Annotated in this window: 50 protein-coding genes (1 of these 50 cut by a window edge); 38 read left to right on the top strand and 12 right to left on the bottom strand. The window is 67.4% G+C overall.

The window, feature by feature from the left end:
* The 3 genes in view from AC07X5_RS12765 to AC07X5_RS12755 are tightly spaced (at most 10 nt apart) and all read right to left on the bottom strand, a layout consistent with a single transcriptional unit that may run on beyond the window.
* Positions 1–798 carry the 5' portion of a substrate-binding domain-containing protein gene (locus AC07X5_RS12765; protein WP_494770683.1) on the bottom strand. It extends 771 nt beyond the left edge of the window, so 798 of the gene's 1569 nt are visible here — the first part of the coding sequence; the start codon lies at positions 796–798; its stop codon lies off the left edge, out of view.
* 2 nt (positions 799–800) lie between these two features.
* A complete protein-coding gene (locus AC07X5_RS12760; RefSeq protein ID WP_494770467.1) occupies positions 801–2033 on the bottom strand; it encodes a toxic anion resistance protein in 1233 nt (410 codons plus the stop codon).
* 10 nt (positions 2034–2043) lie between these two features.
* Entirely contained in the window at positions 2044–3168 is a 1125-nt protein-coding gene (locus tag AC07X5_RS12755) for a hypothetical protein (RefSeq protein ID WP_494770466.1), read from the bottom strand.
* A 218-nt stretch (positions 3169–3386) separates the two neighbouring features.
* Here AC07X5_RS12755 and AC07X5_RS12750 point away from each other — a divergent pair, with 218 nt between their 5' ends.
* The 6 genes from AC07X5_RS12750 (at position 3387) to AC07X5_RS12725 (ending at position 9094) form a co-directional block, all read left to right on the top strand.
* On the top strand, positions 3387–5720 hold the full coding sequence (locus tag AC07X5_RS12750; protein WP_494770465.1) for an EAL domain-containing protein: 2334 nt from the start codon (positions 3387–3389) through the stop codon (positions 5718–5720).
* A gap of 94 nt (positions 5721–5814) precedes the next feature.
* A complete protein-coding gene (locus AC07X5_RS12745; protein ID WP_494770464.1) occupies positions 5815–7047 on the top strand; it encodes a SpoIIE family protein phosphatase in 1233 nt (410 codons plus the stop codon).
* A gap of 33 nt (positions 7048–7080) precedes the next feature.
* Positions 7081–7470: a DUF1987 domain-containing protein gene (locus AC07X5_RS12740; RefSeq protein WP_409957639.1), complete on the top strand. Its 390-nt coding sequence runs from the start codon at positions 7081–7083 to the stop codon at positions 7468–7470.
* A gap of 9 nt (positions 7471–7479) precedes the next feature.
* Positions 7480–8205 carry a GGDEF domain-containing protein gene (locus tag AC07X5_RS12735; protein ID WP_409957640.1) on the top strand — a complete coding sequence of 242 codons (726 nt, stop codon included), beginning with the start codon at positions 7480–7482 and terminating at the stop codon, positions 8203–8205.
* Between the two features lie 275 nt (positions 8206–8480).
* Positions 8481–8786 (top strand): hypothetical protein, encoded by a 306-nt coding sequence (locus AC07X5_RS12730; RefSeq protein ID WP_409957641.1) that lies wholly within the window; start codon positions 8481–8483, stop codon positions 8784–8786.
* Positions 8787–8797: 11 nt separating this feature from the next.
* Positions 8798–9094 carry a hypothetical protein gene (locus tag AC07X5_RS12725; protein ID WP_494770463.1) on the top strand — a complete coding sequence of 99 codons (297 nt, stop codon included), beginning with the start codon at positions 8798–8800 and terminating at the stop codon, positions 9092–9094.
* 298 nt (positions 9095–9392) lie between these two features.
* Here AC07X5_RS12725 and AC07X5_RS12720 read toward each other — a convergent pair whose 3' ends face one another.
* Positions 9393–10436: an AraC family transcriptional regulator gene (locus AC07X5_RS12720; protein ID WP_494770462.1), complete on the bottom strand. Its 1044-nt coding sequence runs from the start codon at positions 10434–10436 to the stop codon at positions 9393–9395.
* A gap of 190 nt (positions 10437–10626) precedes the next feature.
* Between AC07X5_RS12720 and AC07X5_RS12715 the strand changes: the two genes are divergently transcribed.
* Entirely contained in the window at positions 10627–12333 is a 1707-nt protein-coding gene (locus AC07X5_RS12715) for a carboxylesterase/lipase family protein (RefSeq protein ID WP_494770461.1), read from the top strand.
* Positions 12334–12367: 34 nt separating this feature from the next.
* Here the strand turns inward: AC07X5_RS12715 and AC07X5_RS12710 are convergent, their stop codons facing one another.
* Entirely contained in the window at positions 12368–13054 is a 687-nt protein-coding gene (locus AC07X5_RS12710) for a Crp/Fnr family transcriptional regulator (protein ID WP_409957645.1), read from the bottom strand.
* Between the two features lie 216 nt (positions 13055–13270).
* Here AC07X5_RS12710 and AC07X5_RS12705 point away from each other — a divergent pair, with 216 nt between their 5' ends.
* From AC07X5_RS12705 to AC07X5_RS12615, 19 genes are all read left to right on the top strand, one after another.
* Entirely contained in the window at positions 13271–14914 is a 1644-nt protein-coding gene (locus AC07X5_RS12705; RefSeq protein WP_494770460.1) for a 3-(methylthio)propionyl-CoA ligase, read from the top strand.
* 131 nt (positions 14915–15045) lie between these two features.
* The gene (locus tag AC07X5_RS12700; RefSeq protein WP_494770459.1) at positions 15046–16278 is read left to right on the top strand and encodes a branched-chain amino acid ABC transporter substrate-binding protein; all 1233 of its coding nucleotides are present in this window, start codon (positions 15046–15048) and stop codon (positions 16276–16278) included.
* A gap of 185 nt (positions 16279–16463) precedes the next feature.
* Positions 16464–17417 (top strand): branched-chain amino acid ABC transporter permease, encoded by a 954-nt coding sequence (locus AC07X5_RS12695; RefSeq protein ID WP_409957648.1) that lies wholly within the window; start codon positions 16464–16466, stop codon positions 17415–17417.
* A gap of 4 nt (positions 17418–17421) precedes the next feature.
* Positions 17422–18777, top strand: a complete 1356-nt coding sequence (locus AC07X5_RS12690) for a branched-chain amino acid ABC transporter permease (protein WP_494770458.1) — start codon at positions 17422–17424, stop codon at positions 18775–18777.
* 8 nt (positions 18778–18785) lie between these two features.
* Entirely contained in the window at positions 18786–19583 is a 798-nt protein-coding gene (locus AC07X5_RS12685; protein ID WP_494770682.1) for an ABC transporter ATP-binding protein, read from the top strand.
* Positions 19584–19589: 6 nt separating this feature from the next.
* Positions 19590–20285 carry an ABC transporter ATP-binding protein gene (locus AC07X5_RS12680; protein ID WP_494770457.1) on the top strand — a complete coding sequence of 232 codons (696 nt, stop codon included), beginning with the start codon at positions 19590–19592 and terminating at the stop codon, positions 20283–20285.
* A 190-nt stretch (positions 20286–20475) separates the two neighbouring features.
* Positions 20476–22575, top strand: a complete 2100-nt coding sequence (locus tag AC07X5_RS12675; RefSeq protein ID WP_494770456.1) for a 3-hydroxyacyl-CoA dehydrogenase NAD-binding domain-containing protein — start codon at positions 20476–20478, stop codon at positions 22573–22575.
* A 93-nt stretch (positions 22576–22668) separates the two neighbouring features.
* A complete protein-coding gene (locus AC07X5_RS12670) occupies positions 22669–23844 on the top strand; it encodes an acetyl-CoA C-acyltransferase (RefSeq protein ID WP_409957653.1) in 1176 nt (391 codons plus the stop codon).
* Positions 23845–24019: 175 nt separating this feature from the next.
* Positions 24020–24490, top strand: coding sequence for a hypothetical protein (locus AC07X5_RS12665; RefSeq protein WP_494770455.1), 471 nt, complete (start codon positions 24020–24022; stop codon positions 24488–24490).
* Positions 24491–24586: 96 nt separating this feature from the next.
* A complete protein-coding gene (locus tag AC07X5_RS12660; RefSeq protein ID WP_494770454.1) occupies positions 24587–26449 on the top strand; it encodes an acyl-CoA dehydrogenase family protein in 1863 nt (620 codons plus the stop codon).
* Positions 26449–26652 carry a hypothetical protein gene (locus AC07X5_RS12655; protein WP_409955534.1) on the top strand — a complete coding sequence of 68 codons (204 nt, stop codon included), beginning with the start codon at positions 26449–26451 and terminating at the stop codon, positions 26650–26652. The genes AC07X5_RS12660 and AC07X5_RS12655 overlap by 1 nt, the downstream gene beginning before the upstream one ends.
* A gap of 110 nt (positions 26653–26762) precedes the next feature.
* Positions 26763–27557, top strand: coding sequence for an SDR family oxidoreductase (locus tag AC07X5_RS12650; RefSeq protein WP_494770453.1), 795 nt, complete (start codon positions 26763–26765; stop codon positions 27555–27557).
* 98 nt (positions 27558–27655) lie between these two features.
* Positions 27656–28084, top strand: a complete 429-nt coding sequence (locus AC07X5_RS12645; protein ID WP_494770452.1) for a PaaI family thioesterase — start codon at positions 27656–27658, stop codon at positions 28082–28084.
* Positions 28085–28147: 63 nt separating this feature from the next.
* Positions 28148–29164, top strand: coding sequence for an NADP-dependent oxidoreductase (locus AC07X5_RS12640; RefSeq protein WP_494770451.1), 1017 nt, complete (start codon positions 28148–28150; stop codon positions 29162–29164).
* 25 nt (positions 29165–29189) lie between these two features.
* Complete coding sequence (locus tag AC07X5_RS12635; protein ID WP_409960584.1) at positions 29190–29645, top strand: GNAT family N-acetyltransferase; 456 nt, start codon at positions 29190–29192, stop codon at positions 29643–29645.
* A complete protein-coding gene (locus AC07X5_RS12630) occupies positions 29642–31327 on the top strand; it encodes an isovaleryl-CoA dehydrogenase (RefSeq protein ID WP_494770450.1) in 1686 nt (561 codons plus the stop codon). The genes AC07X5_RS12635 and AC07X5_RS12630 overlap by 4 nt, the downstream gene beginning before the upstream one ends.
* 33 nt (positions 31328–31360) lie before the next feature.
* Positions 31361–32308: a glutathione S-transferase family protein gene (locus tag AC07X5_RS12625; RefSeq protein WP_409960567.1), complete on the top strand. Its 948-nt coding sequence runs from the start codon at positions 31361–31363 to the stop codon at positions 32306–32308.
* Positions 32305–33210 (top strand): SDR family oxidoreductase, encoded by a 906-nt coding sequence (locus AC07X5_RS12620; protein ID WP_494770449.1) that lies wholly within the window; start codon positions 32305–32307, stop codon positions 33208–33210. Before AC07X5_RS12625 ends, AC07X5_RS12620 begins: the two co-directional genes overlap by 4 nt.
* Complete coding sequence (locus AC07X5_RS12615; RefSeq protein WP_409960569.1) at positions 33200–33778, top strand: methylated-DNA--[protein]-cysteine S-methyltransferase; 579 nt, start codon at positions 33200–33202, stop codon at positions 33776–33778. Before AC07X5_RS12620 ends, AC07X5_RS12615 begins: the two co-directional genes overlap by 11 nt.
* Here the strand turns inward: AC07X5_RS12615 and AC07X5_RS12610 are convergent.
* Positions 33775–34557: an IclR family transcriptional regulator gene (locus AC07X5_RS12610; protein ID WP_494770448.1), complete on the bottom strand. Its 783-nt coding sequence runs from the start codon at positions 34555–34557 to the stop codon at positions 33775–33777. The two genes, AC07X5_RS12615 and AC07X5_RS12610, sit on opposite strands and share 4 nt — an antisense overlap.
* 205 nt (positions 34558–34762) lie before the next feature.
* On the opposite strand from AC07X5_RS12610, the gene AC07X5_RS12605 reads away from it, so the two are divergent.
* From AC07X5_RS12605 to AC07X5_RS12590, 4 genes are read left to right on the top strand one after another with little or no spacing between them, the layout of a single operon-like run.
* Positions 34763–35719: a TRAP transporter substrate-binding protein gene (locus tag AC07X5_RS12605; protein WP_409960585.1), complete on the top strand. Its 957-nt coding sequence runs from the start codon at positions 34763–34765 to the stop codon at positions 35717–35719.
* A 21-nt stretch (positions 35720–35740) separates the two neighbouring features.
* Positions 35741–36187: a type II 3-dehydroquinate dehydratase gene (locus AC07X5_RS12600; RefSeq protein WP_494770447.1), complete on the top strand. Its 447-nt coding sequence runs from the start codon at positions 35741–35743 to the stop codon at positions 36185–36187.
* A gap of 53 nt (positions 36188–36240) precedes the next feature.
* Positions 36241–36816: a TRAP transporter small permease gene (locus tag AC07X5_RS12595; protein WP_494770446.1), complete on the top strand. Its 576-nt coding sequence runs from the start codon at positions 36241–36243 to the stop codon at positions 36814–36816.
* The gene (locus AC07X5_RS12590; RefSeq protein ID WP_494770445.1) at positions 36813–38093 is read left to right on the top strand and encodes a TRAP transporter large permease; all 1281 of its coding nucleotides are present in this window, start codon (positions 36813–36815) and stop codon (positions 38091–38093) included. The genes AC07X5_RS12595 and AC07X5_RS12590 overlap by 4 nt, the downstream gene beginning before the upstream one ends.
* A gap of 140 nt (positions 38094–38233) precedes the next feature.
* Here the strand turns inward: AC07X5_RS12590 and AC07X5_RS12585 are convergent, their stop codons facing one another.
* Positions 38234–38839, bottom strand: coding sequence for an Lcl C-terminal domain-containing protein (locus AC07X5_RS12585; protein ID WP_494770444.1), 606 nt, complete (start codon positions 38837–38839; stop codon positions 38234–38236).
* Between the two features lie 135 nt (positions 38840–38974).
* On the opposite strand from AC07X5_RS12585, the gene AC07X5_RS12580 reads away from it, so the two are divergent.
* Entirely contained in the window at positions 38975–40006 is a 1032-nt protein-coding gene (locus AC07X5_RS12580) for a GGDEF domain-containing protein (RefSeq protein WP_494770443.1), read from the top strand.
* A 76-nt stretch (positions 40007–40082) separates the two neighbouring features.
* Complete coding sequence (locus tag AC07X5_RS12575) at positions 40083–41294, top strand: multidrug effflux MFS transporter (RefSeq protein WP_494770442.1); 1212 nt, start codon at positions 40083–40085, stop codon at positions 41292–41294.
* Here the strand turns inward: AC07X5_RS12575 and AC07X5_RS12570 are convergent, their stop codons facing one another.
* From AC07X5_RS12570 to AC07X5_RS12560, 3 genes are all read right to left on the bottom strand, one after another.
* Entirely contained in the window at positions 41295–42395 is a 1101-nt protein-coding gene (locus tag AC07X5_RS12570; protein WP_494770441.1) for a DUF72 domain-containing protein, read from the bottom strand.
* A complete protein-coding gene (locus AC07X5_RS12565; RefSeq protein WP_494770440.1) occupies positions 42392–44239 on the bottom strand; it encodes a monovalent cation:proton antiporter-2 (CPA2) family protein in 1848 nt (615 codons plus the stop codon). Before AC07X5_RS12565 ends, AC07X5_RS12570 begins: the two co-directional genes overlap by 4 nt.
* A 75-nt stretch (positions 44240–44314) precedes the next feature.
* Complete coding sequence (locus AC07X5_RS12560) at positions 44315–44719, bottom strand: hypothetical protein (RefSeq protein ID WP_494770439.1); 405 nt, start codon at positions 44717–44719, stop codon at positions 44315–44317.
* Between the two features lie 154 nt (positions 44720–44873).
* Here AC07X5_RS12560 and AC07X5_RS12555 point away from each other — a divergent pair, with 154 nt between their 5' ends.
* The 3 genes from AC07X5_RS12555 (at position 44874) to AC07X5_RS12545 (ending at position 49371) form a co-directional block, all read left to right on the top strand.
* A complete protein-coding gene (locus AC07X5_RS12555; protein ID WP_494770438.1) occupies positions 44874–47243 on the top strand; it encodes a Tex family protein in 2370 nt (789 codons plus the stop codon).
* Positions 47244–47380: 137 nt separating this feature from the next.
* On the top strand, positions 47381–48211 hold the full coding sequence (locus tag AC07X5_RS12550; protein WP_409960581.1) for an HDOD domain-containing protein: 831 nt from the start codon (positions 47381–47383) through the stop codon (positions 48209–48211).
* 32 nt (positions 48212–48243) lie between these two features.
* Positions 48244–49371 (top strand): patatin-like phospholipase family protein, encoded by a 1128-nt coding sequence (locus tag AC07X5_RS12545; RefSeq protein WP_494770437.1) that lies wholly within the window; start codon positions 48244–48246, stop codon positions 49369–49371.
* Here the strand turns inward: AC07X5_RS12545 and AC07X5_RS12540 are convergent, their stop codons facing one another.
* Both AC07X5_RS12540 and gbd read right to left on the bottom strand, forming a co-directional pair.
* Entirely contained in the window at positions 49372–52224 is a 2853-nt protein-coding gene (locus tag AC07X5_RS12540; protein WP_494770436.1) for an EAL domain-containing protein, read from the bottom strand.
* Between the two features lie 356 nt (positions 52225–52580).
* Positions 52581–53717, bottom strand: a complete 1137-nt coding sequence (gene gbd, locus AC07X5_RS12535) for a 4-hydroxybutyrate dehydrogenase (protein ID WP_494770435.1) — start codon at positions 53715–53717, stop codon at positions 52581–52583.
* 65 nt (positions 53718–53782) lie between these two features.
* Here gbd and AC07X5_RS12530 point away from each other — a divergent pair, with 65 nt between their 5' ends.
* The 3 genes from AC07X5_RS12530 (at position 53783) to AC07X5_RS12520 (ending at position 56520) form a co-directional block, all read left to right on the top strand.
* Positions 53783–54652 carry a 2-keto-4-pentenoate hydratase gene (locus AC07X5_RS12530; RefSeq protein ID WP_494770434.1) on the top strand — a complete coding sequence of 290 codons (870 nt, stop codon included), beginning with the start codon at positions 53783–53785 and terminating at the stop codon, positions 54650–54652.
* Between the two features lie 77 nt (positions 54653–54729).
* Positions 54730–55650, top strand: a complete 921-nt coding sequence (locus AC07X5_RS12525) for an alpha/beta hydrolase (RefSeq protein WP_494770681.1) — start codon at positions 54730–54732, stop codon at positions 55648–55650.
* A gap of 12 nt (positions 55651–55662) precedes the next feature.
* Positions 55663–56520, top strand: a complete 858-nt coding sequence (locus tag AC07X5_RS12520) for a YbgC/FadM family acyl-CoA thioesterase (RefSeq protein ID WP_494770433.1) — start codon at positions 55663–55665, stop codon at positions 56518–56520.
* Positions 56521–56641: the final 121 nt, after the last annotated feature.

The raw sequence follows: 56641 nt of genomic DNA, 5'->3' as shown, positions 1-56641 counted from the left end.
ATAGGCCTCGCGCTGCGCGGGGCGCAGCAGCATCAGCGGGTAGTCGGCGGAGATTACGCCATCCTTGGGATAGACCAGCGAAAGCCGGTCTGCCGCAGCCAGCTTTTCGTTGGCGCGCAGGATCACGGCTTCGTAGTTGACCATGCCGTCCAGGTCCGCCGGGTCCTTCACGAAGGCTTCGGCGAGCCAGCCGGAGCTGCCGGCGGTGAGCTTCTGCCCCGACAGAAACGCGGTCAGCACCTTGGCATTCACCTCGGCGATGGTGAGGTCCTCGGTCTTGCCGGCCACGGCCGATGCCACTGCGAACAGGGCGCTCATGCCCGTGTTGGAGCTGGTGGGGTTGGTCATGGCATAGCGCAGGCGGCCTGCGCCTGCCGCCTTGGCGATGTCGGCCCAGGTCGGGGCCTGCATGTCCCAGCCCAGGGCGCGGGCCCGGGCGGCCTTCACGCCCAGGGCGACGCGCGAATAGAAGAGCTTTTCGCGTGCCAGCGGCTTGGCCGTGAGTGCGAGGGCCGGGTAGGCGCCATTGGGCGGCAGGATGGCATCGAACTGCTCGCCGGCATTGATGCGCTCCACGATGTCCAGCGTGCCGGCGTAGGACAGCTGGAGCTTCACGTTGGCATCGGCCGCCGCCTTGAGCAGCATGGGTTCGATGTCCTTGATCTCCGAGCCCGCAAGCACGTTGAAGGTGGCTTGCGCTGCCCCTGCCGGGGCGGGCGGTGCGGCCTCCTCGCGCTGGCCGCAGGCAGCCAGCACCAGGCCCAGGGCGCAGGCGGCCAGCCAGGCGCTGCGGCGCATGCTCACAGCCGGACCTCGGTGCTGGCGCTGGCGGCCTCGGCCGTGCCCCGTGCCCGCTCCAGGTAGGCGCGCGACTTGTCGACCTCGCTGGTCAGGGTGTTGACCGTGGTCTGCATGGAATCGAGGGCCTTGAGCTTGAAGTCGGCAATCGTGTCCATGGCCTGGTAGACGTTCTGGAAAGCCTGCTGCAGCTTGGCGATGTCGATGGTGCCCGAGGCCGCCTGCTGGTGGATGGCGGCGCTCTGGTCGCGCAGCATCTCGCTGGTGGAGGCGATCAGGTTGCCGGTGGTGGTGTTGAGCGCGCTGATCTGGTCGAGCACCAGCTTCTGGTTGGCCAGGGCCTGGGCCACGATCACGGCAGTGCGCAGGGCCGAGATGGTGGTCGTGGTGGCGCGGTCCACACCCTTCATCAGCTCCAGGTTGTTCTTGCGGATCATGTCCAGCGCCAGGTAGCCCTGGATGTTCACGCTCATCTGCGTGAGCAGGTCGGTGACCTTCTGGCGCGTGTAGAACAGCATCTCCTCGCGCACCACGCGGGCCTTCTCGGGGTCGGCCGCGTCCAGTGCGAAGGCCTTGGCATCGAGTTCGCTGTCGAGCTTCTTGCCGATGTGGATGTATTTTTCGAGCCGCTCCATCAGCGACCACAGGTTCTGCTTTTCCTGGTCGATGGCGGCGTTGTCGCGCATCAGCTCGTCCTTGCCGCGCTTGAGCGTCTCGATGATGGCGTTCAGGTGCGCCTGTGACGACTGGTAGCGGTCAAAGTAGGCCACCAGCTTGTTGCCCATGGGAATGATGCCCAGCAGCTTGCGCACCGAGAACAGGTCGCCCTGGCGCGAGGGGTCGAGTTCCTCGATCTGGTGGCGCAGGTCGATCAGGCCCTGGCCGATGTCCGTGCCCTTGCCGAACAGGCCGTCCTGCACCGACTTCACGGGGCGGTCCAGCATGCGGTTGGAGACGCTGGCCGATGCCTCGATGTCCTTGTTGCCCATGGAGTGGATACGCTCCACGGCTTCCTTGAACTTAGGGTGCTGGCTGTCGTTGACGGTGATGTCCTCGATGAACTGGCGCACCTGCGCATCCAGCGCCACCACGTCCTCGGGCTTGATGCGCACGCGGCCGCTGGCCGACTCGATGGGAATGGCCGCCACCGGCGCAGGCGGCTCCAGCACGAAATCCTGCCGTACGGCAGCCACCGTGGGAGGCTGCAGGGCATCGGGCTGCGAGGTGTTGGTCATGGATCAGTCCTTATTTGAAGCGGGCTTCTATGGCTTCGATCATTCGCTCCAGCCACTCGTGGCTGGGCGGGTCAATCACGTCGACGAGCACCTCGGGCACGGTGATGCCGCGCTGGGCCCAGGTCTCGGGCCCGCGCGTGGCGCCGCCGGTGCGAAAGCCGTACTCGTTGGCCAGGGTGCGCAGTGCCGGGTCGTTCTCCAGCGCTTCGCCCACGCGCACGCCTGCGGGCGTGTAGGGCACCAGCACATGCTTGGAGAACACCGTGGGCTTGGGGTACAGCAGCACCATGTCGCTCTGGACCTTGGCCGGGTGCTTGAGCCAGAACTCCACCATCTGCGACTCGTAGGCCATGAGCAGCGGAGCCTTGCCCATGCCCAGGGCCAGGTAGTCCTCGAACGGGCCGGAGGAGGACTGCTCCTGGAAACCCTGGCGCAGGAACAGCGGCGCCACGGTGGGCAGCACGCGGTCCACGTCGGCCTGGCTCTGCACGATCTGCTGGCCGTTGGCCAGGTAGCTGGCCAGGGCCAGGTACATGGCGGCGCTGTTGGAGGTGCGCACATCGGTGGAGCTGATGAGCAGCGACTTGTTGGTCGAGAACGCCTGGCTGCCCTTGAGGTCGCGCCAGCGCTTGCCCTTTTCCACCAGGTCCATCAGGGCGGGCAGGTCCACCACGTAATAGATGTCGCCCTGGCGCTGGGCGATGCCGTTGGCCACCAGGATGTCGGCGATCGGCCGCCAGCTGGCCAGCACCATGGGGGTGTAGAACGGGTTGAACACCGTGCCTGCCTTGGCTGCTGCCCGAAGCTGCGCCGCTGCGGGGGCGCCCGAGGGAAAGCCGAAGTCGTAGGCCTTGGCGTCGTAGCGGCCGGCAATGGCGCGCGAGCCGGCCTTTTCGATCACCACGCTGATGCCGCGCGCGGCCAGGGCCTGCTGCACGCGTGGATCGGCGAAGAAGGCTTCCTTTTCCGAGCCGATGAGGCCGCGTGCCTGCACCTGGCGGGCCTGCTCGATGCGTGCCGCCTCCTGGGCGCTGCGTTCGCCGGTCACACTGGAATGGGAGAACCAGATGCCCCCCGCAACACCGGCCAGCAGCAGGGCCGCGAGCAGCGGGGCGACGAACTTGCGGATTTCCACCGGAGGATGCCTCTCTAGGTCAGGTATTTGTGACAACCATGCTACGGAGCCTTTGTGGCAATTTCATTGCAGTCGCATGGCAGGTTCCGGGCGGACCCTGCACGACGGGCGGGAAAATCCAGGTTCTGCCGCATGGCTGTCATATTGGTGTGCGAAGGTGTGGGATAGGTCCGCCGTGCGGCCGGGCAACTTGTGGGTTGCTTCCTCCTGCAACCCGTATGCCTTCGAAACACCTTCCCGCAACCACCACCTCCCTGGCGTTCGACTACAAGCGCGGTCTGGCGGGCGCATTGCTGTGGATGGTGGTGGCCCAGGCCTCGCAGGCCTATTCCCTTGGCGGCCTGGACATGAGCCTCATCTGGCCCGCCGATGGCATTGCCATCGGGCTGGTGCTGGCCTACGGGCCGCGCATGCTCTGGGCCCTGGGGCCGGCCGTGGCGCTGTGGCATGCGCTGCACGGCATCGGCCTGCTGCAGTCGCTCATCGGCGTGGGTGCCCTGGTGCTGGCAGCGCAACTGGTCTGGCACCTGATGCGGTTCGACCGGCGCCGCGAGGCGGGCCGCAACCCGGTGGTCACGGCCATCCGCTTCCATGCGCTGACGGTGCTGCCGGGCGCCGCGGTGCTGACGGCGTTGGGCAGCTGGCAGTTTCTGCTGGCCGAGGATGCGCCGCCGGGCGGGCTCCTGCGGGTGGCCGGCGTCATGGGCATGTCCGAGGTGTTCGGCATTCTGCTGTTCTCGCGGCTGACCGAGCTGGCCGCCCATGCCTTCGATGGCGGCTGGAGGGCCGGGCCGCTGCGCTGGGCGCGGTGGCAGGGCTTCTGGGTGGCCGGGCTGGCGGCGGTGATGGCGATTGCGCACTGGGGGTCGTCGCTGGCTGGCCCGGGCGTCGGCCCGTCGGCGCGCTACATCGTCTTCCTGCTGGTGGCCTGGGCCGCCTACCGGGGCAACCCCCTGTTCGTGCACCTGACCACGGCGCTGTCGGCACTGACCCTGCTGGCCTTCACGCCGCCGCTGATGGCCGGCCACAGCCCCTCCCTGGTGGTGCTGGACCAGGCATTGCTCATGGTCTGCCTGGCCGCGCTGAGTTTCTTCGCGTCGGCGACCATGGAGCACCGCCGGGAAATGGAGCGCAGCCTGCACGAGGCCGCCAGCCATGACGGCTTGACGGGGTTCCTCAACGAGCGCGGCCTGCTCAAGGCGCTCAAGGAGGCGGCCCCGGGCCCGACCCGGCTGATCGGCGTGAGCCTGCACAACCTGGAGCATGTGGTCGACCTCATCGGCCTGTTCCATACGCGCGAGATAGAGCAGGACGTGTCGATCTTCCTGCGCAACCAGCTGGGCCGGGCCTGCGTCTACGCGCGGCCGCGCGATGGTTTTTTCGTGGTGGCCGTGCCGTTTTCCGCGGACGATGCCGATGCCCGGCTGCTGCAGCTGCGCACCGCGCTGGACGGGCGCCGCTATGTCTTCGCAGAGCACAGCGTGCGCATCCAGACCGCGTTCGGGCTGCTGCCGCTGGACGGGGGGCGGGCCCTGGGCGATGACGTATTGGCAGCGCTGATGCTGCTGTGCGAGGCGGACGGCGACCCCGCGCTGGGCGACCGCCATGCGCAGGGGGCGGACCTGGCGCCGGACCATCTGATGCGCATCCGCCGGGGCCAGCTGTCCCAGGTCGAGGCGCTCAAGGACGCCCTGCGCCTGCCTGCCGGCAGCCCCGAGACCAGCGGGCTGTGGCTGGCCTGCCAGCCCATCCGCTCGGCGCATGGCGACCACGATGGCGACCTCGGTGTGGAGGTGCTGCTGCGCTGGGCGTCGAGCAGCGGCTCGCCGCACCTGCCGGGGGAGTTTCTGCCCCTGGCCGAGCGCTACGGGCTCATGCCGCAGGTGGACCGCTGGGTCATCACGCAGGTGTTTTCGGCCCTCGTGGCGCATGGCGTCACGCGCAGGGACCTCGGCAAGGTGGCGATCAACCTGTCCGGCGCCTCGGTGTCGGACCCGCGGCTGCTCGCCCATATCGACCAGTGCCTGGGCGCCAGCGGGCTCGACCCGGCGATGTTCTGCTTCGAGGTCACGGAAACCGCGGGCATCGTGCAGCGCAGCCGGGCGGTGGACCTGCTGGCCAGCCTGCGGGCCATGGGCGCCCGCACCTCGCTCGATGATTTCGGCACCGGCCTGGCGACCTTCGACTACCTCAAGTCGCTGCCGCTCGACTATGTGAAGATCGATGGCAGCTTCGTGCAGGGCATCCTGTCGTCGCGGGTGGACCAGCGCATCGTGCTTGCCATCTGTGACGTGGTGCGGGCCATGGGGCTCACGACCATCGCCGAGTTCGTCGAAACGCCAGCCCAGCGCGCCCTGCTGGCGGCCTACGGCGTGGATTACGTGCAGGGCTATGGCATTGCCAAGCCGCTGCCGCTGGCGCAGTACCTGCAGCAGTTGGCGCGCCGCGAGCCCCGCCCGGCCGCGCAGCAGGCCGCCCCGGCCCCCGCGGCGGCCGACCTGTGGCCGGCCGGGCACGGCCGCCTCGTTCCCGGCATGGCGCAAGGTGAATGACATGCCTGCGCATGCACGTGCTATTTGTCACGCAATCGCAATATGCGACTTGTAAGCTTCGGTGTCATTCTCTGCCGCACGGGCCATCCTCTTCATGTCCGAACTCCCCGCCTATCTGCACGACTATCGCCCGCGTTTTCGCCAGCCCAGTGCCGCGGACATGTGCGTTCAGGTTCCCTCGATGGCCGTGGAAGAGACCAACGAGAAGGTGATGGAGATCTTTTCCGCGCACAAGGACCTGATCAGCCTGCCGGTCGTCGAGGGCGACCGTCCGATCGGCCTGATCAACCGCGACATCTTCATGTCCGAGATGAGCAAGCCCTACCGCTGGGAAATCTACGGACGCAAGAACTGCATCGCCTTCATGGACAAGGCGCCGCTCATCGTCGATGCCGCCATGGGCATCGAGGAGCTGACCTTCAAGACCGTGGAGTACGGTGAGAAGGCACTGTCGGACGGTTTCATCGTGGCGCGCGAGGGCACTTTCGTCGGCGTGGGCCACGGCCTGCAGTTGATGCGCGTGGTGGCCGAGCTGCAGGCTGCGCGCAACCGCCAGGTGATGCACAGCATCGAATACGCGAGCGTGATCCAGCGCTCCATGCTGCGCGCCTCGCGCGATGCGCTGGTGCAGGCCCAGGCCGATGCCGACCTGGTGTGGGAACCGCGCGACGTGGTCGGCGGCGACTTCTACCAGTTCACCACCATGCCAGATGGCTGGTTTGCCACCGTGGCCGACTGCACCGGCCACGGCGTGCCCGGCGCCTTCATGACGCTGATTGCATCGAGCACACTGGGCAAGGCCATCGAGCAGTACGGCCCGCGCGATCCGGCGCAGCTGCTGTCCAGTGTCAACCGCAGCATCAAGCAGATGCTCGGCCAGATGGACGGCCAGGACGATACCCCGGGCTCCGATGACGGGATGGACGCCGCCTGCTTCTGGTATGCACCCGCCACGCGCGAGCTGCGTTTTGCCGGTGCCAACCTGTCGCTCTTCGTGCTGGCTCCCGGTGCGGACAGCGTGCAGGTGGTGGCCGGCGACCGCAAGGGCGTGGGCTATGTGGACAGCGATTTCGACCACACCTGGACCACGAGCACCGTGGCCCTTGCAGCCGGCAGCCTGGTGTTCGTGACCACCGATGGCCTCATCGACCAGGTGGGGGGCCCCAAGGCCATCACCTTCGGCAAGCGCCGCGTCCAGGAGGTGATCGTCGCCCAGCGCGACCAGACCCCCGCGCAGCTCAATGCCGCCATGCAGCAGGCGCTGCAGGACTGGCAAGGCAGCCACCAGCGCCGCGATGACCTGACCTTTTTCTGTTTCCGGGCTTGAGGCCATGGGCCAACCCGCACTGTGAAATCACGGATGGACAATCTCTACATACCCCCCACACCCAGCTCGCCGGAGGTGGACTTCAAATTCGACGAGAACACGCTCAGCCTGCGTGGCGAGTCGTACCCCGAGAACGCTGCCGCGTTCTTCGGTGACATCCTGCGCCAGCTCGAGGCCTACCTGGGCGCCTGCGACGGCCGCAAGATCACCGTCAGCATTGCGTTGGCGTACTTCAACAGCTCCAGCACGAAGATGCTGTTCAACCTGGTCGGCCTGCTCAGCGATGCGGCCGAAGCAGGCAACGAGGTGGTGCTCAACTGGTTCCACGACGAAGAGGACGATACGATCTTCGAATTCGGCCAGGAGCTCAAGGACGACTTCACGGCCATTCAGTTCGTCAACCACGCAGTGAAATCGGCGTGACGGGTTTCGATGTCCGACGCACCTGACCTGTTCGACGCCGAAAGCCGCGCCCTGCTGGCAGCGCGCCTTGCCTTCGATGATGCGGCCAGCCCCCCGGGCGCGCACCGCCAGGCCCTGGGCGAGCTGCTGACCTCCTATGAGCGCCTGCTGCGCGAGACGCGCCGCATGGTGCGGCGCAGCGACCGCGCCGAGCTCGAGATGAACCAGCTCAACCAGCGCCTGCAGGACCTCACCGGCCAGCTGGAATACCGCGCCACGCACGACCCGCTCACGGGCGTGCTCAACCGCGCGGCCATCATCGAGCGCTCCAACCGCTACCTGGCCAGCGACAGCCTGGCGCTGATCGTCCTTGACATCGACCATTTCAAGCGCGTCAACGATTCGTTCGGCCACCCGGTCGGCGACACCGTGATCTGCGGCGTGGTGGATTGCCTCAAGGGGGTGGCGCCCTCCATTGCGCAGATCGGGCGTGTGGGCGGTGAGGAATTCACCGCGCTGCTGCCCGGCCTGTCGCTCGAATCCGCGGCCCATGCGGCCGAGAGCATGCGCCGGGCCATCGCGGCCCATGATTTCCAGCTGCCCGACCGCAGCCGCGTGACCGCCAGCTTCGGGGTCAGCTGGCAGGTGCAGGGCAGCAGCTTCGACGCCGCCTACGGCAGCGCGGACGAGGCCCTCTACCAGGCCAAGCGCCGCGGCCGCAACCAGGTGGCCCGCGCGGCACTGGCTGAGGCTTGAGGACAAGCACCCCCTGAGGCGCTTCGCGCCTTCACCCCTTCCCGCATTGCTGCGCAATGCGGGAGGGACGCCCCGGTGCACGCAAACGAAGCGCCGCATACGCGGCTTGGCGGCCCTTGCACGGTGGGGCCGTGCCGGTTTTGTGCGCAGAGCCATGGGCTGCTGAAATGGCCTGGGCCACGGCTGCGTGGTGCGCGCTTGCCACAGGGTTGAATGGGCCCTGTTTTTTTCCTGAAAATACTGTATATTTTTCCAGTATCTACAAGGAGCCTTCCATGGAAGCCGTTGAAACCGTCTACACCGTTGCCCTGCGTGATTATCCCGAGCTGCCCTTGCGCGAGCGTAGCGCGGCCGAGAACCGGTACGCCCGGGTGCTGGAGCGCAAGCTCGGCGGCCCCGAGGTGGTGGCCGATGCGCTGCGTGCCGTGATGCTGCTCGAAGAGTCCGATGGCAGCGATGCCAGCGCCGAGGACCTGGCCCTGGCCCGGCAGTGGACCCGCGCGGCCCAGGCGGCCCGCGAGGCCGGCTACCAGGGCCTGGGCGAGGTGGATGGCGCGTACTTCGAAGTGCGCCTGTCCTGATGGGGTTCGGTGTGGACAGCCCCGCCCTGTGGTCGCTCGACCAGATCGCCATCGCCGTGTTCGGTGCCCTTGCGGTGTGGCTGTCCCAATCCACGCATGAAACGGCGCGCCGCTGTGCCTGCCTGGCCGGCCAGGCGGCGCAGCCCCTGGCGTTCTACACCGCCTGGCAGGCGCAGCACTGGGGCGGGCTGCTGCTGGCCCTGGTCTTCACGCTGGCCTGGGTGCGCGGGCTGTGGGTGCACTGGCTGGCGCCGCGCCGCCAGGCCGGGGTGGGCACCATCCAGATGGTGCCGGGGCACAAGGGCTGAGAACCTGCTCAAGATCTTTTTGCAGCCGCGTTGGAATGCAATCGGGATGAGTGGATGCTTCGGATGCGCGCATGGGCTGATGCCCATGCAAGCAGCCGGGGCGCCAACATTCCGAATTCATCGGACCGATTTCACTCCAACCCGCAGGGCAAGGCTCTTTTCGGGCGGTCTGCGGCGTTGCGGTGCTTGCCGATAGCCGAGCTGTTGGCTGCACCCCGAGCCTTGCATCCCATCCCGAAAAGGGACTTGCGCGGCTTCAAAAAGATCTTGAACAGGTTCTGAGGGCGGAGTGTTGGCTTCAGGCGCTGGAAGAGGGCGCCGCGCTGCCGGGTTGCTGCAATTGCGCGCGGTACTGCCCGGGCGGCATGCCGAACCAGCGCTTGCAGGCGCGGAACATGTTGCTCTGGTCGGCAAAGCCCAGCAGGTCGGCCACTTCGGTCAGGTTGCGGCGCGGGTCGGCCAGGTACTGGCGCGCCAGTTCGCAGCGCGTATCGTCCAGCAGCTGCTGGTAGGTGGCCGACTCGGCCTGCAGCCGGCGCTGCAGGGTGCGGTCGGTCATGTTCAGGCGCGTGGCGATGTCCTCGCGGCGCGGCTCGCCCTTGTGCAGGATGCGCGCCACCTCGTCGCGCACGCGCGTGCTCGCCAGCGAATGGCCCAGGTGGTCGAGCTCCGTTTCCACCAGGCGTTCGTGCATGGCCCACAGGCTGGGGTTGTGGGTGGGGATGTCGGCCAGCATGTCGGCTTCGGTCAGCAGGATGCGGCTGGCGGGCTGGCCAAAGCGCGGCATGGTCCTGAAGGCGGTTTCGTAGCGTGCCTGCATCCCGGGTGGCGGTGGCGGCGTGCTCAGCTCCACCGCCAGGGGCTGGATGTCGCAGCGCGTGAGCCAGCCGCACAGCGTGAACAGGGTGAGCAGCGCGTATTCCACGCGCTGGCGCGGCACCGGGCGCGTACCGCCGATGTGCTCTATGGAGAACCAGTAGCCGCGCGCGTCGCGCTCCAAGGCGAAGGCCGTGCAGTCGGAGATCACCGCCATGTGGCGCGTGAGGTGCTGAAAGCCCACCAGCAGGTTCGGGCCCGAGGCGAGCGCATAGCCCACCACGTCCACGTTGCCGTAGCGCGCGGTGAGCTGCGGGCACAGGCCCAGGTCCACCTTGCCGGAGCGCGCCACGGCCAGGTCCCACAGCTGGCTGATGCGGTCCACGTCCACGCGTGCGTGGGGTTGCTGCAGTGCGGCCAGGTCGATGCCGGCCTCGCTGCACAGCTCGGCCACGGGCAGGCCTTCGGCGGCCATCATGTCGGTGGTGCCGCGCACCCAGGCAGCGGAACTGGTACGGGGGGTCATCGGGTGGAAGTCACGGGCTGAAGGGGCTCAGGGTTTACGCCAGGTGGTGTCTGAAGTCAGTGTTTTGGCAAGGTTGCGATAGTAGCGAAAGGCCGGTCCCTTTCCACAATCGGCGGCGAGGTGGTTCCCTGTGGAACGTAACTGTACACAGAGGCACCACCCGTTCAAAAAACCCCCAAGGAGACAAGACATGGTCGATGCACGGTGGCGTGTTCAATGGTTGGGAGCTGTGGTGTCCGCACTGGCGCTGGCCGGTTGCGGCGGTGATTCGGGCAATCCGCCCGAGGTGCGCGAAACCGCGTATGGCATGGTGCGCGGCACGGACGCCAGCGCCAGCACGGGCACCTATTCGTGGAAGGGCATCCCCTTTGCCAGGCCACCCGTGGGCGAACTGCGCTGGCAGCCGCCAGTGGCGCCTGCAAGCTGGGCGGGCGAGCGCGATGCCACGCGCTTTGGCAATGCCTGCCTGCAGATGGGCCGGATGTACAGCCCCGGCGCCAACAACCGCTTCGACGACACCATCGGCCAGACCCTCGGCACGCCCGTGGGCAGCGAGGACTGCCTGACCCTGAACATCTGGCGCCCCGCAAGCAACCAGGACAATCTGCCCGTATTGCTGTTCCTGCACGGCGGCAGCGCCATCTCGGGCTACACGGCCGACCCGGTCTACGACGGCGCGGCGCTGGCCCGTGCCGCCAACGCCGTGGTGGTCACGGCCAACTACCGGCTCGATGTGCTGGGCTTCTTCCAGATGCCGCAGCTGCACACGGGTACGCAGCCCTATACATGCAACTATGCGCTGCTCGACAACGTGCAGGCGCTGTCCTTCATCCAGCGCAACATCGCCAGCTTTGGCGGCAATGCGGGCAATGTCACGCTGATGGGCCAGTCGGCCGGCGCCGGCAATGTGCTGGCATTGCTGACCTCGCCGCGGGCGGCGGGGCTGTTCCACAAGGCCCTGCCCATCAGCGGCGGCACTTCGCTGTCCAGCCAGTTGCCGGCAGGCTCCATTCCCACGCTGAACCCTGCGTCCAAATACGCAAGCCAGTCGGCCGCATTGCTCGCCGCCCTGGTGCAGGCCGATGGCCTGGCGGCCGACACCATGGGCGCCGCAGCCATCATTGCCGGCTGGACGCCGGCCCAGACCGCCAGCTACCTGCGCGGCAAGGACGGCCGCGTGGTCCTGCAGACGGTGCTGCGCGCCGGCCTCACGGGCTCCGGCCCCATCCCGGACAACGTGGTGCTGCCCGCCGATCCGATTGCCGAGATGGCGGCCGGCCGCTACCACAAGGTGCCGGTGCTGTCGGGCTACACGGCCGATGAGGCCAAGCTGTTCGCCCCCTTCCTGGCACTGCTGGGCGGCAAGCCGGGCATGAAGATCAGCGATGCCGAGCGCTTTGCGATGACGCAGGCCTTCAACCCCGATGCGCCGACCACGCTCACGGTGGCGGACATCATCGATCCGTCCTACCTGCCGGTCACGGCGCCCGGCACGGGCTACAACGCCCGCATGAAGCTCCTGGGCGGCGTGTTCATCGACCCGAGCCGCGACAACCTGCTCAATACGCTGCGCACCCAGCAGTCCAATGTCTGGAGCTACCAGTTCAACTGGGCCCAGCAGCCCGCGCCCTGGAACGATGTGTACGGCGCGGCCCACGGCTTCGACCTGCCTTTCGTGTTCGGCAACTTCGGCCCCTCGCTGCTGGCCAAGGCGGCCAACAGCACGGCCAACCAGCCCGGGCGCCTGGCGCTGTCGGCCGTGATGATGGACAGCGTGCGTGCCTTCGTGCACACCGGCAACCCCAACCATGCGGGCCTGGGCCAGGAATGGCAGCCCTGGCCGCGCAAGTTCATCTTCGATGCGGACCTGAAGGCCACGCGCCTGAGCCAGCAGTAAGGGCCTGAAGTCTGATGCTGCTTCCCATGTCTGTTCAAGTAGCGACCGTGGCCGTGAGGTATGCGCCCAGCGCATCGTCGTCCACGATGGCCACCTTGCCGAAATCGAGCGACACGATGCCCATGCCTTCGAGCGTGCGCAGCACGCGGTTGACCGTCTGGCGTGACAGGCCCACGAGCTGGCCCAGCTCGTCCTGCGTCAGGTTGAGCCGGCGCGTGCTGGGCCAGAACAGGCGGCTCAGGTACAGCGCCACGCGGTGCTCGGTGGACTGTGTGCGCCCGGCCTCGATGATGGTCATGGCCTGGCCGAGCCGCATGTTCAGGTGCAGCACCAGGAACTGGTTGAAGGCCAGGCTGGTGCCACGCAGTTCTTCGAAGACCGGCAGCGGCAGGCACATGAGCCGGGTAGGGCGCAGCGCGACCACATGGTATTTGCGCGGCTCGGGCTTCATGGCCGAGCCTTCGCCGAACCACTCGCCATCGGGCACGCCGATGAAGGCCGACGAGCGGCCGCGGCTGGCCGGGCTTTGCAGCATCACCAGGCCCGAGAGCACGGCATGCCAGCCCTGCACGGCGCTGCCGGCTGGCTTCATGACCTCGCCCTTGTCGCCGCTTTCCTCGAACACGTGGGCGCGCACGCGCTCCTGCGTGGCGGCCGGCAGCCCGGCAAACCAGGGCTGGGCGGTGATGAAGCGCTGGGCGTGCGGGGCGGTGCAGAGCATGCCGCGGATTGTCGCTGCAGCCCGCGCCGTTCAGGGTAATCCCTTGGCCTTTGTCGGGTGGGCGACAGGTGTTGGCGCGGCAGGCCCCGCGCTGCACACTGCGCAGCCAGCAAAGCCGCGTGGCACGCAGCCGAAAGGGGCGCTTCGGAGACCCCGCAGCAGGCCTGCGCGCGTTACGATGATTGCCACTTTCACCACAAAATCCAAGGAGCACACATGCTGGGCCTGATGCAGAGCCAACCCCTGTTGATCTCGTCGCTGATCGAGTTCGCCGAACGCCACCATGGCGACGCCGAGATCGTGTCGCGCCGGGTGGAGGGCGACATCCACCGCTACACCTACAAGGACCTGGCGCAGCGTGCACGCCGCCTGGCCAACGCCCTGGATGGCCTGGGCCTGGAGTTCAGCGACCGCGTAGCCACGCTGGCCTGGAATGGCTACCGCCACATGGAGATGTACTTCGGCGTCTCCGGCTCGGGCCGCGTGCTGCACACCATCAACCCGCGCCTGCACCCCGAGCAGATCGCCTGGATCGCCAACCATGCCGAAGACCAGGTGCTGTGCTTCGACATCACCTTCCTGCCCCTGGTGCAGGCAGTGCATGCCAAATGCCCCACCGTCAAGAAGTGGGTGGCGCTGTGCGATGCGGACAAGCTGCCTGCGGATTCGGGCATCCCCGGCCTCACGAGCTACGAGGCCTGGATCGGTGCGCAGTCGCCCGACTACGCCTGGCCCGAGTTCGACGAGAACTCGGCATCGAGCATGTGCTACACCAGCGGCACCACCGGCAACCCCAAGGCCGCGCTGTACAGCCACCGCTCGACCACGCTGCATGCCTACTCGGCGGCGCTGCCCGATGTGATGTGCCTGTCGGCCCGTGACTCGGTGCTGCCCGTGGTGCCCATGTTCCACGTCAACGCCTGGGGCATCCCGTACTCGGCCGCGCTCACCGGTTGCAAGCTGGTGTTCCCCGGCCCGGCCATGGATGGCAAGTCGATCTACGAACTGATCGAGGCCGAGAAGGTCACCTACGCCGCCGGTGTGCCCACCGTCTGGCAGATGATGCTGGGCCACATGAAGCCTGCGGGGCTGAAGTTCTCGACCCTCAGGCGCACCGTGATCGGCGGCTCGGCCTGCCCGCCGGCCATGATCCACGCCTTCAAGGAAGACTACGGCGTGGAGGTGCTGCATGCCTGGGGCATGACCGAGATGAGCCCGCTGGGCACGCTGTGCACCCTGAAGAACAAGCACCTGGAACTGCCCAAGGAAGAACAGATGAAGGTCCTGCTCAAGCAGGGCCGCGCGATCTACGGCGTGGACATGAAGATCGTCGGCGCCGATGGCGAAGAGCTGCCCTGGGATGGCAAGACCTACGGCGACCTGCTGGTCAAGGGTCCGTGGATCGTGGACAGCTACTTCAAGGGCGAGGGCGGCCACCCCCTGGTCAAGGACCAGCAGGGCCGCGGCTGGTTCCCCACGGGGGACGTGGCAACCATCGACGCCGATGGCTTCATGCAGATCACCGACCGCAGCAAGGACGTGATCAAGTCCGGCGGCGAGTGGATCAGCTCCATCGACATCGAGAACATCGCCATGGCCCACCCGGCCATCGCCATGGCGGCATGCGTGGGCATGCCGCATCCCAAGTGGGACGAACGCCCCATCGTGGCCGTGGTCAAGCGCCCGGGTGCCGAGGTGACGCGCGAGGAGCTGCTGGCCTTCTTCGAAGGCAAGACGGCCAAGTGGCAGATCCCCGACGACGTGGTCTTCGTGGAGGCGATTCCGCTGGGTGCCACCGGCAAGATGCTCAAGACAAAGCTGCGCGAGCAGCTCAAGGATTACAAGCTTCCGGGCCTGTGATCCAGATGGGGGCGGCGCTCGGGGGAGCGCTGCCCCAGTCACGTGTGCGACGCCGGTAGGGGCAATCCCTGAGGGTCGTATTGTTGCAACGCGGTACGCTGCGTTTTACCGATTTACAAGGAGACAAAACCATGAAATTCGCTATGAAGGCTGTAGCAGCCACCGTCCTGCTGGCAAGCGCTGGCGCGGCGTTCGCCCAAAAAGGTGAGACCGTCAAGATCGCCTGGCTCGACCCCCTGTCCGGCCTGATGGCGGCCGTGGGAACCAACCAGCTCAAGAGCTTCCAGTTCGTCTCCGAGGAGTTCAACAAGAAGAACGCTGCCGGCGTGAAGTTCGAGATCATCGGCATCGACAACAAACTGAGCCCACAGGAAACCACCAGCGCCCTGCGCTCGGCCATGGACCAGGGCGCGCGCTATGTGGTGCAGGGCAACGGCTCCGGCCCGGCCCTGGCGATCATGGACGCGCTGGAAAAGCACAACGCCCGCAACCCCGGCAAGGAAGTGCTGTTCCTGAACTACGCCGCCGTGGACCCGGACCTGACCAACAGCAAGTGCAGCTACTGGCACTTCCGCCTGGATGCGGACACCTCCATGAAGATGGAAGCGCTGACCACCTTCATGAAGGACCTGCCCGAGGTCAAGAAGGTCTACCTGATCAACCAGAACTACTCGCACGGCCACCAGGTCTCCAAGTTCGCCAAGGAAATCATGGCCCGCAAGCGCCCTGACGTGCAGTTCGTCGGCGACGACCTTCACCCCCTGGCCCAGGTGCGCGACTTCTCGCCCTACATCGCCAAGATCAAGCAGTCGGGCGCCGACAGCGTGATCACCGGCAACTGGGGTTCCGACCTGGCGCTCCTGATCAAGGCCGCCAACGACGCCGGCCTGAACAACGTCAACTTCTACACCTACTACGGCTCGGTCACGGGCAGCCCCACGGCCATGGGCGCCGCTGCCGCGGGCCGCGTGTACATGGTGGCCTATGCCCACATCAACCTGCCGGGCGAGCTCAACAAGATCGTGGTGGACTACAAGAAGAAGTTCAACGACGACATGTACACCGGCTCGGTCTACCACGCCTTCTCGATGCTCACCGATGCCTTCGTGAAGACCAAGTCCACCGACCCCGTGAAGGTGGCGGCAGCCCTGGAAGGCATGAAGTTCAAGAGCTTCAACGGCGAGGTCGAGATGCGCAAGGCTGACCACCAGCTGCAGCAGGGCCTGTTCATCTCCAAGTGGGAGAAGGCCGGCGGCAAGTTCCCGCTGGATTCGGAGAACACCGGCTACACCTTCGTGCCTGTGAAGTACTACGAGCCCTTCGTCGCCAGCACGCCCACTTCGTGCCAGATGAAGCGCCCATAAGGCCTTCGAGCGGCTAACAAAACTCTTCTGGCGTCGTTGCTGCGTCTTGTCGTACTACTCGTACTGCCTGCGACGCAGCGCCTGGCCAGAACCGCTTCGCTGAGTTTTGTGATCCGCTCTTGGTTGCTTCCGGAGGCCCGACCTGGCTCGGGCCTTTTTTTTACCCCTGTTCTGAAAACATTGCGATGAATCTTGAGTTTTTCGTGATCTCCCTGCTCAACGGCGTGAGCTACGGGCTGCTGCTGTTCATGCTGAGCTCGGGACTCACGCTGATTTTCAGCATGATGGGTGTGCTCAATTTTGCGCACACCAGCTTCTACATGCTGGGCGCGTATTTCGCGTACAGCATTTCCGGTGTGATCGGCTTCTGGCCGGCGCTGGTGATCGCTCCGCTGATCGTGTTCGCTCTGGGCGCCGCGTTCGAGCGCTACTGCCTGCGCCGCGTGCACAAGTTCGGCCACGTGCCCGAGCTGCTGGTGACCTTCGGGCTGTCCTACCTGATTCTTGAAGTCGTGCAGCTGGTCTGGGGGCGAGCCACGGTGCCCTACGGCCTGCCCGAGCAGCTGCAAGGCCCCCTGTTCAGCCTGTACGGCACGCAGTTCCCCAAGTCGCGTTCGTTCGTGATGCTGATCGCCATCCTGATGCTGCTGTCGGTCTGGCTGCTGCTCACGCGCACCCGCATCGGCCTGGTGATCCAGGCGGCGCTCAAGTACCCCGAGATGGTCGAGGCCCTGGGCCACAACGTGCCACGCGTGTTCATGCTGGTCTTCGGCGGCGGTGCGGCCCTGGCCGGGCTGGCCGGCGTGATCGGCGGCAACACCTACGTGACCGAGCCGGCGATGGCGGCGTCGGTCGGCTCCATCATCTTCGTGGTGGTGGTGGTCGGCGGCATGGGCTCGCTGGCGGGCGCCTTCCTGGCCTCGCTGCTCATCGGCCTGGTGCAGACCTTCGCGGTGGCGCTCGACTACTCGATGATCCATGTGCTGCGCCCCCTGGGCGTGGCCGTGACCGACCAGACCTTCGGCTACCCGCTGCTCAAGCTCACCATCTCGCAGGTGGCGCCCATCCTTCCGTACCTGTTCCTGGTGCTCATCCTGATCTTCCGTCCCAAGGGCCTGCTGGGCACGCGGGAGGACTGATGCCATGACCTCATCCACCACCACCCTCTCCGGCGCCGCACCGCACGCCAACCCGCCCGCCTCGCAGGGCGCGGGGCACTACCGCTTCAAGCCCTGGAACGTGGGCCGCTTCGTCATCTGGTCGCTGTTCGCCGCGATGCTGATCGTGGCGCCTCACGTGTTCACCAGCAGCCTGGCGCTGACCATGCTCTCGCAGATCGGCTACCTGATCATCATCTGCCTGTCCTACAACATCCTCTTGGGGCAGGGCGGCATGCTCAGCTTCGGGCACGCGGTGTACACCGGCCTGGGTTCCTTCATCGCCATCCATGCGATGAACCTGGCCGGCAAGGGCAGCCTGCCCATTCCGCTGGTGCTCATCCCCCTGGTGGGCGGCCTGGCGGGCATGTTCTTCGCGATCCTGCTGGGCTTCGTGACGACCAAGAAGTCGGGCACCACCTTCGCGATGATCACGCTCGGTATCGGCGAGCTCGTGGCGTCGATGGCGCTGATGTTCCCCGAGTTCTTCGGCGGCGAGGGTGGCATCACCACCGACCGCGTCTACGGCAAGCCCTTCTTCGGGCTGAACTTCGGCTCGGGCATGCAGGTGTACTACCTGATCGCGGTCTACTGCTTCGTCTGCACGGCGGCCATGTTCGCCTTCACCGGAACGCCGCTCGGGCGCATCCTGAACGCGGTGCGCGACAACCCCGAGCGTGTGGAGTTCATCGGCTACAACACGCAGCGCGTGCGCTACTTCGCCTTCATCATCGCGGGCTTCTTTGCCGGCATCGGCGGCGGGCTGGCCACCATCAACTTCGAGATCGTGACTGGTGCCGACAGCGTGAACGTGCTGCGCTCGGGCAGCTATCTGCTGTTCACCTTCCTGGGCGGGGCCACCTTCTTCTTCGGGCCCATCATCGGCGCCGTGCTGCTGGTGCTGGCCTCGGTGCTGCTGTCCGAGATCTCCAAGGCCTGGCTACTGTACCTGGGCCTGGTGTTCCTGTTCATGGTGATGTATGCGCCCGGCGGTATCGCCAGCCTGATCATGATGAACCTGCGCGTGGCCAAGTACGGCAAGCTGCGCCGGCTCTGGGTGTCCTACCTGGGCCTGGCGGGCACGGGCCTCGTGGCCGTGCTGGGCGCCGCCTGCATGGTCGAGATGACCTACCACCTGCAGCTCAACGCGGCCCTGGGCCCGGAGCTCAAGTTCATGGGCGCCATGATCAACGCCAAGGGCCTCACGGCCTGGTTCGGTGCGGGCTTCGTGTTCGCCACGGGCCTGGCACTGTTCGAGCTGTGCCGCCGGCAGTTCCTGCGCCAGTGGGGCAGCATCCAGGAAGAAATCGAACATGAAATCAAGCGGGGGGAGTCGGCGTGAGCAAGACCATGGCAGCAGCAAATCCCTCTTCCTCCTCGTCCTTCGCCCTGGAACTGCGTGACCTGCGCAAGAGCTTCGGCAAGACCGAGATCATCCGCGGCGCCAACCTGGCGGTGGCGCCCGGCGAACGCGTGGCCATCATCGGCCCCAACGGCGCCGGCAAGTCAACCCTGTTCAACCTGATCAGCGGGCGCTTTGCGCCCACCAGCGGCGACGTCATCCTCAACGGCCAGCGCATCAACGGCCTGGCCCCGTACGAGATCAACCGCATGGGGCTGTCGCGCAGCTTCCAGATCACGAACATCTTCCCCAAGCTGAGCGTGTTCGAGAACCTGCGCTGCGGCGTGCTCTGGAGCATGGGCTACCGCTACACCTTCCTGCGCTTCCTGTCGAACCTGCACGATGCCAACCAGCGGGCCAAGGAGCTCATGGAGATGATCAAGCTCGACAAGAAGCGCGACACGCTGGCTATGAACCTGACCTATGCGGAGCAGCGCGCGCTGGAGATCGGCATCACCATTGCCGGCGGCGCCAACGTGATCCTGCTGGACGAGCCCACGGCCGGCATGAGCAAGAGCGAGACCACGCGCTTCATCCACCTCATCAAGGAGGTGACCGAAGGCCGCACCCTGCTCACCGTGGAGCACGACATGGGCGTGGTGTTCGGCCTTGCCGACAAGATCGCCGTGGTGGTCTATGGCGAGGTGATCGCCTTCGATACCCCCGACAAGGTGCGCGCCAATGCGCGCGTGCAGGAGGCCTACCTGGGTTCCGTGGTGGCCGATGAGCAGGGCGCAGGACACTGATTGACTATGCTGAAAATTGACAACCTCCACGCCTACTACGGCAAGAGCCATGTGCTGCATGGCGTGAGCTTCGACGTGCAGCCCGGCGAGATCGTGGCGCTGCTGGGGCGCAACGGCTCGGGCCGGTCGACCACCGCCAAGGCCATCATGGGCCTGGTGGACTGGGAGGGCACGCTGCAGTTCAAGGGCCAGGACCTCAACGGCAGGAAGGCCTACGAGATCGCCCACCTGGGCCTGGGCTATGTGCCCGAGAGCCGCGACGTGTTCCCCAACCTCACCGTGCACCAGAACCTGCTGCTGGGCCAGAAGGGGCGCGGCAAGGGCAGCCGCTGGTCCTTCGACGACATGTACGAGCTGTTCCCGCGCCTCAAGGAGCGCCAGCACACCGAGGCCGGCGTGATGTCGGGCGGCGAGCAGCAGATGCTCACGCTGTGCCGCACGCTCATGGGCGACCCGGACCTGATCATCATCGACGAGCCCACCGAGGGCCTGGCGCCCAAGATCGTCGAACTCGTGGGCCAGTACCTGCAGACCATCAAGGCGCGCGGCATCTCGGTGCTGCTGATCGAGCAGAAGCTGACCATCGCGATGAAGATCTCGGACCGCGCGCTGGTGATGGGCCACGGCTCCATCGTCTTCCAGGGCACGCCCGACAGCCTGCGCGCCGACAACTACATCCGGAAAGAATGGCTCGAAGTCTGACGACTTGGACCAGATGCACGGCCAGGAGGCGCCTGACAGATGCTCATGGCGCCTCTTTTTTTGCCGGGCAGGGCGGTTTGGTGGTCAACCCCCATGTCCCCACCGGGACAAATTGACACGCCAGCGCCGCGCGAAGTCTCTACAATAAAAACGCACGATCGTTCTTTTTCACTCTCCAAGGAACAACAGCATGACCGCTGAATACAAAGTCCACGGCTCCGTCGCCGTGATCACCCTGGCCAATCCTCCCGTCAATGGACTGGGCCTGGCCACCCGCCAGGGCATCGTGGACGGCCTCGGCCGTGCCAATGCCGATGCAGCGGTCAGCTCCATCGTCATCACCGGTGCCGGTAGTGCGTTTTCCGGCGGTGCCGACATCAAGGAGTTCGGCACCGACAAGTCGCTGCAGGAGCCGAATCTGCTGTCGGTGATCGCCGCCATCGAGAATTCGGCCAAGCCGGTCGTCGCCGCCATGCACACCGTCGCCATGGGCGGCGGTCTGGAGCTGGCCCTGGGCTGCCACTACCGCATTGCGGCACCTGGCTGCTCCATCGCGTTGCCTGAAGTGAAACTGGGCCTGATCCCCGGCGCCGGCGGCACGCAGCGCCTGCCGCGCGTGATCGGTGTCGAAGCCGCCCTGAACCTCATCGTGAGCGGTGAGCCCGTCAAGAGCGAAATGATCGGCGCCGTGCCCGGCCAGAAGCTGTTCGACAAGATGGCTGCCTCGGCCGAGGCCCTGGCCGCCGACGCTCTGGCCTTTGCCCAGAGCGTGGCCGACGTGCGCCCCCTGCCGCTGGTGCGCAACCTGCCCTGCAAGCACCCCGAGGGCGACGCGTACTTCCAGTTCGCGCGCAACATGGTCAAGGGCATGGCCAAGAACTACCCCGCGCCCGCCAAGTGCGTGGATGCGGTCGAAGCCGCCACCAAGCGCAAGTTCGCCGACGGCATGCTGTTCGAGCGCGAGATCTTCATCAACCTGATGTGGACGCCCGAGTCGCGCGCCCTGCGCCACCTGTTCATGGCCGAGCGCGCCGCGTCCAAGATCCCCGACGTGCCGTCCGACACGCCCAAGCGCGAAATCAAGTCGGTGGCCGTGATCGGCGCCGGCACCATGGGTGGCGGCATCTCCATGAACTTCCTGAACGCGGGCATCCCCGTCAAGATCCTGGAGACCAAGCAGGAAGCCCTGGACCGCGGCATCGCCACGATCAAGAAGAACTACGAAGCCCAGGTCAAGAAGGGCAAGCTCAAGGAAGACAAGTACGCGCAGCGCATGGCCCTGTTGACGACCACGCTCGACTACGCCGACCTCAAGGACGCCGACCTCGTGATCGAGGCCGTGTTCGAGGAGCTGGGCGTCAAGGAAACCGTGTTCAAGCAGCTCGATGCCTTGATGAAGCCCGGCGCCATCCTCGCCTCCAACACCTCCACGCTGGACGTGGACAAGATCGCCGCCTTCACCAAGCGCCCTGAAGACGTGGTGGGCATGCACTTCTTCAGCCCCGCCAACGTGATGAAGCTGCTGGAAGTGGTGCGCGGCGCCAAGACCGGCAAGGACGTGCTGGCCACAGTGATGGCCGTGGCCAAGAAGATCAAGAAGACCGCCGTGGTCTCGGGCGTGTGCGACGGCTTCATCGGCAACCGCATGATCGAGCAGTACAGCCGCCAGGCCGGCTTCCTGCTGGACGAAGGCGCAACGCCCCAGCAGGTGGACAAGGCCGTCGAGAAGTTCGGCTTTGCCATGGGCCCGTTCCGCATGGGCGACCTGGCCGGCAACGACATCGGCTGGGCGATCCGCAAGCGCCGCGCCGTCGAGCGCGCCGACATGAAGTACAGCCGCACGGCCGACAAGCTCTGCGAGCTGGGCCGCTTCGGTCAGAAGACCGGCGCAGGCTGGTACGACTACCAGGCCGGCAAGCGCGATGCGATCCCGAGCGAGCTGGTCAACAAGATGATCGAAGACCACCGCAAGGAGTTGGGCATCACGCCGCGCAAGATCTCCGATGAGGAAATCGTGCAGCGCCTGGTGTTCGCCCTGGTCAACGAAGGTGCGCACATCCTGGAAGACGGCATCGCCAGCAAGTCCGGCGACATCGACATGGTCTACCTCACGGGCTATGGTTTCCCCATCTACCGTGGCGGCCCCATGCACTACGCCAGCGAAGTGGGCCTGTTCAACGTGGTGCAGGCCATGGACCGCTTTGCCAAGAACCCCAACGACGATGCGGCGTTCTGGAAGCCCGCTCCGCTGCTGGCCAAGCTGGCGGCCGAAGGCAAGGCATTCGCCTGAGCGAGCAGAACAGATTGATGCAGTGAAGCCGCTCCGGATGCGCGTGCCCAAGGCCGCCACACCGGTGCGTTCCACCCCTGAAAGGATTTTTCCATGACCTCCGCAGTGATCGTTTCCACCGCCCGTACCCCGCTCGCCAAGAGCTGGAAGGGTGCCCTCAACATGACCCATGGCGCCACGCTGGGCGGCCATGCCGTCAAGCACGCCATCGAGCGCGCCGGCATCGACGGTGCCGACGTCGAAGACGTCATCATGGGCTGTGCCAACCCCGAAGGCGCCACCGGCGCCAACATCGCGCGCCAGATCGCGCTGGCCGCCGGCCTGCCGGTGACGGCATCGGGCGTCACGGTCAACCGTTTCTGCTCCTCGGGCCTGCAGACCATCGCCATGGCAGCCCAGCGCATCATCGCCGGCGAAGCCGACGTGTACGTGGCCGGCGGCGTGGAAAGCATCTCCTGCGTGCAGCAGGAAATGAACATCCACATGCTGCGCGACCTGGCCCTGGACAAGGTCAAGCCCGAGATCTACTGGAGCATGCTGCAGACCGCCGAGCAGGTGGCCAAGCGCTACAACATCGGCCGTGAAGCCATGGACGAGTACGGCGCCGCCAGCCAGCAAAAGGCCTGCGCCGCCCAGGCCGCCGGCCTGTTCGATGCCGAGATCGCTCCCATCACCGTGACGGCCGGCGTGGCCGACAAGACCCTGGGCCTGATCACCAAGCAGGTGACCCTGTCCAAGGACGAAGGCACGCGCGAAGGCACGACGGTCGAGTCCATCAGCGGCCTGCGCTCGGCACTGCCCGGCGGCCTGATCTCGGCCGGCAATGCCAGCCAGTTCTCCGACGGCGCCGGCGCCTGCGTGGTGGTGAGCGAAGAGTACGCCAGCAAGAAGGGCTTGAAGCCCCTGGGCCGTTTCCTCGGTTTTGCCGTGGCCGGCTGCGAGCCCGACGAAATGGGCATCGGCCCCGTGTTCGCCGTGCCCAAGGTGCTCAAGAAGCTGGGCCTCACGGTCAACGACATCGACCTTTGGGAGCTGAACGAAGCCTTTGCCGTGCAGGTGATCTACTGCCGCGACAAGCTCGGCATCCCTGCCGACCGCCTGAACGTGAACGGCGGTGCCATCGCCGTGGGCCACCCCTATGGCGTGTCGGGCCAGCGCCTGACCGGCCACGCCCTGATCGAAGGCAAGCGCCGCGGCGCCAAGCGCGTGGCGGTGACCATGTGCATCGGCGGCGGCATGGGCGCTGCAGGCATCTTCGAAGTGCTCTGATGGATGCCCGGTGAGTGGGCGCACGCAGGCGTTACGGCGTTTACGTTTGCTCACACCGGGTTTGGTGACAATGCAGGCGGCTGCGGGAGCGGCCAGCCTGCGGGCGGTGCGCGGCCATGGCTGCGCACCGTTCCGGGCCCAGAAAAATCACCATTCCACCAAGAGAGATCCATCCATGTTCACGAAGGTTTGCGCAGCCCTGGCCGTTCTGGTCGTTTCCACTGCGGGTGTTGCCCACGCGCAGAGCTACCGGCTCAACCAGCCGCTGGCCGATGACCCCGACACCATCCTGCAGGAGATCGCCGTCACGCCCGAGCGCACCACGGCGACCATCGTGCTGCGCAACACCAGCAAAGACACCATCGAGGCCTGCGCGCATGCCACGGCCCGTCCCGAGTCGTTCTCGATCAAGGACCTGGATACCGGCAAGGTCTGGAAACAGCTGGGCTCCAGCGGCCTCAAGGCCTGCGACGACGGCATGGACACCATCCGGCCCGGCAACCGCAAGATCCTGAAGGTCCAGTTCCCCGGCCTGCCGGCCACGGCGCGGCGCCTGCAACTGGGCGAGAACAACTGCCAGCCCAAGCCCGAGGACGACATGGACTACTGGTGCTTTGCCGAAGTCGTCCTGAACCAAAAGAAGTAGCCGCCGCCAGGCAGGCAAGCGCCGCCCCGTGCGGTGGTGCTGTGGGCCGGTGGTGCACCCCGCGCTGCGTGCGCGTTTTCTCCAGGGTTTTCACACATGAGCTACCGTCCCACCGTCGAATTCCTTCTCTACCAGTGGCTTGACGCCCAGAACCTGCCCGGGCGCGAGCGCTTTGCCGACCATTCGCGCGACACCTTCGACGCCGTGCTCGACACCTGCGAGCGCATCGCGCGCGAGAAGTACGCACCGTTCAACCGCACGGTCGACACGCAGGAACCGCAGTTCGATGGCGACAAGGTCATCCTGCCGCAGTGCACCTACGATGCGCAGAAGGCCTATGCCGCCTCGGGCATGCTCAGCGCCGCGCAGGACTACGACATCGGCGGCATGCAGCTGCCCTACACGGTGGAGGCGGCGGCCAACAGCTTCTTCGGCCTGGCGTCCATCAGCATGGGCTCGGGCCTGCTCACGGTGGGCAATGCCAACCTGCTCATGGTGCATGGCACCGAGGTGCAGCAGAAGGTGTTCGCGCTCAACGAATTCTCGGGACGCTTCTCGGGCACCATGTGCCTGTCGGAGCCGCAGGCCGGCTCCAGCCTGAGCGACGTGGCCACGCGCGCCGTGCCCGATGGCGAAGGTTATGAAAGCGACCCGCTGGGCCCGCGCTACCGCCTCAAGGGCAACAAGATGTGGATCTCGGCCGGTGAGCATGAGCTCACCGAGAACATCATCCACCTGGTGCTGGCCAAGATCCCCGGGCCCGATGGCAAGCTGGTGCCCGGCACCCGCGGCATCTCGCTGTTCATCGTGCCCAAGAAGCTGGTGGACACCGAGGGCAATCTGACCGGCGTGCGCAACGACGTGGCGCTGGCGGGCCTGAACCACAAGCTCGGCTGGCGCGGCACCACCAACACGCTGCTCAACTTCGGCGAGGGCAAGTACCCGGTCGATGGCGAGGCCGGCGCCGTGGGTTACCTGGTCGGCCAGGCCGGCAAGGGCCTGCATTGCATGTTCCACATGATGAACGAGGCGCGTATCGGCATCGGCATGGCGGCCACCATGCTGGGCCTGGCAGGCTACTACGCCAGCCTCGACTACGCGAAGAACCGCCCCCAGGGCCGCCCGGTGCAGAATCCCAAGGACAAGGATGCCGCGGCCGCCGCCGTGGTCAAGGATGTGGCCCAGCCGCAGGTGCGCATCATCGAGCATGCCGACGTCAAGCGCATGCTGCTGGCGCAGAAGTCCTATGGCGAGGGCGCGCTCGCGCTCAACCTGTTCTGCGCGCGCCTGGTGGACGAGCAGGCCACGGGCGATTCGGCCGCCGCCGACGAGGCGCGCCTGCTGCTGGAAGTGCTCACTCCCATCGCCAAGAGCTGGCCCAGCGAATGGTGTCTGGAGGCCAACAGCCTGGCCATCCAGATCCATGGCGGCTACGGCTACACGCGCGACTTCCCGGTGGAGCAGTACTGGCGCGACAACCGCCTGAACATGATCCACGAGGGCACGCACGGCATCCAGGCCATGGACCTGCTGGGCCGCAAGGTGCTGATGGAAAACGGCCGCGGCCTGCAATTGCTGGCCGCCCGCATCAACGCCACCATCGAGCGCGCCATCCAGGTGCCCGAACTTGCTGCGCACGCCAATGCCCTGGGCAGCGCGCTGCAGCAGGTGGGCGCCGCCACCAAGGCCGCCTGGTCCACCGGCCGGCCCACCGATGCACTGGCCAATGCCGTGCCCTACATGCAGGCCTTCGGCCACATGGTGCTGGCCTGGGTCTGGCTGGACGTGGCCCTGGCCACGCTGCAGGCCGATGCGCAGCTCGCACAGGCCGCCAGCATGGGCAGAATGGGGTCCATGCGCTTCTTCTTCCACTACGAGCTGCCCAAGATCGGTGCCTGGCTGCAGGTCGTGAGCAGACGCGACCCGACCTGCGCCGAGTTCCCCGAAGAGGCCTTCTGATGCCCGCGCAGCGCACCCTGGAGCGCATGCACCAGCTCATCTGGGCACTGATCTACGGCGGCCTGCTCGCGCTGGTCCTCGGAATTGCCACGGCAGCAGCGGACGAGCCGCTGGGCTGGTCGCTGGGCCTGGCGGGCGGCGCCCTGGTGGCGGCGGGCCTGGTGCTCATCGGCGTGCGCTCGCGCCTCAAGTCCGACGGGTGACAAGGCCGCCCGGTTTTGCGCCGCACAATGCCGGGGCAAGCTTTCCTTTCCCGCGCGGGGCCTGAAAGGCCCTGGGCCCTCCCTCTACGACAACCCAAGGAGACGACGACATGACCACCCGCACCATCCAACAACTGTTCGACCTGAGCGGCAAGACCGCCCTGGTGACCGGCGGCTCGCGTGGCCTGGGCCTGCAACTGGCGCAGGCGCTGGGCGAGGCCGGCGCCAAGGTGCTGCTGAGCTCGCGCAAGGCCTCCGACCTGGAAGAGGCCGCCGCCGAGCTCAAGGCCGCCGGCATCGATGCGCAATGGATCGCGGCCGACTGTGCCAACGAAGCCGATATCCGCCGCCTGGCCGACGAGACCCTGGCGCGCCTGGGCCATGTGGACATCCTGCTCAACAACGCGGGCGCCGCATGGGGTGCGCCGGCCGAAGACCACCCCGTGGAGGCCTGGGACAAGGTCATGAACCTCAATGTGCGCGGCTACTTCATCCTGTCGCAGCATATCGCCAAGCACAGCATGATCGGCCGCCGCAGCGGCAGCATCATCAACGTGGCGTCCATCGCCGGCCTGGGCGGCAACCCCAAGGGCATGAACACCATTGCTTACAACACCTCCAAGGGTGCGGTGATCAACTTCACGCGTGCGCTGGCCGCCGAATGGGGCCAATATGGCATCCGCGTCAACGCCATCTGCCCCGGTTTCTTCCCGAGCAAGATGACGGTGGGCACCCTGAAGGCCATGGGCGAGGAGGCCCTGGCTGCCCACGCCCCACTGGGCCGCCTGGGCGACGACGAGGACCTCAAGGGCCTGTGCGCGCTGTATGCCTCGGACGCCGGCAAGCACATCACCGGCCAGTGGCTGGCCGTCGATGGCGGTGTGAGCATCGTCACCGGAGGCTGAGGCCAGCGCCTGCGCGCCGATGGCGCGCAGGCCGGCTGCCGGGCGGCTCCAGCGGGGCTATGCTTGCAGCCTTTTCTCTTTGCATTCTGGAGTTGCCTGTGCTGAATTTCGGTGTTCCCATTCCTTTCGTCAGCCACCTGGGCTTCACGCTGCACCGCATGGCGCAGGGCGAGTCGGAGCTGCGTTACGAGGCGGCGCCCGAGCACCGCAATTCGTTCGATGTCACGCACGGCGGCGCCACCATGACCCTGCTGGACGTGGCCATGGCCACGGCAGCGCGCAGCGAGACACCCGACCACGGCGTGGTCACCATCGAGATGAAGACCAGCTTCATGCAGGCCGCACGCGGCCCGCTGGTGGCCAAGGGCCGCCTGCTGCACCGCACGGCCTCGATGGCCTTCACCGAAGGTTCGGTCTACGACGCCGAGGGACGCCTGTGCAGCCATGCCACCGGCACCTTCAAGTACGTGCGCCGCGCGGTCGATCCGGCCACCGGCCAACCGCTGAAGTCGATTGCGAGCGACTGAGCTCTTCCCTGAGAGGCCATGGGCCTCTCCACCATCCCCCATTTGTTTTTCAAGGAGTTCCCCATGGCCCGCAACCAACAGATCGTGCTCGACAACCGCCCGCAGGGTGAGGCCGTTGCCGGCAACTTCAAGCTCGTGGCCAGCGACACGCCCGCGCTGCAGGACGGCCAGGTGCTGGTGCGCCACCACTACCTGAGCCTGGACCCCTACATGCGCGGCCGCATGAACGAGAGCAAGAGCTACGCGGCCTCGCAGGCGCTGGGCGAAGTCATGATCGGCGGCACCGTGGGCGAGGTGGCCGAAAGCCGTAACCCCAAATACGCCGTGGGCGACAAGGTCGTCGGCATGGGCGGCTGGCAGGAGTACAGCGTGGTCGATGCCAATACCCCGGGCGCGCTGCGCAAGGTGGACACCACGCATGTGCCGCTGTCGCACTACCTGGGCGCCGTGGGCATGCCCGGCGTGACGGCCTGGTACGGCCTGGTCAAGATCATCGCCCCCAAGGAGGGTGACACCGTGGTGGTGAGCGCTGCCACCGGCGCCGTCGGCAGCGCCTTCGCGGCCCTGGCCAAGGCGCGTGGCTGCCGTGCCGTGGGCATTGCTGGCGGTGCCGACAAGTGCCGCTATGCGGTCGAGGAACTGGGCTTCGACGCCTGCATCGACTACAAGGCGCACGGCGACGTGAAGGCCCTGTCCAAGGCGCTGAAGGAAGCCTGCCCGAACGGCATCGATGGCTATTTCGAGAACGTGGGCGGCTGGATCATGGACGCCGTGATGCTGCGCATGAACGCCTTCAGCCGCGTGGCCCTGTGCGGCATGATCGCCGGCTACGATGGCCAGCCCCTGCCCATGGCCAACCCCGCGCTGATGCTGATCAACCGCATGAAGATCGAAGGCTTCATCGTCAGCGAGCACATGGAAGTCTGGCCCGATGCGCTGAAGGAGCTGGGCACCCTGGTGGGCACCGGCAAGCTGCGCCCGCGCGAGACTATTGCAGAGGGCATCGCCGCCGCGCCCGAGGCCTTCCTGGGCCTGCTCAAGGGCAAGAACTTCGGCAAGCAACTGGTCAAACTGATCTGAAGGAGCGCACCTGCACATGGCGTCGATGAACCTGCACTGGAAATGGGCCCGCTTCGATGACCTCGGCGTGCATGCCCTGCACGACGCCCTGGCCCTGCGCTGCAAGGTCTTCATCCTGGAGCAGGGCCCCTACCAGGATCCGGACGGGGCCGACAAGCAGTCCTGGCACCTGCTGGGCTACGATGGCGCTGGTGCGCTGCAGGCCTGCCTGCGCGTGGTGGACCCGGGCGTGAACTACCCCGAGCCGTCCATCGGCCGTGTGGTGACCGCCAAGGAGGCCCGCGGCGGCGGCACAGGGCGCCTCTTGATGCAGGAGGGCCTGGAACGCTGCCGCCAGGTGTGGCCGGGCCGCAGTGTGCGCATCAGCGCCCAGGCGCACCTGCAGCGCTTTTACGGCAGCCTGGGTTTCGTGGCGGTGTCGGACGAGTACCTCGAGGACGACATCCCCCATATCGAAATGCTGTGGAGTTCCCCACCATGACCGCTCTGTCCGCGACCGTCTCCGCCACGCACACCGTCTTCAACCAGAGCACGCCGCTGGCGGATGTGAACCTGTTCACCTCCAACCGGCCGCTGCAGGATGCGGTGCACCTGCACGCGCCCGCGCTGGACCGCCGCGCACTCACGGCATTGGGCGCCGAGATGGGATCGGCAGAGATGCTGGAGCATGCGCGCCTGGCCAACACCCACAAGCCGGTGCTGCACACCCACGACCGTGTGGGCCGCCGCACCGATGCGGTGAAGTTCCACCCCAGCTACCACGCACTCATTGGCTCCGCCCTGCGCCACGGCCTGCATGCCACGCCCTGGTCGCGCACGGATGCCGGGGCCGCCCATGCGCACCTGGAGCGCGCGGCCGGCTTCATGCTCTTCACCGAGACCGAGCCCTCGGTGCTCTGCCCGGTTTCCATGAGCTATGCCGTGACCCCGGCGCTGCGCGGCAACGCGGCTGTGTGGACCGATTGGAGCGCTGGCCTGGCCAGCACCCGCTACGACCCGCGCCTGGCGCTGTTCTCGCAGAAGTCCGCGCTCACCATGGGCATGGGCATGACCGAGAAGCAGGGCGGCTCGGACGTGCGCGCCAACACCACGCAGGCTGTGGCCGACGGCAACGATGCCTGGGGTGCGCGCTACCGGCTCACGGGCCACAAATGGTTCTTCTCGGCCCCCATGTGCGATGCCTTCCTGGTGCTGGCCCAGGCGCCGGGCGGGCTCACCTGCTTCTTCCTGCCGCGGGTACTGCCAGGAGAGTGCGAAAACGGCAGCCTCAACGCCATCCGCGTCCAGCGCCTCAAGGACAAGCTGGGCAACCATGCCAACGCCAGTTCCGAGGTCGAGTTCACCGAGGCCCTGGCCTGGCGCGTGGGCGAGGAGGGGCGCGGCGTGGCCCAGATCCTGGAGATGGGCACCATGACGCGGCTCGATTGCGCCCTGGGCACCAGCGGCCTCATGCGCCAGGCGCTGTCGCTGGCCCTGCACCACACGCGCCAGCGCATGGCCTTTGGCAAGAAGCTCATCGACCAGCCGCTGATGCGCAACGTGCTGGCCGACCTAGCGCTGGAGAGCGAGGCCGCCACGGCCCTGGCGATCCGCCTGGCCAGCGCCTTCGACAGGAAGGACAGCGACGCGCACGAAGCCGTGATGGCGCGCCTGCTCACACCCGTGGCCAAGTTCTGGACCTGCAAGCGCGGCAGCACTTTTGCGCAGGAGGCCATGGAATGCCTGGGCGGCAACGGCTATGTGGAAGAGGGCGGCGAAGGCACCATGGCGCGCATCTACCGCGAGATGCCGCTCAACTCCATCTGGGAAGGCGCGGGCAACATCATGGCGCTGGACCTGCTGCGCGCCGTGCGCCGCGCCGACACCGCGGCTGCGCTGGCCGACGAACTGGCCCCCGCTCGTGGCGCCCACCCTGCGCTGGACCGCCTGGCCAGCGCATTGCCCTTGCGCGTGGATGCCATGACCACCGAAGCCGAGGCCCGGCGCCTGGCGCAGGACGTGGCCCTGGCCGTACAGGCCGCGCTGCTGTACCAAAGTGCGCCGGCCAGCGTGTTCGGTGCCTTCTGCGATGCGCGCCTGGGTGGCGACTGGGGCTACAGCTTCGGTACGCTGGGCGCCGGTGTGGATTTCGACGCGCTGCTGGAGCGCGCGCTGCCTGCTTGAGCCCCGCGACGTACAAGAAACCGGAGATCCCCGATGACCACCTCCCTGATCCTGCACCATTACCCTTCGTCCCCGTTCTCGGAAAAGATCCGCCTGGCCCTGGGCTACAAGCAACTGGCCTGGAAGTCCGTGGTCATCCCCAGCATCGCGCCCAAACCCGATGTGGTGGCGCTCACGGGCGGCTACCGCAAGACGCCGTTCCTGCAGATCGGTGCCGACATCTACTGCGACTCGGCCCTGATCTGCGACGTGCTGGAGCACGAACAGCCAGAGCCTGTGCTCTACCCGCCGCACCTGAAAGGCGTGGCGCGCGTGTTCGCGCAGTGGGCCGACACCACGCTGTTCTGGGCGGCCATGGCCTACAACCTGCAGCCCAAGGGCGCGGCGGCCATGTTCGCCAACCTGCCGCCCGCCGTGGCCCAGGCCTTTGGCGAGGATCGCCGCGAGATGAGCGCCGGCATGCAGCGCCTGCGCCCGGCCGATGCCACGGCAGCCTACCGCTCCTACCTGCGCCGCATCGCGCACATGGCCGAGGAGCATGACTTCCTGTTCGGCGCCGAGCCCTGCCTGGCCGATTTTGCCGCCTACCACCCGCTGTGGTTCACGCGCCAGTGCGTGCCGGTGATGGCCGACATCTTCAACGCCACGCCGGCGCTGCTCGAATGGATGGACCGCGTGGCCGCCCTGGGCCATGGCCGCATGGAAAAGCTCAGCGCCGAGGACGCCATCACCGTTGCCGCGGGGCTGGACCCGCTGCCGCTGGCCGACGATGTGTTCCAGGACGAGCACGGCATCCCGCTGGGTAGCCCGGTGACCATTGCCGCCGAGAGCTTTGGCACCGAACCCACCGAAGGCGAGCTGATCGCCGCCACGCGCACGCGCTACACCCTGCGCCGCACCGACCCGCGCGCAGGCACGGTGCACGTGCATTTCCCCCGTATTGGCTACACCTTGCGCAAGGCAGAGAAAGCAAGCACATGATCGACGATTTCAAGGGCAAGACGGCCGTACTCACCGGCGCAGGCTCAGGCTTCGGCCTCGAATGCGCGCGCATCGGCGCGCGCCTGGGCATGAACCTGGTGCTGGTGGACGTGCAGCAGGACGCGCTCGACGCCGCAACCGCCGAGGCGCAGGCAGCAGGCGCCCAGGTGCTGGCGCGCAAGGTGGATGTATCCAGTGCCGCGCAGATGGAGCAGCTCGCGGTGGATGTGGAGCAGCGCTTCGGTGCACCGCACCTGGTGTTCAACAACGCCGGTGTGGGCGCGGGCGGCCTGGTCTGGGAAAACTCCGTCAAGGACTGGGAATGGGTGCTGGGTGTGAACCTCTGGGGCGTGATCCACGGTGTGCGCCTGTTCACACCCATGATGCTCGCCGCCGCCAAGAAGGACCCGGCCTGGCGCGGCCACATCGTCAACACGGCCAGCATGGCCGGCCTGCTCGATGCGCCCAACATGGGCGTCTACAACGTGAGCAAGCACGCCGTGGTGAGCCTGTCCGAAACCCTTTACCAGGACCTGGCCCTGGTGACCGACCAGGTCAGCGCCAGCGTGCTGTGCCCCTTCTTCGTGCCCACGGGCATCAGCCAGAGCCACCGCAACCGCCCGGGCGACCTGCCGGCCGAAAAGCCCACGCGCAGCCAGCTCATCGGCCAGGCCATGACCGACAAGGCCGTGGGCAGCGGCAAGGTGACGGCGGCCGAGGTGGCGCAGAAGGTGTTCGATGCGGCCGCAGAGCGCCAGTTCTATATCTACAGCCACCCCAAGGCGATTGCCTCGGTGCAGACGCGCATGGAAGACATCATGCTCATGCGCAATCCCACCGATCCGTTCGCGGGCAAGCCCGAGATCGGCGCCCAGCTCAAGGCCGCACTGCGTGCAGACTGAAAAGCGCGGGCCATCGGCCGCCCAGGGCTTTGCGCTGTTCGCCACGTCGGTGGGGCACTGCGGCATCGCCTGGGATGGCGCTGTGCTGATGGGCGTGCAACTGCCCGAGGATGCGGGGGAGGAACACACCCGCGCGCGCATGCAGCAGCGCTTTCCGGGCGCACCCGAGTCGCCCATGCCGCCCCAGGTGGCCGCCTGGGCGGCCCGCGTGGTGGCCCTGCTCGCGGGTGCGCACGACGATCTGCTCGATGTGCCGCTGGCCACCGAGGGCGTGCCGCCCTTCAATGCCCGCGTCTACGAATTGGCCCGGCGCATACCGCCCGGCAAGACCATGACCTATGGCGAGATGGCCGCCGCCCTGGGCGAGCCCGGTGCCGCGCGCGCCGTGGGCCAGGCGCTGGGGCATAACCCGTTTGCACCGGTGGTGCCGTGCCACCGCATCCTGGCCGCAGGCGGCAAGACGGGCGGCTTCTCGGCCGGCGGCGGGGCGGCCACCAAGATGCGCATGCTGGAGATCGAGGGCGCTTTCGCCCACGACACGCTGGCGCTGTTTGCGCCCAGGGATTAACCGCGCTTTTTCAGCAGTGCAGAGCCCCCGCTGGCCATGGCCAGGTCGTGCGTGGTGTTCAGCAGCGCAGGGCCCAGGGCCTGCATGCGCTCGGGCGTCAGGCGCACCAGCGGGCCGGCGATGGTCACCACCCCCAGCACCGTGCCGTTGCCCCGGCGGATGGGCGCGGCCATGGCCGTCATGGCCGGGGCGAAGACTTCCACGATGGTGCTGAAGCCCTGCTGCCGCGCCGTGCGCAGGTAGGCCAGCAGTTCCTTGACCGTGGTGGGGGCGTTCGGGCCATAGTCCTCGGGCTTGCCGAAACCCTGGCGTGCCACCAGGGCCAGGGCCTCCTCGTCGCTCATGGTGGACAGCCAGGCATGGCCGGCCGAACTGCACGAGAGATTGACCGACAGGCCCATGTCGGGATCGTAGCGCAGGCCGCGCACGGCGCCCTGGGCCTTGGCCACGAAGGTCAGTTCGTCCCCGTTCACCACGGCCAGCCGCACCAGCTCGCCGGATTCGACCGCGAGGCGGTCGAGCAGGGGCTGGGCGATGTCCACCACGCCCGTGGCGCTCAGGTGCGACAGGCCCAGTGACACCAGCTTGATGGTGAGCGTGTAGTTGCCCTGGCTGTGGTCCTGGCGCACATAGCCGCAGCGCACCAGCTCGGCCAGCAGGCGGTGCGTGGCGCTCAGCGGCATGTCCAGTTCGGACGCCAGGCTCGACAGGGCCTTGCCCTCGGGGTGCGGGGCCAGGTGCTCCAGCACTTTGAAGCTGCGTTCGAGGATGCTGCTCATGGCGGGTTCTTTCTATCTTTCCCGGCAATGTACCAAAAATTGTTAAAGGGTTTCTACTATGGAAAGAGTTTCCACTTTTTAACTACGATCTCTTCCCATGGCGCAACCGGTGTTCCGGATGCATGTCCCTGGTCCGACTTTTGATGGAGATCCTCCCGTGAGAAAAACTGCCTGCCTCCTGGCCGCCGCCGGCCTGTCCCTGCTGATGACCGCGCTGCCCGCTGCCGCGCAGCAGGAGCGTGTGATCCGCTTCGGCCACCTGAACAACGCCGACCACCCGGTGAGCTTTGGCGTCAAGCGCTTTGGCGAGCTGCTGGCGGCCAAGAGCGGTGGCAAGCTCAAGGTGCAGGAGTTCCCGGCCTCGCAGCTGGGCAATGAGCTGCAGCAGCAGTCGGCCCTGCAGGGCGGGGTGCAGCAGATGTCGGCGCCGGCCACGACCTCGCTGGCCGGCATCGTCAAGGAATTCGGGCTGGTGGACTTTCCGTTCGCCGTGGCCAACTTCGCCCAGGCCGATGCCCTGCTCGACGGCCCGCTGGGCCAGGCGCTGATCGCCAAGCTGCCCGAGAAGGGGTTGGTGGCCCTGGGCTACTGGGACCTGGGATTTCGCAACGTGACCAACAGCAAGCGCGCCATCACCAAGGCCGATGACTTCGATGGCCTCAAGCTGCGCGTGATCCCCAACCCGGTGTTCCTGGAGACCTTCAAGGCCTTCAAGGCCAACCCCGTGCCCATGCCGTTCGCCGAGCTGTATGGCGCGCTCGAATCCAAGGCCGTGGACGGCCAGGAGAACCCCTACGCCGTGATCCTGTCGAACAAGATGTTCGAGGTGCAGAAGTACGTGAGCGCCACCAACCACGTGTATGCCGCCAACATCGTTCTCGTGAGCAAGAAGTTCTGGGACCAGCTGTCTCCCGCCGAGCAGAAGATGATGCACGAGGCCGCCGACGAAACGCGCGGCTACCAGCGCCAGGTCAGCCGCGCCGCTGCGCAGAAGGCCGTGGGCGACCTGCAGGCCAAGGGCATGGCCTACAACGAGATCGCCCCGGCCGAGCTGGCCCGCATGCAACAGATCGCCAAGCCCGTGAGCGACAAGTTCGCCGCGACCTATGACCAAGCCATCGTCAAGCTCTACAACGACGAACTCGCACGCATCCGCAAATAAGTCCCACGGTTTCGCACCACCATGAAAATCCTTGTCCTCCACGGCCCCAACCTGAACCTGTTCGGCCGCCGCGAACCCCATATCTACGGCACCACCACGCTTGCGCAGATCAACGAGCGGCTGCAGACGCTGGCTGGCGAACTCGGTGTCGAGCTGGACATCCTGCAGTCCAACCACGAGGGCGTGCTGATCGACTTCCTGCACGCCAATATCGACGCCGCTCAGGGCGCGCTGGTGAACCCCGCAGGCCTCACGCAGCATGGCGTGCCGCTGCACGATGCGATCAAGGCCATGCCCTTCCCGGTGATCGAGGTGCACATGTCCAACATCGCCGCGCGCGAGGCCTGGCGTGCGCACTCCATCATCTCGCCGGCCGTCAAGGCCACGGTGCAGGGCTTCGGCCCGCACTCCTACCTGGCGGCGCTGCGCTCGCTGGTGGAAAGCCTGCGCGAAGCTGCCGCGAAGTAAGGTCTGGGTGCGGTTTTTCCCTTCTGCAATTTCCCATCACAAGAGAAAACTACATGAATAGATGGATAGACCGCGCCTGCCGTGGCCTGGAGGCAGTGATCGCCGCCATGCTGGCGCTGATGGTGGTGCTGGTGTTCGGCAACGTGGTGCTGCGCTATGGCTTCAATTCCGGCATCACCGTGTCGGAAGAGGTGTCGCGCTGGCTCTTCATCTGGATGACCTTCCTGGGTGCCATCGTCGCGCTGCGCGAGCATGGCCACCTGGGGGTGGACATGGTCGTGCAGCGCCTGCCGGCGGCGGGCAAGAAGGCCTGCTTGGCCCTTGGGCACGGGGTGATGCTCTATATCGTCTGGCTGCTGTTCCAGGGCAGCCTGGCGCAGGCGCGCATCAACTGGGATGTGACGGCGCCGACCACGGGGGCTTCGATGGCCATCGTCTATGCGGCGGGCCTGGTGTTCGCGGTGTGCGCGGCGCTGATCCTGGCCATCGACCTGTACCGCCTGCTCAGCGGCCAGATCGCCGATGAGGACCTGGTGATGGTGCAGGAATCGGAAGAAGCGGTGCAGTTGCAGCAGATCCTGGGCAACGCTGGTGCCGATGCGTCCCGTGGCAAGGAGGGCGCGCGATGACCATCTTCGTCTTTGTCGGTTCGCTGCTGCTGGCCATGGCCATGGGCATCCCGATCGCGTTTTCGCTGCTGGCCAGCGGCGTGGCGCTGATGTGGCACCTGGACCTGTTCGACGCGCAGATCCTGGCGCAGAACCTGATCGGCGGGGCCGACAGCTTTCCGCTGCTGGCCGTGCCCTTCTTCATGCTGGCCGGCGAGATCATGAACGTGGGCGGCCTGTCGCGCCGCATCGTGGACTTCGCGCTGGCCCTGGTGGGCCATGTGAAGGGCGGGCTGGGCTATGTGACCATCATGGCCGGCTGCCTGCTGTCGGCCCTGTCGGGTTCGGCCGTGGCCGATGCGGCGGCGCTCACCGCGCTGCTGCTGCCCATGATGGTCAAGGCCGGGCACGACAAGCCGCGTGCCGGCGGGCTGATCGCGGCCACCGGCGTCATCGGCCCGGTGATCCCGCCGAGCATCGGCCTGGTCATCTTCGGGGTGGCGGCCAATGTGTCGATCTCCAAGCTGTTCCTCGCGGCCATCGTGCCGGGCATCCTGATCGGCGCCGCGCTGTGGCTGACCTGGGCCTTCCTGGTGCGGCGCGAGAAGATCGTGCCGCCACCGCGCAAGTCGGCTGCCGAGATCTTCACGGCCCTGCGCAAGGCGCTGTGGGCGCTGATGCTGCCGGTGATCATCCTCGTGGGCCTGCGCATGGGGGTGTTCACCCCCACCGAAGCGGCCGTGGTGGCTGCGGTGTACGCACTCTTCGTCTCGGCCGTCATCTACCGCGAGATCAGCTGGCGCGACCTCTACGGCATCTTCGTGGCCGCCGCCAAGACCAGCGCCATCGTGATGTTCCTGATCGCCGCGGCCATGGTCAGCGCCTGGCTCATCACCGTAGCGGATCTGCCGTCCAAGGTGGTGGGGCTGCTGCAGCCCTTCATGGACAACAAGATCCTGCTGATGGCGGCCATCATGGTGCTGGTGATGGCCGTGGGCACTGCCATGGACATGACACCCACCATCCTGATCCTCACCCCCGTGCTGATGCCGGTGGTGAACGCCGCAGGCATCGATCCGGTCTACTTCGGCGTGATGTTCATCATCAACAACTCCATCGGCCTCGTGACGCCGCCCGTGGGCACGGTGCTCAATGTAGTGGCGGGGGTGGGCAAGATGTCAATGGACGACGTGACCAAGGGTGTGGTGCCCTTCATGATCGCGGAGTTCGCCATCATGTTCCTGATGGTGATCTTCCCCTGGCTGGTGACCTGGCCGGCCAAGCTGTTCCACGGGTAGTGCGCGGTCGGGCTTGCGGGTGCCGGCCTCGGTCAGTCTCGTCTTCGATCACGACGGCGACGGGGGCCGGGCTGGCCATGCAGGTGCGTCTTTGGGGGGGAGGGGAGGCCTGCGGGCATCGGCGCCCGGCGGTTCATGCTCTATTGATCGGTATAGGTACGGACCAGGCGGAAGTGCAGCTTGCTGTACTTCGCTGCGTCGGAGCGGATGTCACCGGTCTCCAGGTCCACGGCAAAGCGCTGGTTCACGCGTGTGGAGTCCAGGCTTTCACCGCCTTGCCCCTGGCGCTGGGCCCGCTCCACGTTGCCGTAGTTGTACTGGTTGCCCGCGAGGCCCCCCTGCACGTTGGTGTTGGAGGCCCAGTGCCAGCCCGAGGGCGCGGCCGGGAACAGCCGGGCATCGAGCCCGGGCGTGCTGGCCGACTTGTCGACCAGGCGGCGCAGTTCGGCGGCGCGTGGCAGGCGCCAGGGCAGGTTCTCGGCCTTCCAGCGCGCCTGGGCATGGGCCAGGGCCTGGGCATAGTCCAGCTCCAGCGGCGTGCCGGTGCAGGTCTTGCCGTTCCATTGCATGCCTTCCACGCAGCGCGGCCAGGCCAGCCTGGCGCGGGTGTCCACCACCAGGCTGCCGTCGGGCGAGAGCGCCAGGGCCACTGCGGGCTCGGTAGTCGCCTGCGCCCGGACCGCCATGGGGGCCGCGAGGCAGGCAAGGGCCAGCGCCAGGCTGCGGGTGGGGAAAAAGTGCGTCATACAGCCCGATGTTCGCACGAAGTGCGCACGCTGCCGGCGGTCAGGGGTGCTACAGTGCGTCGCGCCCTTGCGGCCTGTGCGGCCGGCGCTCTCATTTTTCATCATCCAGGCTGCCCTGACGAGGAACCCGTACCGATGCGACCGGACCGCCAGCCGCTCATCCGCCAGTTGTTCGACGACTACATCGCGCTGTACTCCACGCGCGATGAGCGCCTGATCGCGCGCCTGAGCACCCAGTTCAGCGGCTATGCCAGCCGCAGTGACCGCCTGGTGCACACCCGCAGCGAGTGGGTGGGCGCCATCCTGCAGGACTTTGCGCTGGTGCCGCAGCACATGCGCATCGAGGTGCTGGACCTGTGCCTGCAGGACCTGGCCGAGGACGTGGTCTCGGCCACGGCGCTGGTGCATGTGCGTGGCCCCGATGCGGGCGAGACGCCGGCCGGCCAGGTGCCGGTGGCGCGCCTGGTGCTGGTGTTCCGCCTGGAAGGCGCGGAGTGGAAGATCGTGCACAGCGGCACCTCGGTGCCTTCGGGACCCCTGCCGCAGGCCAGCGCCTCGGCGGCCATGGCGCGCCTGCAGTCCGAGCACCGCATGCTCCAGGCCCAACTCCAGGAGAGCACGCGTGCTTTGGCCGAGGCGCAGCAGCGCATCGACGCCATGGACCGCACCGACAGCCTCACCGGCCTGGGCAACCGGCGCCAGTTCGACCATGTGCTGCAGCAGGCCTGGGAGCGCGCCCAGCGGGCTGCCACGCCGCTGGCCCTGGTGCTGCTGGAAGTGGATGCGCTGCGCCACTTCATGGACCGCCATGGCCACCTGGCGGGAGATGCCTGCCTGAAGACCATCGCCCTCACGCTCACCCAACTGGTGCAGGAGCGCCCCGGTAGCCTGGTGGCCCGGTTTGCGGGCGATGCCTTTGCCCTGCTGCTGCCGGGCGCCAGCGCCGATGAGGCGCATGTCCTGGCCGAAGCGGCCGTGGTGGCCGTGCGCACGCTGGCGTTGCCGCACGAAGGCTCGGCCCTGGGTCGGGTCAGCATGGGCGGTGGCGTGGCGCAGGTGGCTCCGGTGCGCGACCAGCGCCACGACGAACTGGTGCGCGCTGCCAGTGCGGCCCTGGCCCGTGCACGGCAGGCCGGTGGCAACCGCGTAGAGCCGCAGCACGACTGACTCCGGGCCTGCCTACCCTGAAAGCGGCTCCGACGGTAGTAAAGGGTCTTTACAAAAAGCCGCGACAATGGCGGCCATGCATTCTTCCGGTTTCTTCAAGATGGCCCTGGTCCTGGGCCTGCTCTCGGCCATTGGCCCATTCGCGATCGACATGTACCTGCCTGCGCTGCCCGAGATCGGGGCCAGCCTGGGTGCCTCGGTGGGCGCCGTGCAGTGGAGCCTCACGGCCTTCTTCCTCTCGCTGGGGGCGGGCCAGTTGCTCTATGGCCCGGTGTCGGACATGGTGGGCCGCAAGCCGCCGATGTACTTTGGCCTGGCGCTGTTCACCTTGGCCAGCGTGGGCTGCGCCCTGGCCACCGACATCGAGACCCTGGTGGCGCTGCGCTTCGTGCAGGGCCTGGGCGCGGCGGCGGGCATGGCGATCCCGCGTGCCGTGGTGCGCGACCTGCATACGGGCACCGATGCGGCGCGGCTGATGTCGCTGCTGATGCTGGTGTTCAGCGTCTCGCCCATCCTGGCGCCGCTGGCGGGCAGCGGTTTGATCGCGCTGGCCGGCTGGCGTGGCGTCTTCTGGGCCGTGGCGATTGCCGCCGTTGCAGGCCTGGCGCTGGTGTATGCCAGCCTGGGCGAGACGCGGCCCGCCGAGGACCGGGTGGAGAGCAGCCTGGGCGGCGCCCTGCGCGCCTATGGCCTGCTGCTGCGCGACTGGCATTACCTGGGCCTGGTATTCATCGGCGGCTGCGCCATGGCGGGCTTTTTCGTCTACCTGGCGGGCTCGCCCTTCGTGCTGATCAACCACTACGGCCTCACCCCGACGCAGTACAGCCTGGCGTTCTCGGTCAACGCGGCAGCCTTCATCGGCACTTCGCAGTTCACGGCGGCGCTGGGCGAGCGCTTTGGCCTGGTGCGTCTGGTCAAGGTGGCGGCCACGGGCTCGGGCATGGTCATGGTGGCCATGCTGTCCTACTACCTGCTGGGTGGTGACCAGCTCGCGGTGCTCATCGGCCTGTATTTCGTGGCCAGTGCGCTCATGGGGCTCGTGATCCCGACCACCTCGGTGCTGGCACTGGAAAAGCACGGTGCCATTGCGGGCACGGCCTCGGCGCTGCTGGGCACGCTGCAGATGCTGACCGGTGCGGCGGCCATGGGCATCGTGGGCCTGTTCGCCAACGGAAGGCCGCTGCCCATGGTGGTGGGCATGGCCACGGGCGCCCTGGTGGGCGTGGCGCTGGCCTGGATCACGCTGGCGGGGCACGGCGACCCGGTGCCGGCTGCGGCCAAGGCCTGATCACCCCTTTCGGGGCGTTGGCGGCTGTGCGGCCACCCGCTCGGCCAGGGTGCGGATGGTGCGGGGCGCCGAGCCCTCGGCATGGTTGCTGATGCAGACGTAGGCGTTCTGGCCCGCGCCGGTCACGCCGGTGATCAGGCGCGCCAGCGCCTCATGGTTCTCCGGATCGGGGTGGTGCACCCTGTCGAAGGGCTCGTAGAGCTTTTCCGCCTCTTCGTAGCCGTAGGGGCCGTGCACGGTGTTGAGCATCCAGCGGCAGACCAGGGGGCCGGGCCACAGCGCGCGCAGCATGGGCAACTGCTCGGCCAGCGGCGGCATCTTGGGGTGCAGGTCGATGCAGTAGGTGGCGCCGGCCTCGCGCAGCACGGCGGCGAAGTCGGGGCCTATCCAATGCTCGCGCACCCATTCGGGGTCGCGCACCTCCACGGCCAGGATGCCGTCGGGCGCGATGGGCGCCACTTTGGGCTGGGCCAGCAGCAGGGCGCGCAGGCGCTGCAGCACCTCGGGCAGGCGGTCGAGCTGGTCCATGGGCAGGGGGCTGAGCTGGAACACCAGCGCCCCCACCTTGTGGCCCAGGCCCTGCAGCGCAGGTTCGACGAACTCGGTGCGCGCCAGGTCGGCATCGAGGAAGGCGGGGTTGGGCTCGCGCCCCCGGCCGTCCTCGCTGCGCACCAGGGCGTCGGTCACCAGGCTCGGGGCCTTGACCACGAACCGGAAGTCGTCGGGCACCTGGCTCGCGTAGCGCTCGTACTGGCTCACGGTGAGCGGGCGGTAGAAGCTGCGGTCGATGCTCACCGTGCGCAACAGCGGGTGCTGGGCGTAGATGGGCAGGCCGTTCTTGGAGAGCTGGGCTTCGGAGTGCTCACCCTCCCAGACCAGGCCCTTCCAGCCCGGGTAGGTCCAGGTGGAGGTGCCCAGGCGCAGATTGCGTGGCAGTTGGTCCGCCAGCGCCTGCAGCGCCTGGTCCTGCGGCTGGGCGGCGACACCGATGCCCTTTTTCTTTTTGGGCGGCGCCACCTCTGCGGGTGGGGCCACTGGAGCCGGAGGGGGCGGCGGTGGCGGCGGGCCGCCGAACAGATCGTCCTGGATGCTGCTGCTCATGCCAGCGGGGCGGCCGCCGCGGGCTGCAGCGGCTCCTCGATGGCATCGGCCGCCTCTTCGTTGAGGGCGCGGCCTTCGCGCTGGGGTTGGGTGAGGGGCGTGGGAATCCACTTGTTGCCCTGGAAGAAGTTGCGCGCGCCGTCCTGGTCGCCGGCCAGCTCCAGCTGCAGGCGCTCGGCATCGCGGGCGCGGATGCTGTCTGCCACCTCGGCTGCCTCTTCGGGGTCCACACCCAGGGTTTCCAGCGCCTGCATGCCGAAGCCCATGGCCGACTCGAAGGTCTCCCGCATCTGGTAGTCCACGCCCAGGCGCAGCAGCTCGATGGCGTGCTGCCGGTCGAAGGCGCGGGCCAGCACGGGGATCAGCGGGCACTCGTGCTTGAGCAGCTCCACGATGTGGGTGGTGGTCTTGGCATCGTCGGTGCAGACCAGGATGGACTTGGCGTGGTGCGCGCCGCTGGCGTGCAGTACGTCCAGGCGCGTGCCGTCGCCGTAGTAGACCTTGAAGCCGAACTTCGCGGCCGCCCGGATCATGTCGGTGTCGTTCTCGATGATGGCGATGTCCACCCCGCGCGCCAGCAAAAGCTGGCTGGCGATCTGCGCGAAGCGGCCGAAGCCGATGATGAGCACCGTGCCCTGGAGGCCGTCGGCGGCCTCGATGCCGTCCATGTCCTGCGCGGGCTCGGGCGGCATGAGCCAGCGCAGCGAGAGCACGGCCAGCGGCGTGAGCGCCATGGAGATGATCACTGCGGCGGTAAGCACGGCGTTCATGCGCGCCTCCACGATGCCGGCGCTGGCTGCGGCCGAGTACAGCACGAAGGCGAATTCGCCGCCCTGGGCCATGAGCATGGTGCGCTGCAGGGCCTCGCCATGCGCGGCCTTGGTGAAGCGCGCCACGGCATACACGCCGATGCCCTTGATGGCCATGCAGGCCACCACGCCGCCCAGCAGCAGCGTCCAGTTCTGCAGCACCAGCGGGATGTCGAGCGCCATGCCCACGCCCATGAAGAACAGGCCCAGCAGGATGCCGCGGAACGGCTCCACATCGGCTTCGAGCTGGTGGCGGAAGGTGGATTCGGAGAGCATCACGCCCGCGGCGAAGGCGCCCATGGCCATGGACAGCCCGCCCCACTGCATGGCCAGCGCCGCGCCCAGCACCACCAGCAGGGCGGCGGCGGTCATCACCTCACGCGCCTTGGAGCGGGCCAGCACGCTGAACAGGGGGTTGAGCAGCCAGCGGCTCACGGCCACGAGCCCGGCCACGGCCGCCAGGGCCACGCCCACGGTGACCCAGCGCGAGACGGCCTCGCCCGCCGGTGCGGGCGACAGGAAGGCCACGATGGCCAGGAGCGGCACGATGGCCAGGTCTTCGAGCAGCAGGATGGAGACGATGCGCTGGCCGCGGGGGGTGGAGGTGTCGCCGCTCTCGTCGAGCAACTGCATCACGATGGCGGTGGACGAGAGCACGAAGCCCGAGGCTGCGATGAAGGCCACCGCTGTCGACAGCCCCGCCAGCACGCCCGTGGCGGTGAGCAGGGCAATGCACACCAGCACCTGGGCCAGGCCCAGCCCGAAGATCTGGCGGCGCAGGTTCCACAGCCGGGTGGGCTGCATCTCCAGCCCGATGACGAAGAGGAACATCACCACCCCGAGCTCGGCCACGTGCAGGATGGTCTGCGCATCGCTGAAGAAGCCCAGGCCGAAGGGGCCGATGGCCAGGCCGGCGGCCAGGTAGCCGAGTACCGAGCCCAGGCCCAGCCGCTTGAACAGGGGGACGGCGATGACGCCAGCGGCCAGCAGCACGACGACTTTGACGAGTTCGGTGCCTGATTCAGCAGCGGCCATGGGGACTCCGGGACAAACGGGAAACAAAACGGGCGATTCCCGGGATGGTAGCGCCATCCAGGCCCTTGGCCGCCTTCAGGAGCTGGAGAACAGGCCGCCTTCGTCCAGCAGCTCGTAGGCAATCTCGGGGCGCTGGTCCATGCCCTTCTTGATCGCGGCGGGAATCGCCTGGCGCGTTTTGCGGCACAGGCCGGGCTGCTCGTGCACCAGGATGGCGATGCCGCGCAGGGTGCGTACCTCGTTGGGGCTGAGGCTGATGGCGATGCGTATGCCCAGTTGCTGCTCCATGCGTTCCTGCATGCGGCGCAGGTCGGAGAGGCTAGAGATGTTCTCCAGCCGGGTGACCAGTTTTTTCTCTTCCGCTTGGGTCAGCTGCAGGATGCGGGTGTCGCCGCCCGGGCCCTGGATCAGTGCCTCCCGCTCGCAGACACAGGCGCCGGGCGGGCATTCCGTGCGGACGGGGAAGGGCAGGGTCGTCATGAACAAGGCGTGCAGGCAGGCGGTGCCTGCATTCTAGGGATGTCCGGCCTTTTCAACCGAAGGCCAGGGCATTGCCCCGGCTGTTACCAAAAGTGCCTGTGGCAAACTCCCGCGCTTCGCGTATTTTTTCGAGTTTCAGAGAGTTTGCCCACCCATGCAGCAGATCGTCCGGCAGTTGGCCGCAGAAATCAAAGTCAGTGAATCCCAGGTGCGTGCAGCGGTGGAGCTGCTGGACGGGGGCGCCACGGTGCCCTTCATCGCCCGCTACCGCAAGGAAGTGACGGGCGGGCTCGACGACATCCAGCTGCGTGAGCTGGAGGCGCGCCTGTCCTACCTGCGCGAGCTGGAAGACCGCCGCGTGGCCGTGCTCAAGAGCATCGACGAGCAGGGCAAGCTGACCGACGCGCTGCGCGCGGCCATTGCCGCCGCGCCGACCAAGCAGGAGCTCGAAGACATATACCTGCCCTTCAAGCAAAAGCGCCGCACCAAGGGCCAGATGGCGCGCGAGTTCGGCATCGAGCCCCTGGCCGACAAGCTGTTTGCCGACCCCACGCTGGACCCGGCGGCCGAGGCCGCTGCGTACACCAAGCCGCCCGAAGTGCTGGACGACGGCAAGACGGGCGCCGATTTCTCCACCGTGCCGGCCGTTCTGGACGGTGTGCGCGACATCCTGTCGGAGCGCTGGGCCGAAGACGCCGTGCTGGTGCAGTCGCTGCGCGAATGGCTGTGGGCCGAGGGCCTGCTGCGCAGCAAGAAGATCGACGGCAAGAACGAGAATGACCCCGAGGTCTCCAAGTTCCGCGACTACTTCGAGTATGACGAGCCCATCGGCCGCGTGCCCTCGCACCGCGCGCTGGCCGTGTTCCGCGGCCGTGCGCTCGAAATCCTGGAGGGCAAGCTGGTGCTGCCGGTGGAGCCCGAGCCGGGCAAGCCCAGCATCGCCGAAGGCAAGATCGCCCTGCACCTGGGCTGGAGCCATGCCGGCCGTCCGGCCGACGACCTGCTGCGCAAGTGCGTGGCCTGGACCTGGCGTGTGAAGCTGAGCCTGTCGACCGAGCGCGACCTGTTCGCCCGCCTGCGCGACGAGGCCGAGAAGGTCGCCATCAAGGTGTTCGCCGACAACCTGCGCGACCTGTTGCTGGCCGCGCCGGCCGGCCCGCGCGTGGTGATGGGGCTGGACCCGGGCATCCGCACCGGCGTGAAGGTGGCCGTGGTGGATGCCACGGGCAAGCTGGTGGAGACGGCCACGGTATACCCGCACGAGCCGCGCCGCGACTGGGAGGGCTCGCTGCACACGCTGGCCAAGCTGGCCGACAAGCATGGCGTGAACCTGATCGCCATCGGCAACGGCACGGCCAGCCGCGAGACCGACAAGCTGGCGGCCGACCTGATCAAGCTGGCGGCCAAGGCCGAGCGCGTGATCGAGAAGGTGGTGGTGAGCGAGGCCGGCGCCTCGGTCTACTCCGCCAGCGAATACGCCTCGCAGGAGATGCCCGATGTGGACGTGAGCCTGCGCGGCGCCGCCAGCATTGCGCGCCGCCTGCAGGACCCGCTGGCCGAGCTGGTCAAGATCGACCCCAAGAGCATCGGCGTGGGCCAGTACCAGCACGACGTGAACCAGAGCGAGCTGGCCCGCACCCTGGGCACCGTGGTCGAGGACTGCGTGAACTCCGTGGGTGTGGACCTGAACACGGCGAGCGTGCCGCTGCTGTCGCGCGTGTCGGGCCTGTCGGCCAGCGTGGCCAAGGCCGTGGTGCGCTGGCGCGAGGCCAATGGCGCCTTCAAGAGCCGCAAGCAGCTCATGGACGTGGCCGGCCTGGGTGCCAAGACCTTCGAGCAGAGCGCGGGCTTTCTGCGCATCCGCGGCGGTGAGAACCCGCTGGACATGACCGGCGTGCACCCTGAGACCTACCCCGTGGTCGAGCAGATCATGGAAAAGACCGGCAAGCCGGTGGCCGAGATCATGGGCCGCAGCGACATGCTCAAGACCCTGAAGCCCGAGCTCTTTGCCAACGAGAAGTTCGGCGTCATCACCGTCAAGGACATCCTGGGCGAGCTCGAAAAACCGGGCCGCGACCCACGCCCGGACTTCAAGGTGGCGCGATTCAACGATGGCGTGGAGGACATCAAGGACCTCAAGGAAGGCATGGTCCTGGAGGGCACGGTGAGCAACGTGGCCCAGTTCGGCGCCTTCGTGGACCTGGGCGTGCACCAGGACGGCCTGGTGCACGTGAGCCAGCTGGCACACAAGTTCGTGAACGACGCACGCGAAGTGGTCAAGACCGGCGACATCGTCAAGGTCAAGGTCATGGAGGTGGATGTGGAGCGCAAGCGCATCGGCCTGTCGATGAAGCTCGGCGATGCCCCGCCGCGCCAGGGCGGCGACCGCGGTGGCTACCGCGACAACCGCTTCGAGAGCGCGGGGCGTGGACAGCAGCAGGGAGGGCGCCGCGCGCCCGAGCCGGCGCAGCAATCGGCCATGGCTTCGGCCTTCGCCAAGCTGCAACAGACCAAGAGCCGCTGACATCGCACCGTTCTGACCGCTGGTACGGCCACAGGCGCCGTCCGTGCAGGTAAGACTGCATGGCAAAAATGGGTGATGGGCCGGGGCTGCGGGCAGCGCCATAATCGGCGCTTGTCCCACCAGAGGCCCTGCCACCCATGGAGTTGAATGCACTGCTGGCACAGCCGGCGGCCCTGCCCAGTCTGCCGCGCACCGTTGCGCTGCTGATGAGCGAGCTGGCCCAGCCCGAGCCCAGCCTGCGGCGCATGAACCAGCTCTTTGGCACCGATCCGGCCCTGGCCGCGCGCCTGCTGGAGCTGGCCAACTCCCCGGCCTTCCAGATGCCGCGCCAGATCGCCGGCATCCCCCAGGCCCTGGCCCTGCTGGGCACTGGCCAGTTGCGCACCCTGGTCACTTCCGCGCCGCTGGGCACCACGTCGCGCTCCGTGCCCGGCATCAACATGCAGCAGTTCTGGCGCTACAGCCTGAACACGGCCAAGCTCTCGCGCTCGCTGGCGGGCCTGGTGCACCACGACCAGATCGCGGCCTACACGGCGGGCCTGCTGCACGGCCTGGGAGAACTCGTGATCCACCTGGCCGATCCCGAGAAGGCCCATTCGGTCAACACCCTGGTGGCGCCGCTGGACATGCGCCGCAGCAAGGTGGAGCAGCGCATCTTCGGCTACTGCTATGCCAATGTGTCTGCTGGGCTGGCACGCCGCTGGCAACTGCCCGAAGTGGTGGTCGATGCGCTGCAGTACCAGGACGCGCCGTTCGAGAACAAGGCCTACGAGCCGCTGGCCGGCGTGATCCACCTGGCCTCCTGGCGCGCGCGGGCGCGCGAAGCCGGGCTCAACGAGAACGAGCTCGCCGTCTCCTTCCCGGGCGAAGTGGGGTTGGTGCTGGGCCTGGACATCGACATGGTGCTGCAGCAGGACCCCATCGACTGGAACGTACGCCCCGAGGCCGCCGCCGATTACGTGGTCTGAACCACGGGCCTCGCTCTGGGACAATGCAGGGCATGAAAGCACTGCGCATCCACGCGGGCCCCCGCGCCCGCCAGCACCTCGAACAGCACGGCCTGCAAGCGGGCGATGTGCGTGTGATCCCCGCGGCGGCCGGCGGCCCCAAGGGCCTGGTCCTCGGCCCGCTGGACCGTTTCCTGTTTGGCGAGTGGCTGGCCGCATCCAGCCAGCCGGTGCACCTGGTGGGTGCCTCCATTGGCGCCTGGCGCATGGCCACGGCCTGCCTGGGGTCTTCGGTGGCGGCCTTCGAGCGGCTGGAGCACGACTACATCCACCAGAGCTATGAGCTGCCGCCGGGCAAGAAGCGGCCTTCGGCATCGCATGTCAGCGAACGCTTTGGCCAGAACCTCGAAGCCTTCTACGGCGGGCGGATCGGGGAGGTGCTGAGCCACCCGCGCTTTCACCTGCACATCGTCACCTCGCGCGGCCGGCATGTGCTGGCGCGCGAACACCGTGTGGGCACGCCGCTCGGCTACCTCGGGGCTTTCCTGAGCAACACGTTGCACCGCAAGGCCCTGGCCGCCTGGCTGGAGCGTGTGGTGTTCTCGTCGCCGGATGCAGGCCTGGCAACCGGTGCGGCCCTGCCTTTCGGGACGGCCGACTTCCGCACGCGCCAGGTACAGCTCACCGAGCAGAACTTCATGCCGGCGCTGCAGGCAAGTTGCTCGATTCCGTTCGTGCTGCAGGCCGTGCACGACATTCCGGGCGCGCCACGCGGCGCTTACTGGGATGGCGGCATCACCGACTACCACCTGCACCTGGGCTACCACCAGGCCCCGATGGCGCAGGTGGTCGAAGGCGCGGCCCGGGCCGGCGGCGGCCTGGTGCTGTACCCGCACTTTCAGCAGCAGGTGGTGCCGGGCTGGCTGGACAAGGGGCTCAAGTGGCGCCACCGTTCCACCAGCGCGCTCGATTCCATGGTGGTGCTGTCACCCCACCCCGAATGGGTGCGTGCGCTGCCCAACAGCAAGCTGCCGGACCGCAACGACTTCACCCACTACGGCCTGGACAGTGCGGCCCGCGCCAAGGCCTGGCTGGCCGCCACGTCGGCCAGCCGCCAACTTGCCGACGAGTTTGCACAGTGGCTGCAGCGGCCGGACATGGCGGCCGTGCAGCCCCTGTAGTCAGCGGGCCGCCGTGGTGGGTGCTGCTGCCGCCGCGGCCGCCGGGGCCTGGGCGGCGTGCCGGGGTGGGGCCTGCTCGTAGGCCCGGGTCCATGCCAGTACCTCGTGCGCAGGCATGGGCGGCGCAATGCCGAAACCCTGCGCGCGTTCGCAACCCAGTGCCAGCAGCTTGTCGCCATGGGCCGGTGTTTCCACGCCTTCGGCAATCACGTGGCGGTTGAAGGCCTGGGCCAGGGTGATGACGGCGGTGACCAGCGTCAGGTCGTCCTCGTCGTGCAGGATGCCGCGCACGAAAGACTGGTCGATCTTGATGCTCTCCGCCGGCAAGCGCTTGAGGTAGGACAGCGACGAGAAGCCGGTGCCGAAGTCGTCCAGCGCAAAGCGCACGCCCAGTGCCTGGCAGCTGCGCATCATGCTGCGCATGTAGTGCATGTCCTGCAGCGCGGCGGATTCGAGGATCTCGAGTTCGAGCTGGGCGGGGGACACTTCCGGGCAGGTGAGCAGCAGGTCCTTGAGCCGGTCCACGAAATCGGGCCGGTGGAAGTGCTGTGCAGCGATGTTCACGCTGACCTCCCATTGCACGCCCGCCAGGCTCCACTGCCGCATCTGGGACAGGGCTTCCTGCAGCACCCATTCCCCGAGTTCGGCCACGGCCTGCGCATCTTCCAGCAAGGGCAGCACATGCTGCGGGCCGAGCAGTCCCTGTTCGGGGTGCTGCCAGCGCAGCAGCGCCTCCATGCCCAGCACCTCGCCGGTGCGCAGGTTGACCTTGGGCTGGTAGTACAGGCGCATCTCGCCGGCCTGCAGGCCCTGTGCCACCCGGGTCTGCTGCGAGTGCTGGGTCTGCACCGCATGGTCGAGCTGCACGTCGAACAGGTGCATGCGGTTGCGGCCCGAGCGTTTGGCCTGGCACATGGCCTGGTCGGCCTGGCGCAGCAGGGTGTCGGGGTTCACGTCGGCCTGCGGAAACACGGCCACGCCGATGCTGGCGGTGGTGTGCAGCACGCGGTCGTCGATGGCATAGGGCTCGGCCAGCTGCTGCATGAGCTGGCGCACATGCTCCTCGATGGCGGGCACGTCGACCTGGTGGTTGAGCAGCAGCACGAACTCGTCGCCGCCCAGGCGCGCCGCGGCATTGCTGCCCGTGGCAAAGGCGTTCAGGCGCTGGGCCACCTCCTTGAGCAGGCGGTCGCCGACGCGGTGGCCGTGGGTGGCGTTGATGGCTTGGAAATGGTCCAGGTCCAGCATGCACACGGCCAGCAGGGTCGGGCTGCGGCCGGTGACGAACAGGGCGTGCGTGAGCCGCTCGGCCAGGGAAGCGCGGTTGAGCAGGCCGGTCAGGGCGTCGTGCCGTGCGTGCCAGGAGATCTGGTGGCGCAAATGGCTGGCCTCCGTCACATCACGGAACACCAGCACGCAGCCCGAGGCGCGCCCGCTGCCCTGGCGGATGGCCGACGCGGTGTAGGCGATGGCATAGCGCTCGCCCGAGCGGTGCAGCAGCACTTCCTGCACGGCAGGGCGGTTGGGCGTGCCCACGGCGGCATCGCCGGTGGCCCGGGTGGCCGCCTGGCTGGCCGGTTGCTCGTAGAGGCGGAACACGTCGTCCAGCAGTTCCCCCACGGCCTGCTCGGCGGTGTAGCCGGTCATGAGCTGGGCGGCTTCATTGATGGTCTCGATGCAGCCGGCCAGGTCGGTGGTGATGACACCATCGCCGATGGAGGCCAGCGTGACCTGGGCCCGGTCCTTCTCGTTGCGCAGGGCCTGCTCGGCCCGCTTGCGCTCGGTGATGTCCACCAGCGTGCCCACGGTGCCAGCCACCGAGCCGTTCATGCTGGTGAACGGCGCCTCGTAGTAGGCCATGGTGCGCGCCAACTGGCCAGGCGGCTGTACCAGCACCTCGTTGTCCTGCGACATGGCCAGCTCCCGGGACTGGGCCGGTGACAGCAGGTGCGGCGCCGTGAGGCCCGGGAACATGCCCTGGCCCGGCAGGCCGGGGTCACCGTTCTGGAACAGCCGCTGCCAGGCGCGGTTGGCGTCGATGAAGGTGCCGTCGGCCTCGCGCACGAACACCGGCAGGGGCAGGGCGTCGATGAGCTGGCGCGTGAAGTGCAACTGCTCGCTCTGCAGCTGCTGGGTCTCGCGCAGAGAGTGCACCAGCGATTGCACCTTGCCCGCCATGTCGTTGAAGGTGTGGGCCACGGCGCGCGATTCCAGCGCGCCCTGGATGTCCATGCGCGTGTCCAGGTGCCCCTGGCGGAAGCGGTCCGTGGCCTCGGTCAGGCGGCGCAGCATGCGGGCATTGGCGCGCAGGATCAGGGTCAGCAGGAACAGGATGGTGAAGATGTTCAGCGCCGAGATGCGCGCCTGCACCACCACGGTCTTCCACACCCGGTCCACCAGGATGCCGGGATCGGCGGTGACCGTGAGCACGCCGGTGCGACCGTCGGCAAAGGCCTGGCCGAAGCGCTGTGCGGGCGGGGCGATGTCCAGGAGATCGGCAAACCAGGCCGGGGCCTGCATGCCCAGGGGTGGCGCCGTCCACTGCAGGGGCGCCTGGCCCGGCACCTGCCACAGCAGCGACTGTACGGCCGGGCCGAAGCGGGTGGGTGTGGCCTGCAGCACGCGGGCCGCCGATTCGCGCTGGGCCGGGTCCAGGGCCACCAGGGTGGGGAGCAGGTTGTCGCCCACGCGCGCGAGTTCGGCCACGGCGCGGTCGTGGGCTTCCTGCTCCTCAAGCGATACCAGTTGCTGGTAGCGCACGGCCACGACCGCCACGATGATCGCCAGGATCGCGAGGTACAGCCGGGGGGTGGTTCCCTGCGTCAGCCAGGCCCTGAATTTTTCTGCGCGCATGGATGGATCAGCCAGTCATTGCATGGAATGGATGAAAGAAAGAGCGCACGCAGCACCGCCATGGGCTGGCGCCAGCCGGTTTCGGGTGGCGCGCCAAGGGCCCGGCCTGCGCGCCGGCCATGCACTCCCACCATGCATGCCGCTCGCTCAGCAGTGGCAACGGGGCCTGGCGCTCTGCAGCACCGGCCTGTTAATTATTTTGTTAATTATTGTTTGACAGACAGCAGTTTAGCTGCACGGACGCTGAACGCGCCCCGCCCGTATGGGGGAGGCTCTGGCGGGGCGTGGCTGCGCGGGCCACTGCCCCCTGCCTCCTTGGAGCTGGCACGGCCAGGGGGCCGTGCCTTGCGGGGCGGCTACAACGACTGCACGAGCATGTCCCGGTATTCTTCGGGCGTGGCGATGCGTGGGTTGGTCTTGTGGCAGTGGTCGGCCATGGCGCCCTTGATGATGTCGTCGAACATGCTCTCGGTCACGCCCATGGCCGCGAGGCCTGTGGGCAGGCCCAGGCGCGCGCTCATGTCGCGGATGGCCTCGGGAATATCGCCTGCACTGCCCAGGCCCATGGCGTGGGCCATGCGTTCCAGGCGCTTGTCCTTCTGCACCGATTCGGCCTGTGCATTGAAGCGCACCACGGCCGGCAGGAACATGGCGTTGAGCGTGCCATGGTGCAGGCGCGGGTTCACACCGCCCAGGCTGTGGCTGAGCGAGTGCACGGCGCCCAGGCCCTTCTGGAAGGCCATGGCGCCCTGCATGCTGGCGCTCATCATGTGCAGGCGCGCGTCTCGGTCGCCACCGTTGCGCGTGGCCGGCCCGATGTGGGCCCAGCCGCGTGTGAGGCCATCGAGCGCTATGCCGTCGGCCGGCGGGTTGAACGCGGCGGACATGAAGGTCTCCATGCAGTGCGCGATGGCGTCCATGCCCGTGGCGGCCGTGAGTGCAGGCGGCAGGCCCAGTGTGAGTTCGGGGTCGCAGATGGCGGTCTTGGGCACCAGGTTCCAGGAGTGGAAGCCGAGCTTGCGGTGGTCGTCCACGATGATGATGGCGCCGCGCGCCACCTCGCTGCCGGTGCCGCTGGTGGTGGGCACGGCGATCAGCGGCGCGGCGCGTTCGGTGATGCGCGGCGAGCCGCCCTCGATGGTGGCGTAGTGGGTGAGCGGGCCTTCGTGCGTGGCTGCAATCGCAATGCCCTTGGCGCAGTCGATGGCCGAGCCGCCGCCCACGGCGATCAGGCCATCGCAGCCCTGGGCCTTGTAGACCTCGACCGCGGCGCGCACGGCCGCTTCGGTGGGGTTGGCGGGGGTCTGGTCGAACACTGCCACGGGCAGGCCCGTGAGCGCGTCCAGCGCCTTTTGCAGCACGCCCGCAGCCTTGACGCCAGGGTCCGTCACCACCAGCGGGCGGGTGATGCCCACGCGCTCGCATTCCTGCTGGAGCAGCTTCACGGCGCCGAACTCGAACTGGATCTGGGTGACGTAGTAAATGAAGGCCATGGCTTTGTAAGGATGCGTTTACGATATCTGGCGGGTTCCGAACAATGTACAACCGGGAGACACCCATGACCCTGAAGCAAACCCTCATCGCCGCCACTTTGTTCGTCACGTGCGTGACAGCGGTGCAGGCCGATTGCCTGACCGATGCGCAGGCCGCCGAGCTGCTCGCGCACTACGTGGCGCGCACCCCAGCCCCGAATCCGGAGAACCTGTCGGACGCCGATGGCGCCTGCACACGCGGCAAGTTCAACCAGCTGCTGGCGCAGCGCATGGGCAAGGTCGTGGGCTACAAGGCAGGCCTCACCAACCCGGCGGTGCAAAAACGCTTCAACACCGACAAGCCCGTGTGGGGCAAGCTCTACGAAGGCATGGTGCTGCCAAACGGCGCCAGCGTGGAGGCCGCCTTCGGCGCCCGCGCGCTGTACGAGGCCGACATGCTGGTGCGCGTGAAGAGCGCGGCCATCAACCACGCCAGGACGCCCGAGGAGGTGCTGGACGCCATCGACCAGGTCATCCCCTTCATCGAGCTGCCCGACCTGATGGTGCAGGCGCCGCCCCAGCTCAACGGTGCCGGTGTCACGGCCATCAACGTGGGCGCGCGCCTGGGCGTTGCGGGTGCGCCGCTGCCGGTGCCGGCCTACCGGGGCGAGCGCTACGCGCTGCTCAAGGCCCTTGCCGAGATGAATGTCTCGCTCACCGATGGCACTGGCGCACGCCTGGGCGGTGGCAAGGGCAGCGATATCCTCGAGCATCCGCTCAATGCCGTCACCTGGCTGGCCGCTGCCTTGCAGAAAGAGGGCATCACCCTGCAGCCGGGCGACCTGGTGAGCCTGGGCTCGTTCTCGGCGCTGCTGCCGCCCAGGGCCGGCCTGTCGGTCACCGCCACCTACGACGGCTTGCCGGGTGCCGCGCCAGTACGCGTGACCTTCAAGTAGTTTTCTTCTTCATCGTCCCTGAGAGAGCCTTTGCGTTGACCGATCTGCATATCCATGCCCACCGCCTGACCCCCCAGATGCGCAGCGTGCTCGAGCGCATGGCGCGCGCGGGCCACCCCCCGCTGTACACCCGCAGCCCGCAGGACGCGCGCACCGCCTATGCGGCCGGCGCCGATGTGCTCGAGGTCCCGAAGGCCCAACTGCCCCGGGTGGAGGACTTCACCATTCCCGCGCGCGACGGCCATGCGCTGCCGGCGCGGTTGTATGCGCCTTCGACCGGCGCACCGTTGCCCGTGCTGCTGTACACGCATGGCGGTGGCTTCACCATCGGCAGCATCGGCACGCACGATATCCTGTGCCGAGAGCTGGCGCGACTGGCAGGCTGCATGGTGGTCTCGCTCGACTACCGGCTGGCGCCCGAGCACCGCTTTCCCACCGCCACCAACGATGCCTGGGATGCGCTGGTCTGGCTGCATGCCAACGCCACCCGCCTGGGCGCTGACCCGGCGTGCATGGCGGTGGGCGGCGACAGCGCAGGCGGCACCCTGGCCACGGTGAACGCCATCCTCGCACGCGATGCGGGCCTGCCGCTGGCGCTGCAGCTGCTGATCTACCCAGGTTGCGCGGCGCACCAGGACACGCCCTCGCACACCCGCTTCGCGAGCGGCCTGGTGCTCGACGAGCCGGCCATCACCTGGTTCTTCGGCCAGTACGTGACCAGCCGAGAGCAGCGCCAGGACTGGCGCTTTGCGCCCCTGCATGCCGACGACGTGGAGGGCGTGGCCCCCGCGTGGATCGGCCTGGCCGAGTGCGACCCGCTGGTGGATGAAGGCGTGGACTATGCCGACAAGCTGCGTGCGGCCGGCGTGGCCGTGGACCTGGAGATCTACCGCGGCGTGACGCACGAATTCATCAAGATGGGCCGCGCCATTCCCGAGGCGCGAAAGGCCCATGCCGACGCGGCGCGCGCGCTGCGCCAGGCCTTTTCATTGGAATGAGAGGCAACAGCTATGCAACGTCGTGATTTCCGCTGCTTCCACCGCCTGCGTGTGCGCTGGGCCGAAGTGGACATGCAGAAGATCGTGTTCAACGGCCACTACCTGATGTACATCGACAACGCGATGTCCGAGTACTGGCGCGCGTTGGGCCTGCCCTACGACGCCAGCATGCACGCGCTGCAGGGCGAGATGTTCGTGAAGAAGGCCAGCCTCGAATACCACGCCTCGGCGCGCATGGACGACACGCTGGACGTGGGCATGCGGTGCGCGCGCGTGGGCAACTCCTCGTGTGTCTTCGAGGCCGGCATCTTCGGCGGTGAGCGCCTGCTGGTGTCGGGTGAGCTGGTGTACGTGTTCGCTGATCCGGTGGCGCAGAAGTCGCGCCCCGTTCCCCAGGCGCTGCGCGACATCATCACGGCCTTCGAGGCCGGTGAGGACACGGCCGAAGTCAAGACCGGCGACTGGAATGCGCTGGGCCGTGATGCGGGCCGATTGCGCACCGCTGTGTTCGTCACGGAGCAGGGCATTCCCGCCGAGATCGAAGCCGATGCGCTTGATGCCACTGCGCGCCATGCGGTGGTCTACAACCGGCTGGAGCAGGCGATTGCTACGGGGCGGTTGTTGCAGGAGGCACCTGGGGTTGGGCGGATTGGGCGGCTGGCGGTGGACCGATCGGTGCGGGGGGCTCTTTGGGGACGCAAGGTGTTGGATGTCCTGGTCGATGCTTCGCGGGCCCGTGGGGACCGGGAGGTGCAGTTGCATGCGGTGTGCAGTGCTGAGGGGTTTTATCGGCGGGCTGGGTTTTCGGTGGTGGGGGAGCCTTATGAGGAGGCGGGGATTGCGCATATCGTTATGGCGCGGTGGTTCTGATTTTTTGGGGTTGTCGCTTCGCTTTGATGCTTCTTGCCTGGGTGGAGGGCGGAGGCCGGGATGTGCGCCCGGCGGCGCAGTAACTTTCTCTTGGGCCGCCAAGAGAAAGTCACCAAAGAGA

It is taken from the genome of Acidovorax sp. GW458-11-26-14-TSB4, from assembly GCF_059423865.1.
This window is presented reverse-complemented; position numbering and strand designations above follow the sequence as displayed.

Bases quoted from the DNA above. Each gene is read 5' to 3' on its own strand.
- AC07X5_RS12760 (WP_494770467.1), bottom strand. From the start codon at position 2,033: ATGACCAACACCTCGCAGCCCGATGCCCTGCAGCCTCCCACGGTGGCT.
- AC07X5_RS12750 (WP_494770465.1), top strand. From the start codon at position 3,387: ATGCCTTCGAAACACCTTCCCGCAACCACCACCTCCCTGGCGTTCGAC.
- AC07X5_RS12745 (WP_494770464.1), top strand. From the start codon at position 5,815: ATGTCCGAACTCCCCGCCTATCTGCACGACTATCGCCCGCGTTTTCGC.
- AC07X5_RS12740 (WP_409957639.1), top strand. From the start codon at position 7,081: ATGGACAATCTCTACATACCCCCCACACCCAGCTCGCCGGAGGTGGAC.
- AC07X5_RS12735 (WP_409957640.1), top strand. From the start codon at position 7,480: ATGTCCGACGCACCTGACCTGTTCGACGCCGAAAGCCGCGCCCTGCTG.
- AC07X5_RS12730 (WP_409957641.1), top strand. From the start codon at position 8,481: ATGGAAGCCGTTGAAACCGTCTACACCGTTGCCCTGCGTGATTATCCC.
- AC07X5_RS12720 (WP_494770462.1), bottom strand. From the start codon at position 10,436: ATGACCCCCCGTACCAGTTCCGCTGCCTGGGTGCGCGGCACCACCGAC.
- AC07X5_RS12715 (WP_494770461.1), top strand. From the start codon at position 10,627: ATGGTCGATGCACGGTGGCGTGTTCAATGGTTGGGAGCTGTGGTGTCC.
- AC07X5_RS12710 (WP_409957645.1), bottom strand. From the start codon at position 13,054: ATGCTCTGCACCGCCCCGCACGCCCAGCGCTTCATCACCGCCCAGCCC.
- AC07X5_RS12705 (WP_494770460.1), top strand. From the start codon at position 13,271: ATGCTGGGCCTGATGCAGAGCCAACCCCTGTTGATCTCGTCGCTGATC.
- AC07X5_RS12700 (WP_494770459.1), top strand. From the start codon at position 15,046: ATGAAATTCGCTATGAAGGCTGTAGCAGCCACCGTCCTGCTGGCAAGC.
- AC07X5_RS12695 (WP_409957648.1), top strand. From the start codon at position 16,464: ATGAATCTTGAGTTTTTCGTGATCTCCCTGCTCAACGGCGTGAGCTAC.
- AC07X5_RS12690 (WP_494770458.1), top strand. From the start codon at position 17,422: ATGACCTCATCCACCACCACCCTCTCCGGCGCCGCACCGCACGCCAAC.
- AC07X5_RS12685 (WP_494770682.1), top strand. From the start codon at position 18,786: ATGGCAGCAGCAAATCCCTCTTCCTCCTCGTCCTTCGCCCTGGAACTG.
- AC07X5_RS12680 (WP_494770457.1), top strand. From the start codon at position 19,590: ATGCTGAAAATTGACAACCTCCACGCCTACTACGGCAAGAGCCATGTG.
- AC07X5_RS12675 (WP_494770456.1), top strand. From the start codon at position 20,476: ATGACCGCTGAATACAAAGTCCACGGCTCCGTCGCCGTGATCACCCTG.
- AC07X5_RS12670 (WP_409957653.1), top strand. From the start codon at position 22,669: ATGACCTCCGCAGTGATCGTTTCCACCGCCCGTACCCCGCTCGCCAAG.
- AC07X5_RS12665 (WP_494770455.1), top strand. From the start codon at position 24,020: ATGTTCACGAAGGTTTGCGCAGCCCTGGCCGTTCTGGTCGTTTCCACT.
- AC07X5_RS12660 (WP_494770454.1), top strand. From the start codon at position 24,587: ATGAGCTACCGTCCCACCGTCGAATTCCTTCTCTACCAGTGGCTTGAC.
- AC07X5_RS12655 (WP_409955534.1), top strand. From the start codon at position 26,449: ATGCCCGCGCAGCGCACCCTGGAGCGCATGCACCAGCTCATCTGGGCA.
- AC07X5_RS12650 (WP_494770453.1), top strand. From the start codon at position 26,763: ATGACCACCCGCACCATCCAACAACTGTTCGACCTGAGCGGCAAGACC.
- AC07X5_RS12640 (WP_494770451.1), top strand. From the start codon at position 28,148: ATGGCCCGCAACCAACAGATCGTGCTCGACAACCGCCCGCAGGGTGAG.
- AC07X5_RS12635 (WP_409960584.1), top strand. From the start codon at position 29,190: ATGAACCTGCACTGGAAATGGGCCCGCTTCGATGACCTCGGCGTGCAT.
- AC07X5_RS12630 (WP_494770450.1), top strand. From the start codon at position 29,642: ATGACCGCTCTGTCCGCGACCGTCTCCGCCACGCACACCGTCTTCAAC.
- AC07X5_RS12625 (WP_409960567.1), top strand. From the start codon at position 31,361: ATGACCACCTCCCTGATCCTGCACCATTACCCTTCGTCCCCGTTCTCG.
- AC07X5_RS12620 (WP_494770449.1), top strand. From the start codon at position 32,305: ATGATCGACGATTTCAAGGGCAAGACGGCCGTACTCACCGGCGCAGGC.
- AC07X5_RS12610 (WP_494770448.1), bottom strand. From the start codon at position 34,557: ATGAGCAGCATCCTCGAACGCAGCTTCAAAGTGCTGGAGCACCTGGCC.
- AC07X5_RS12605 (WP_409960585.1), top strand. From the start codon at position 34,763: ATGACCGCGCTGCCCGCTGCCGCGCAGCAGGAGCGTGTGATCCGCTTC.
- AC07X5_RS12600 (WP_494770447.1), top strand. From the start codon at position 35,741: ATGAAAATCCTTGTCCTCCACGGCCCCAACCTGAACCTGTTCGGCCGC.
- AC07X5_RS12595 (WP_494770446.1), top strand. From the start codon at position 36,241: ATGAATAGATGGATAGACCGCGCCTGCCGTGGCCTGGAGGCAGTGATC.
- AC07X5_RS12590 (WP_494770445.1), top strand. From the start codon at position 36,813: ATGACCATCTTCGTCTTTGTCGGTTCGCTGCTGCTGGCCATGGCCATG.
- AC07X5_RS12585 (WP_494770444.1), bottom strand. From the start codon at position 38,839: ATGACGCACTTTTTCCCCACCCGCAGCCTGGCGCTGGCCCTTGCCTGC.
- AC07X5_RS12580 (WP_494770443.1), top strand. From the start codon at position 38,975: ATGCGACCGGACCGCCAGCCGCTCATCCGCCAGTTGTTCGACGACTAC.
- AC07X5_RS12575 (WP_494770442.1), top strand. From the start codon at position 40,083: ATGCATTCTTCCGGTTTCTTCAAGATGGCCCTGGTCCTGGGCCTGCTC.
- AC07X5_RS12570 (WP_494770441.1), bottom strand. From the start codon at position 42,395: ATGAGCAGCAGCATCCAGGACGATCTGTTCGGCGGCCCGCCGCCACCG.
- AC07X5_RS12565 (WP_494770440.1), bottom strand. From the start codon at position 44,239: ATGGCCGCTGCTGAATCAGGCACCGAACTCGTCAAAGTCGTCGTGCTG.
- AC07X5_RS12560 (WP_494770439.1), bottom strand. From the start codon at position 44,719: ATGACGACCCTGCCCTTCCCCGTCCGCACGGAATGCCCGCCCGGCGCC.
- AC07X5_RS12555 (WP_494770438.1), top strand. From the start codon at position 44,874: ATGCAGCAGATCGTCCGGCAGTTGGCCGCAGAAATCAAAGTCAGTGAA.
- AC07X5_RS12550 (WP_409960581.1), top strand. From the start codon at position 47,381: ATGGAGTTGAATGCACTGCTGGCACAGCCGGCGGCCCTGCCCAGTCTG.
- AC07X5_RS12545 (WP_494770437.1), top strand. From the start codon at position 48,244: ATGAAAGCACTGCGCATCCACGCGGGCCCCCGCGCCCGCCAGCACCTC.
- AC07X5_RS12540 (WP_494770436.1), bottom strand. From the start codon at position 52,224: ATGCGCGCAGAAAAATTCAGGGCCTGGCTGACGCAGGGAACCACCCCC.
- gbd (WP_494770435.1), bottom strand. From the start codon at position 53,717: ATGGCCTTCATTTACTACGTCACCCAGATCCAGTTCGAGTTCGGCGCC.
- AC07X5_RS12530 (WP_494770434.1), top strand. From the start codon at position 53,783: ATGACCCTGAAGCAAACCCTCATCGCCGCCACTTTGTTCGTCACGTGC.
- AC07X5_RS12525 (WP_494770681.1), top strand. From the start codon at position 54,730: ATGCGCAGCGTGCTCGAGCGCATGGCGCGCGCGGGCCACCCCCCGCTG.
- AC07X5_RS12520 (WP_494770433.1), top strand. From the start codon at position 55,663: ATGCAACGTCGTGATTTCCGCTGCTTCCACCGCCTGCGTGTGCGCTGG.